Genomic DNA, 57,671 nt, shown 5'->3' with positions numbered 1-57,671 from the left:
TGACCCGTTCGAAGTTGAACTCGTTGTTCCAGCCGAACGCATCGATCTTGTCCTTGCGCTTGTTGTACATGCCGCGCACCAGCGGATACACGCCGGTCGCCACGCCGCCGGCGAAGGTGCCGTCGGCGTTGATCTGCGGGTTGGTGATCAGCAGGCCCGGGGTATAGCCGCCGTTGTAGTTGCTGAGGTTGACCTCGAACTGGTTGGCAGTGTCGATCTGCTCGGCTTCGGTGTGGAAGGCATCCAGCGTGCTGGTCCACACGTTCGACGGACGGAACTGCACGGTGGCCATCACGCCGTCGCGCTCGTTGTTGCCGGTGCGGCGCAGGGCCTTGATGCCATCGGAAAACACGGTGCCCGGAGCCAGGCCGGGGCGGTTGCCCTGGTCGGTCTGCTCGGTGGTCCACGGCTCGTACAGGCCGACCTGGTTTTCCTGGATGGGCATGTCGCTGTGCGCATAGCCGATCGAGATGCCCAGGGTGTTGTCCAGGAACTGGTCGATGTAGCTGGCGCTGAAACGGTTGCCGTACGGGTCGACGTTGGCGGCCTTGCCCAGCGAGCTCTTCTGGTAGCGGCCGCTGATGGCGATCACGCGCTCGCCGAAGCTCAACGGACGCACGGTCTGCATGTCGATGGTGCCCGACAGGCCTTGGCCGACGAGGGCGGCGTCCGGGGTCTTGTAGACGGTCACGCCGTTGACCAGTTCCGAGGGGTACTGGTCGAACTCGACGCTGCGGTTGTCACCGGTGCTGACCACTTCGCGGCCGTTGAGCAGGGTGGTGGCGAAATCCGGCGACAGGCCGCGCACGCTGATGACCTGGGCGCGGCCGGCCACGCGCTGTGCGGCCAGGCCGGGCAGGCGGCCCAGCGATTCGGCGATGCTCACGTCAGGCAGTTTGCCGATGTCCTCGGCCGAGATCGCTTCGACCACCGAGGTGGCGTCCTGCTTGATCGCGATGGCGTTTTCGATGCCACGGCGGATGCCGGTGACCTGGACGGTGTCCAGGTTGGTTGCCGTATTTCCGGTCGGTGGGGTGGTGGTACTGGATTCGGCGGTCTGCGCGGACGCCATCAACGGCGTCAGGGCGACGGCCAGCGCGAGACTCAGCGCGCTGCGCTTGCGGTTCAACATTTTCCCCTCCCAGGCAATGTTGCCAATCGATTTTGTGGTTGCCCGGAGGACCCGGGAGCGTCATGGCGCGGTGGCCGTTGACTGCGTGGCTATGGTAGGCAGCGCGCCTGCCGCGGGAATCACCCTGCATACGTATTCAATGACGTTTGCCGTGTTGGAAGCGATTACAGCTGCGTTGGCGCATGCGCGCCACCGCGCCACGGTTTGCCATGCAAACGTCGACGGGTAGTGCCGGCCGCTGGCCGGCTCCTCGGGATGCCAGGCAGATGGAGGAGCCGGCCAGCGGCCGGCACTACCCGTCATGGGCCTGCGTCGAGACCTCTGATCAGATCTACAACGGGGTAAAGCGGATCGCCTGGCCGCCGCCCGGCGCAAGCACGAGCGTCAGCGCGTCGGCGCTGGTGACCTCGCGGGTCTCGCGCACGAAGGCGAAGGGGTTGCTGCGGAAATCGGCGCCGTCCCCATCGCGATAGATTTCCGCCCGGTAACGTACGCCCGGCTCCAGGAAGCCCAGCGGGATGGGCAGCACGCGGCCATGTTCGTCGGTGATGCTGCCAAGGAACCAGTCGCGGCTGTGGCGGTCCCTGCGCACGATGGTCACGAAGTCGCCCACCTCGCCGTTGAGCACGCGGGTGTCCTCCCAGTCCACCGCCACATCTTCGATGAAGCGGAAGGCCTCACGGTGCTGCTCATAGTGCTCGGGCAGGTCGGCGGCCATCTGGATCGGGCTGTAGATCGCCACGTAGAGGGCGAGCTGGCGCGCCAGCGTGCTGGGGATCGCCTGGCCGCCACGGCCCTTCAGGCTGAGGATGCCGGGGGTGTAATCCATCGGCCCGGACAGCATCCGGGTGAACACCAGGTTGACCTCGTGCTCAGGCGGATTCGGCGGCTGTCCCCAGGCGTTGTACTCCATCCCACGTGCACCTTCGCGGGTGATCCAGTTCGGGTAGGTGCGGCGCAGGCCGGTGTCCTTGATCGGCTCGTGCGGGTTCACCGCGATATGCCGTCTGGCCGCCTCCTGCACGACCTTGAGGTGATGGCGGGCCATGAACTGGCCATCGTGCCACTCGCGCCACAGTGGCCCACCCGCCGGGTTGCGCCGATCCACCTGGCCGTCATCGCACACATAGCCGCTCTTGAACGAGTCCACGCCCAGCCGCGCGTAGAGATCCAGCGCCGCGCCGAGCTGATCCTCGTAGTGTTCGATGGCGCAGCCGGTTTCATGGTGGCCGATCAGGTGTACGCCCTTCGTCGCGCCGTAGGCCGACAGCGCCTCGATGTCGAAGTCCGCAGTGGGCCGGGTGAAATCGAACGCGTAGCCGTTGCCGACCCAGTCGCCGTTCCAGCCGGGGTTCCAGCCTTCCACCAGCACGCCGCGGAAGCCATGCCGGGCAGCGAAGTCGATCACGCGTTGGGTCTTGGCCGTGGTGGCAGCATGTCGCGGGCCGGTGGCCCAGCTTTCCTCGTCCAGATGCATCGACCACCACACACCCAGGTACTTGGAGGGCTTCACCCAGCTCACGTCGCCCAGCACATTGGGTTCGTTGAGGTTGAGGATCAGGCTGGATTCGACCAGCCCGCCGGCGGTGTCGCTGATCTGCAGCGTGCGCCACGGCGTATCGAAGGGCAGGCTGCGCCGCACTTTCCAGCCCTCGGCAGAGGGTGACAGCTGCGCCCGCAGGCGCTGGCCTTCGGTGCGGCGCAGCCACATGCCGGCGTAGTCCACCAGGGCCGCCTCATGGACGGAGACATGCAGTCCATCGCGGCTGCGCAGCGTCATCGGCGTATGCGCAAGTGGCACCTGGTCCAGCGGCGTACGCTGGTAAAGGTATTCGTAGTGGATCGGCTCGCCGGCCGGAATCCACCAGGCGGTGGCGGTCGGTGCGATCGCGAACTCGGTCAGCTCATCATCGATGATCGCCTCGCGCATCCCCGGCTGCTGCGGGAAGCGATAGCGAAAGCCCAGGCCGTCGTCGTAGACCCGGAACACCACATCGATGCGCCGCTTGGTGCCGCTGCGCTCGACCAGCTGCACCACCACTTCGTTGAAGTGGTTGCGGGTCAGCCGGCGCTCGCCCCAGGGCTGCTCCCAGGTCTCATCGACGCTGCGCGACTGCTGGCCGACCACGGCAAGGTCGCGGTCCAGGCGGCCATCGCGCAGTTGGAAGCCAAGCTTGGAGTTGTCCACCACCGTTTCGCCGAAACGGTCCACCCGGTAGCTGGGGTTGCCACCATCCAGTTGCAGCGACACGCGCAGTACCTTGCCGGGCGACTCGACACTGGCGACAGTGACCGGTTCCGCCAAGACGGTGGCGCTGAATGCGCAGAGGATCCAGCCCAGCAGGGGCAGGCGACGACGTGCGAAATGCCCGTTTGTTGGATGCGACAGTGACGGCATTTCCCCTCCCAAGGCGGCCGAAAACACCCCCGGACTATAGCGACGCGGTCACGATTGCCGACCGCCCTGGCCATGAATACGTATGCAGCTCGATGCAGGCTGCGGCGTGCCGTCTACCATGGGCCCAAGGCACCCTGGGAGGGGGCCGCGAGCGCATTGCCGCGAGGCGGTGCGGACCTACAACGCGAGCAAAGGGGAGGGAGGCAACTGGCGCGAGCCGGTTCGCCACTTCGATGCTGAAGATGATCTGCCTGACCGTTGCCCTCGGGGCAGCGATGGGGTCCACCGCACGTGCGGCCGACCTGGACTTCGATGGCCGCCATGCGCGTGCCGAGACCGCCGCTGAAGGTGGCTACCTTCTGCACGCACCGCAGGGCGAGGTGCGCGTCAACGCGCAGCCGATGCGCAGCGAAACCGGCAGTGTGCTGTTCGATGCGCTGTTCGGGCTGGCCCAGCAGGAGATGGATGCCGACCGCGTGGATGCGATCCGCGACCCGGCCTTCAATCACGGTAAGCCCGTGGACTGCGAGTGCTTCCAGACCGGCGAGCGCTGGCCCTATGTGTGGACCCGCGATGTGAGCTTCGCCGCGGATCTGGCGCTGTCGCGTCTGGATCCGGTACGCACGCGCCAGTCGCTGCAGTTCAAGCTGTCCACCGCGCGCGATGGGCATACGCCGGGCCTGTTCGTGGCGCAGGACACCGGCTCCGGTGGCAGCTGGCCGATCAGCAGCGACCGCGTGGTGTGGTTCCTGGCCGCACGCGGGCTGCTGGATGACGCGGCCTTTGCCGACCAGGTCTGGCAGGCACTGCAGGCCACCCTGGCACAGGATCGCGAGGCGGTGTTCGAGGCACGGATCGGCCTGTATCGCGGCGAGACCTCGTTCCTGGATTGGCGCGAGCAGACCTACCCGGACTGGACCCGCGAGGACGTGCGCTTCATCGGCGAGTCCTTCGCGCTGTCCACCAACGTGCTCCACTATCAGGCCCTGCGGCTGGCCGAGCAGCTGGCCCGCCAGCACGGCGATTCGCGGGCTGCCACGTACGGTCAATGGGCCGACGCGCTGGCCCGCCAGATCGACGCGCGCTTCTGGCGCGAGGATGCCGGGCAGTACATGAGCTACATCGGTGAAGCCGCGCACCCGGTCCCGTATGCCAAGTACGACCTGCTCGCGCTCTCGCTGGGCGTGCTGGCCGATGTGTTTCCAGCCGATCGCGCGCGGCGTGCCCTGTCGAACTACCCGGCCGTGGCCGGTGGCAGTCCGGTCGTCTGGCCGCAGGAAGCCCAGCAGCCGATTTACCACAACCGCGGCATCTGGCCCTTCGTCAGCGCGTACTCGCTGCGCGCGGCGCGCCGGCTGGACGATGCCCCGCGCATCGCCATGGAGATCGAGTCGCTGATGCGCGGCACCGCGCTGGCCGGTTCCAACATGGAGAACTACGAGATGCGCACGCTGGCGGTGCATGTCGATGAAGGTGCCCTCAGCGGCCCGGTGGTGAATTCGCCACGCCAGCTGTGGTCGGTGGCCGGCTATCTCTCGATGGTGCTGGAAGGTGTGTTCGGCGTGGAGGACGACGGTCGTATCGCGCCGAAGCTGCCGACATCGCTGGTGCCGACGCTGTTCGGTGAGCATGACCGCATCCGCCTGGACGATGGCGAACAGCGTTACGTGCTGGTGCGACCGAAGCACCTTGCCGGCGAGCTGTTGGTGGCGGGTGATATCCAGCGCGACGGCACGACCACCACAGTGCAGCTGGTGCCGTTGCATGCCACGGGCGCGACGCCATCACCGGCCATCCTGCGTCCCTCGGCGGTGTTCGCCCCGGCCAGCCCCGCCCCCCCGGTGCCGCGTGAAACGACGGCAGGCTGGAAGATCACGGTGCCTGCCGGGCACGTGCTGTGGCGCGACGGCCAGCAAGTAGTGCCCGCGCAGGGTGTCGCCACGCTGGTCAAGGACGGTGCCAGCCACTGCCTGAGCCTGACCCGCCGTGCAGGCGCGCTGGAATCGCTGCACAGCCCGATGACCTGCATCGGCCCGCAGCAGGTGCTGGCGGGCGACACGCAGTGGCAGTGGACCGCACCGACCGCCGGCCGCTGGCGTGCACGCCTGCGATACAACAACCCCAACGGCCCGATCAACACCGGAGTGACCGCAGCGGTGAAGACGCTGGTGCTGCAGTGTGCGGGCCAGCCCGAGCAGCGCCGCCCCATCGTGATGCCGCACAGCGTGGGCGAACAGGATTCAACAGCCGTAGAGTTCGAGACGACGGCAGGGGCCTGCCGCATCTCGCTGGAGGAGGGCTTCAACATGAGTGCGCTGACCCACTTCGCGCAGTACAACGGCGGCAAGGGCGGCAGCGCGGGCGTGCTCAACCAGGCGCGCGTATCCGCACTGACCCTGATGCCGGTGGCGGCCTCGACGGAGCCGCGCCGATGAGCCGTTCGCCCAAACCGACGCTGTCGTTCTGGCAGATCTGGAACATGTGCTTCGGCTTCCTCGGCATCCAGTTCGGCTTCGCGCTGCAGAACGCCAATGCCAGCCGCATCTTCGAGACGCTCGGCGCCCCGATGGATGCGGTGCCCGGGCTGTGGATCGCCGCGCCACTGACCGGCCTGCTGGTGCAGCCGGTGATTGGCTACCTGTCCGACCGCACCTGGACGCGCTGGGGCCGCCGTCGCCCGTTCTTCATGATCGGTGCGGTACTGACCACGTTGGCCCTGCTGGTGATGCCGAATTCGCCGACGCTGTGGATCGCAGCCGGCACGCTCTGGGTGCTGGATGCTTCGATCAACGTATCGATGGAGCCGTTCCGCGCGTTCGTCGGCGATCAGCTGGCCCCGCGGCAGCGGCCGACCGGCTTTGCCATGCAGAGCTTCTTCATCGGCATCGGCGCCATCGTCGCCAGCTTCCTGCCTTTCATCCTGGCCCACTTCGGCGTGGCCAATACGGCCGCAGCAGGGCAGGTGCCCGACACCGTGCGGTACGCGTTCTACTTCGGCGCGGCGGTGTTGCTGGCGGCGATCACCTGGACGGTGGTCAGCACCCGGGAGTACTCGCCTGCCGAACTGGCCTGCTTCGACGATGCCGAGCCGGCCGCCGTGCACCACAGTACGCGCGTGGCCGGACCGCCCCCCTGGGCGCAGATCGGTGGCTGGGTGGCGGCCGGTCTCGTGCTTGCCGCCGCCATCGCGTGGCAGCAGGGTGACCGCATGCTGTATGTGCTCGCCGGCCTGTGCGTCGCCTACGGCGTGCTGCTCGGTGTGGCGCGCTGCGTGCCCGGCGCGAACATGCTGGCCACCATCGTCGACGACCTGCGTGCGATGCCGCGCACCATGCGTCGCCTGGCGTGGGTGCAGTTCTTCTCGTGGTTCGCGCTGTTCGCGATGTGGATCTACACCACCGCCGCCGTCGCCGGTACGCACTTTGGCTCGACCGATACCGCCTCGGCCGCCTACAACGACGGCGCCAATTGGGTCGGTGTGCTGTTCGGTGCCTACAACGGCTTCGCCGCACTGGCGGCCTTGCTGATCCCGTTGATGGTGCGTGCACTCGGCCTGCGCTGGAGTCACCTGGTCAACCTGTGGCTGGGCGGCCTGGGGCTGATCTCGATGCTGTTCATCCGTGATCCGCACTGGCTGCTGCTGTCGATGGTCGGCGTCGGCTTCGCCTGGGCCTCGATCCTGTCGCTGCCGTATGCGCTGCTGTCCGACAGCGTGCCGGCGGCCAAGATGGGGATCTACATGGGCCTGTTCAATTTCTTCATCGTGATCCCGCAGCTGGTCGCGGCCAGTGCGCTCGGCTTCCTGCTGCGCACGTGGCTGGGTGGTGACCCGATGCACGTGCTCGCACTTGGGGGCGGCAGCCTGCTGCTGGCCGGCCTGTGCGTGCTGTATGTGCCATCCCAACAGGAGGTTGTCTGATGTCCCGGTATTCGTCGTTGTCGCTGGCCCTGTCATTCGTACTGTCCGCCAGTCCCGCCCTGGCCGTCGAGCGCCCGGACTATGTCGGCACGCGTGAGCCGTTCGCCAGCCAAGCGGTCTACTTCGTGGTCACCGACCGCTTCGTCAATGGCGACGCGTCCAACGATCACCGCGACCAGGGCGGTGCACACCCCACCTTCGACATCCCGGTGCCGTGCCCGGACAAGGTGGACGGCAACATCGGCTATCTCGGCGGTGACTTCAAGGGTGTGCTCGACAACGCCGCGTACATCCGCAATCTGGGCTTCGGCGCGGTGTGGATCACCCCGATCATCGACAACCCGGACCAGGCCTTCACCGGCAGCAAGCCGATCAGCTGCACCAGCACGCTGACCGACCGCGGCAAGACCGGTTACCACGGCTACTGGGGCGTCAACTTCTACACGCTCGACGAACATCTGCCGAGCAAGGACCTGGACTTCGGCGATTTCACCCGTGGCCTGCACGCGGCCGATCTGAAGGTGGTGCTGGATATCGTGGGCAACCATGGCTCGCCCGCGTGGACGATGCCGGTGGCGCAGCCGCAGTTCGGGCAGATCTTCGACAAGGGCGGCCGGCTGATCGCCGACCATCAGAACCTCCCGCCGCAGCAGCTGGACCCGGTCCACAACCCATTGCACGCGTTCTACAACAACATCGGCCCGGTGGACGGGAAGAGCGGCTCGATCTTCGATGGCAACCTGGCCGAACTCTCCGATTTCAACGAGCACAATCCGGTGGTGATGGACTACCTGGTCGGCGCGTACCTGCAGTGGACCGCGCAGGGCGTGGATGCGTTGCGCATCGATACCATCGGCTGGCTGCCACACCCGTGGTGGCATGCCTTCGTCAACCGCATCCGCGCGGAGCATCCGGGCATGTTCATGTTCGGCGAAGCGTTCGACTACGACGCCCGCAAGATCGCCGAGCACACCTGGCCGGCCAATGCGAACGTCTCCGTGCTCGACTTCCCGCTTCGCGGCGCCTTGTCGTCGGTCTTTGGCAGGGAGCAGAAAGGCTTTGAGGCCCTGGCCGAGCCGCTGCACCTGCTGGATGGGCCGTATGCCAATCCGTACGAGCTGATGAGTTTCTACGATAATCACGACATGGCGCGGCTGGATGCCAGCGATGCCGGGTTCATCGACGCCCACAACTGGCTGTTCACCGCGCGCGGCATCCCGGTGATCTACTACGGGTCGGAAACCGGCTTCATGCGCAGCCGCGCCGAGCATGCCGGCAACCGTGCCTACTTCGGCCAGAAGCGCGTCGATGAGGCGCCGAAGAGCCCGATCTTTGCGCCGTTGCAGCGCATCGCCAAGCTGCGCGAGGCCATCCCCGCCCTGCAGCGCGGCCTGCAGGTCAACGAGCGCCTGCAAGGCGATGAAGCGGTGTTCTTCCGTGTGCTGCAGCAGGGCGATACCGCGCAGACCGCACTGGTGCTGCTCAACAAGGGTGACGCGGCGCGCACCTTCGAGGTCAGCCGCTACCTGCAGGCCGGGACCTGGCGCGACGCGCTGGGCGGTGCCAGCCAGACGGTGAAGGGATCGCTGACCGCCGAGGTACCCGCACACGGCGTGCGCGTGTTCGTGCTGGATGCACCGGTCGACCAGACGGCGCTGCAGAAGCAGTTGAAGGCAGCGGTCGACGACCAGCGCGCGCGCACGAAGCGGCTGGCGAAATAGCCGGGCGATGCCCGGTCTGCCGTTCGCGGTGGGCCGGGCCGTACAATCGGGCTCGCGACCGCGCAGTGCGGTCCTCCCGAGTAAGCTGTCCATGTCACGCCTGTCCCTGCGCCACGCAACGCCCGGCGACGCCGAGCGCCTGTTCCATCTGATGCAGTTCTACTACTTCGAGGCCTCGGCCTGGAGCGGAGAAGAGGTACGTCCCGACGGCCTGTTCGACTGTGACCGGCGCGACGTCGAGGCCTCGCTGCGCGATGACCCGCAGTGGGCACGGCTGCTGTTCGTCGACGAAGCACTCGCCGGCTTCGTGCTGGTGGACCGGGTGGAACGGGACGGCCACCACTATCCCGAACTGGCCGACCTCTTCGTGCTCCCCAAGTACCGGCGGCAAGGCCTGGCCGCTTATGTGGTCAGCACACTGCTGCGCCCCGGCGAGGGGCAATGGCTGCTCGCGGTGTTCCGCGGCGATCTGGCGGCGCATGCCTACTGGCTGCGGACCCTGCCGCGGCTCGGTCTCCTGCATGTCGCGCTGACCCAGGAGGACCCGACGTTCCACCTCTACCTCGTCGGCGATCCGGCCAGCCCGTAGTGCCGGCCGCTGGCCGGCTCCTGGCACCCCCGGCGGTACACTAGCGAACCCCACCCATACCCCTGCATTCCATGACCGACGCTGCTGCCCCCCAGACCCCGATCGAAACGCTGCTCAAGACGGCAATGGACGGCCAGCTGCCGATCGGCCTGTTCATGAAGGCCTTCGTGGCGTCCGAGGTGGTGCTGCTCACCGGCAGCCTGGTGACACCGGACGGCAGCGGTTTCGATCCGCTGCTGTTCGACAAGCAGGGCGTGCTGCACGTGTCGGTGTTCACCGATATGAGCCGGGTCGGTTTCCACAGCCAGCAGGCCCCGCACACCATCCGCATGCTGATGCTGGACGTGCTCAAGCGCGTTCCCGGCGGCTACGGCGTGGTGATCAACCCCGGCACGCCGCTGGGGTTTGAGATCTCGCCATCGGGCGTCGGCGAAATCCTGAAGGACTTCGCCGACGGCCCGCGCTGACGCTGCGTTCTACTGCAGCGTCACCTTGCGCCGGTTGTCCGAGGAGACCCGATCGATCAGTTTGTTGTAGGGATCGAAGCCCGCTTCATCCGGCTTGCCGTCCACCGTCACGGTGATCGACGGGTTGGCCTCGGTGACGTGGTGGCGCTGCAGGTACAGCACCTTCTGGTCGCGCTCCTTGCCCGAGGGGGCGTTGGCAAACACGCCGAGCTCGATCCAGTCGTCCATGGCGCCAGCGGTCTCCTTGCCGTCACCGTCGGCATAGCGCTTTTCGGCATGCAGCTTCAGCGTGACGTCGTACTTGCCGTCCGCCCGCTTGCGCGCGGTCGCGGCCAGCACGCGGTTGTCGTAGAAGCTGATCTTCTCGAACAGATCGGTCACCAGTTGCTGGCGGTCGGCCGGCGTCTCCGCCCGGATGTAGCCCAGCAGTTCGGTCGAGGTGGTGTAGGGCGGTTGCTGGAAGCCCTTGTCCTGCAGGAAACGCTTGAGCGCACGGTTGAGTGCGGCCTCGCCGATCTCTTCGCGCAGGCGGTAGAACGCCAGTGAGCCCTTTTCGTAGTGGATGTACTGCTGGTTCTCCACCCGTGCCAACGGCAGCTCCTCGATACCCTCGCTGCCACGCCCGGACAGGTAGCCATCCAGTTCCGTCTTCAGGAACTGACGCATCTGCTGCCGCCCGTACTCCTTCTCCATCACCATCAGCGCCGAGTACTGGGACAGCGACTCAGACAACATCGTCGCGCCCTGTACGTTGGCACCGATCACCTGGTGCGCCCACCACTGGTGCGCGACCTCGTGCGCGGTCACGTAGAACACGTAGTCCACCTTGTCACGGTTGCGCAGGTCGGCGATGAAGCCGATCGATTCGGAGTAGGGGATGGTGTTGGCGAACGACTGGGCGAAACGCGCGTAGCCCGGGAACTCGATGATGCGCACCTGCCGGTGCTGGTACGGCGTGAAGTTGGCCTCGTAATACGCCAGCGACTTCTGTACCGCCTCGATCATGCGGTCCACGTTGTAGCCGTGGCGCGCATCGTAGTACACCTCGATCGGGATGCCCTTGTATGCCGCGCGCTTCACTTCCCAGCGCGCCGAGAGGTAGGCATAGAAGTTGAGCATCGGCCGGTCCATGGCGTAGCTGAAGCAGCGCCGCCCGTTGACGGTCGCTTCGTGCTGCAGGTAGCCCGGCGCCAGCGCGATCTGGTCCGGCGCGGTGCAGATCGTGCTGCGGAAGGCCAGCCAGTCGGCATCGTCGGTCACGTAATTGTTCGCGCGGGCGGCCTGGTCCTCCAGCTTGGGCATGCGGCTCGGTTCGCCGAGGCCGCGCTTGCGGCGTTCGTTGCGGTCGGTGATCTGCACGCCCTGGTCGTACCCGAACGAGGGCAGCAGCCGGCTGTTGAAGAAACTGCCATTCTCCACCAGGTCGGTGGGCGCCTGATCGGAGGTGATGCCGGTCGGATGCTGGTTGACGCGGAAGTGGATGCGGCGTTCCTCCCCTGGCTGCAGCGGAGCGGTCAGCCGGTAGATGCGATAGCCCAGGTCGGCGTCATGCATCGCCAGCGTCTGGCCGCCCAGGTCGACCGCGGTCAGCTGCTTGTCGTCGTTCATCGCCACGTGCAGCTGCGCGATGGGGGTGGTGTGGGTGTTGCGCACCGTCCAGTACGCATCGATCACCACCGACTGGGTTTCCGGGTGAAGGTCGATCCGGTTGTCCACCGCGACGATGCGCGGTTGCGGGAGGTTGCGGTAGCGCGACAGTTCACGCTCGTAGCGGGCCTGCAGGTCCAGCTGCTGGTCCGGTGAGAGGAATTCGTTGCGGATGTTGGTGCTCCAGTACAGCCAGCCGCCCAGCCCGATGAAGGCCAGCGTCGCGACGGCGGCGCCCAGCCCGGCCGGGCCGCGCAGGCGACGGCCCGCCAGCACCAGGCGCTGGCGCAGGCTGGTGCCGACACCACGGACCCAGAACGCCGAGGCGACACACAGCAGCGCCAGCAGGAACAGCGCCCAGTAGCCCTGGAAAGCCAGTTGCCCCGGCAGGAAATGGCCGTAGCCGTTCATGTCCGAGTACGGCGCGATCGGCCAGCTGCCGAAGTTGTACAGGTTCTGGGTGTAGTCGAGCATGCCCAGCACCGCCTGGCCGATCATCACCACGATCAGCAGCGCGTAGCCGATGAACTTGTTGTTGGTCAGCACCTGCAGCACCAGCGCCAGGCCGCCCATCAACAGGTAGACGACCGAGTCCAGTGCCAGGGTCTTGAGATACACCAGTGGCTCGATCTGCGTGTAGCCCTTGCTCAGCTGCACCGCGATCGCGGCCAGCGCACCGATCGCCTGGAAGCAGGCGATCACCGCCACCAGCGTGGCGAACTTGGCCAGCAGCGGGACCCAGTTGGGGACGGGCATCGCATCGGTGACTTCATTGATCCGGGCCGCGCGCTCTTTCCAGACCAGTTCGCCGGCGAAGAACAGCACGATGATGATCAGCAGCCAGCTGTAGGCGCCCTGCAGGGCGGTCAGCATCTCCGAGGTGACCGGCCAGATCGGCGTGCCGTACAGGGTCTGGCGGAACAGCGCGCCGGGCAGGAAGTTGCACAGCCCCAGTACCAGCAGCACCAGGAACGGCACGCTGCGCAGCACGCCGCTGGTGTCGAAGCGGACCTGGTGCAGGAACTGCCTCCAGGCGGTGCCGGCGCCGTGGCCCGGCACCACGCGGGGCACTACGACCTGGCTCGGCCGCTGTGCGGGCGCGGTCGTCACGAGGGCGGTCCTGCGTCCCCAGCGACGTCCGGCGCTGCCGCTGCGTTCGCTGCGGAACAAGGCGAACGTGGCGGCGTACAGTACGGCCGCCACGCCCAGCCACAGCGCGCGGTTGGCCAGCAGCTGACCGGCCACGGCGGGCAGGCCGCTGTTGCGCTCGGCCACCGACCAGTAGCGGATGGTCCGTGACAGCGCGCGCAGGCCGAGCGGCTCGCTCAACACGGCCACCCAGGTGTTGTCGATGTCGCTGAGCAGGGCGGCGCTGACGCCGTACAGCACGAAGTAACCGATCACGCCGATGTAGACCCACAGGATCGAGCGCGTGGTGGCCGCGAGCAACGCCAGCAGCGCCGTGGTGAAGACCAGGTTCGGGATCACGATCACCCCGAAGGCCCACACGTAGCTGTACAGCGAGACCGGGCCCATGCGGGCCGGATCCACCCAGGGCATGAACGGCCCCAGCGCCAGGCCCAGGGCGATGATCATGTAGACCAGCAGCCCGCTGACCAGGGCCGCACCGATGCGCCCGGCCAGATAGCCGCGGCGTTTGATCGGGCTGGCGAAGATCAGCTCGGCGGTGCCCAGATCGAAGTCGCGCAGCAACGCGTTGCTGACGAACAGCGTGGACACCAGCATGCCGAGCAGGGTGAAGATGCCCAGCATCGAGGCGATCACGGTTGGCGCATTGCTGTGCACATTGCCGGCGCCGCCGCCGATCTGTACGGCGTCGGAGGAGGCCGCACCGAAGGCCATCAGCGCGAACAGGCCCGCCAGCAGCCACAGCAGCGGGGAACGGAGCTGCTCGCGCAGCTCGAAGCGGAAGAAGGCAGCGATCATCGGCGGGCTCCGGTCAGGCGGCCCGCGACTGCAGGCGCAGTCGCTGGAAATAGACGTCTTCCAGATCGGGAGCAACGGCGGCGAAGCCGTCGCCGGGGTCGGTCGCGCTGTGCACGTGGATCACCGGCCGGCCACCAACCAGGCGGGTGGACAGCACCACATGGTTGGCTTCGTAGGCGGGCAGTTCGGCAACGTCCACCTGCTTGCGCCAGACCTGGTGCTGCAGCGCGTCGATCGCATCGCTGGGCTTGCCGGTCAGCAGCACCTGCCCCTTGTTCATGATGGCCATGCTCGGGCACAGGTCGGTGACATCCTCGACGATGTGCGTGGACAGGATCACCGCCACGTTCTCGCCGATCGCGGCAAGCAGGTTGAGGAAGCGGTTGCGCTCTTCCGGGTCGAGCCCCGCAGTAGGTTCATCGACGATCACCAGGCGTGGGTCGCCGAGCAGCGCCTGCGCGATGCCGAAGCGCTGGCGCATGCCGCCGGAGTACGTGCCCAGCTTGCGCTTGCGCGCGTCCCACAGATTGACCTGCTGCAGCAGGGCATCCACCACCTCGCGGCGCTGGCCCTTGTGGGTAAGGCCTTTGAGCACCGCGAAATGGTCAAGCAGATCCAGTGCACTGACCTTGGGATACACGCCGAAGTCCTGCGGCAGATACCCCAGCCGTCGGCGCACGGCGTCCTTGTCGCGCAGTACATCGATGCTCGCCTCGCCCGGAATCGACAATGTGGCGGTGCCGCTGTCCGCTTCCTGCAGCGTGGACAGGGTGCGCATCAGCGAGGACTTGCCGGCGCCGTTCGGGCCGAGCAGCCCGAACATGCCGCGGGGAATATCGAGGGTGACACCGGCAAGGGCGTGGACCCCATTGGCGTACGTCTTGGACAGCGCGCGGATCTCAAGCATGCGGACAGCTTCCCCTGGGCGATGGATCGGTTATCCGCCCTATTCAGATAGCCTGCATCCGCCGTAAGTCATGGGTGCTTCCGGCCGGACGCCCGCCAACGGGCCGCTAGCCACGACAGCGCCACGCAGGCTGCGCCAGCCAGCAGCCACCCGGTCGCCGCGCTGCCCGCGGCGTGCTCGATCGCGCGCCACCATGCCGGGCCGAACAGCGAAACCAACGTCAGCACCGCGACCGCCAGCACCGCCAGCAGGGCCCGGGAGACCCAGCATTCTATCCCGGCGTCATGCCGGGCGATGTGCGCAGCGACATCGCGGGCGAAGCGCATCGGCGGCCCGCTCTGCGGCGCAGAGGCGATCGCCTGGGCAATACGCAGGTAATCGGGGGCGTCCGGTCCGGCGCGTTGGCCGCTCAGCGCCGCGCGCAGCCCGCGTTCCTGGGCCTGCCATTCGTCGGGGTCGATCCGGGAATCGTCTGTGCTGCTCATGCGGGCACTCCAATGCGGGATTCGAGCAGTTCGCGCAGCCGCTTGCGGCTGCGGAACAGGTGGCTCTTGATGGTGCCTTCGGCCAGGTCGGTAAGGGTGGCGATCTCGGCGATGGAGATCTCTTCCAGATGATAGAGCGTGAGCAGGGTGCGCTGCAGCGGGGGCAGGGCGTCGATGGCCGCATGCAGGTGGGCGTTGATGTCCTGCTCGCTGGTCAGGGCTTCCAGATCGATGCCATCGCCGACCCGATCGATCAAGGCGGTGCCGTCGTCGCTTACGGTGTTCTCCACCAGTGGGATGCGTCGCCGTTCCAGGTGCCGCTTGGCGATCGAATAGGCAACCTGCGCGACCCAGGATTTCAGTGCGCTCTCGCCGCGGTATTGATGCAACGTCTGATGGATGCGCAGGAAGGCTTCCTGACACAGCTCGCGGGTGTCGTCGGGGTGGCGGACCATGCGATCGACCACGCGCCAGCAAAGGCCTTGATACTCCCGCACCAGCTGCTCGAACGCCCCGGGCTGGCGCGACAGAATGGCGTCGACCAGTTTCCGGTCGGCATCGAGACAGTCGGCAGGAGGGGGCGGCGATGTGCGCATGTTCCATAGAGATACGTCGAGTGCCTCTCCGGTTGCAACCGTGTTCCGTGCAACCGATCCCGCCGTGGCCGTATCTCAGTGGACAAGCCCCTCCTCAACGGAACGAACGCACCATGGATTACAACCTGATTCTGCCCGTCGTCCTGATCCTCGGCATCGTGTATGCCATCAAGAGCGTGGTCGATGGCCACACGCGCCGCCGTATCGTCGAAGCCCGCGGCTCGGAAGAGCTGGTGCGTTCGCTGCTGGCCGGCGATACCACCAAGCGTCGGCTGGCCGCGCTGCATTGGGGCTGCGTGATGTTGACCCTGGCCCTGGCCTTCGGGCTGGTCGATCTGCTCGGCATCGACCGGGTCACGCCGGGTGCGATCGCGCTGCTGCTCGGGGCGACCGGCCTGGGCAACGTGGTGTACTTCGTGCTGGATCGCCGCTTGAAGTAAGCCAGCGTACGGCCCGCCGACCGATCGCCCGCCGGTTGTCCGCCGCGGCCTGACCGTCGGCATGCCGGCGCAGGCCGCGGATGCGGCCGCCCACCCCAGCCGGCAGGTCCGCTGTCGGCTGCTCTGCAACAGGACCCTCGAATGAAACGCATCCTGGCACTCTGTGCCGGCCTTGCCGTGGCCGTGCTGTCTCCGGTCGGCGCCGCCACGCCGCTCGATTTCGCCCCGCTGTCCGCCCTCATCGAACAGACCAAGGCGGCGACCGGCTTGCCGTCCGGTACCGCCGTCGTGGTGGTGAAGGACGGCAAAGTGATCCATGAGGGCTACTACGGTTTGGCGGACATTGCCGCCGGTACGCCGGTCACGGCCGACACCGTCTTCTACATCGCCTCGGCGACCAAGCCGTTCTTCGCGCTGAACGCCCTGCAGAGAGAGGCCGCCGGTGAGCTCGACATGGCGATGTCGCTCCAGCAGATGTTTCCGCAGATGCGCCTGGAAGGTATCGACGCCGAGTCGGTCACCGTGCGTGATCTGCTCACCCATACCGCGGGCGTGGACAACCCCGCCTTGGTCTGGGCCACTGCTTTCAGCGGCGTGCATGACGCTGCCTCGCGGCTGGCGCTGGTGGGCGCGACCCGGCGCGACCCGGACGCGCCCCACGGCACCTTCGGCTACACCAACCTCGGCTACAACCTGCTGAGTATCTGGATGGACCAGCACGACGCGCTGCCGTGGCAGGACCAGTTGCAGCGCGCGGTGTTCGATCCGCTGGGCATGCGCCATACCAGCACCCGGATCAGCCGTGCCCAAACGGCAGGCTGGCCCCTGGCCAAGCCGTACTCACTGGGCAGCGCGCAACCGACCACGGCCCTGTATCTGCGCAAAGCGGACGGGACGATGCAGGCGGCCGGTGGCATGGTTGCCAGCGCACCGGACCTGGCCCGGTTCCTGATCGCGCAGTTCCCGCGCGCGGGCACCCCGGCCTTCGCACCGCAGGTAATCAGTCGTTCGCAGCAGCGGCAGGTCGCGCTGAGCGCGCGCTATCTGGACTTCGCGCGCGATGGTTATGCCTGGGGCTGGTACACCGGGCAGTACAAAGGCCACCGGCTGCTGCACCACTTCGGCGGATTCGCCGGCTTCCACGCGCACCTGTCCTTCATGCCTGATCAGAACATCGCACTGGTGGTGCTCAACAACGAGGACCTGCTGGGCGCACCGCTGACCAATCTCATCGCCGATCACGTGTATGGCGTGCTGCTGCATGAGCAGGGGATCGCAGCGAGCTCCGCCGCCCGCTTCCTGGCCCTGCAGGCAACGGCGGCCCAGGCGCAGCGGAACATGGCGCGTCAGCGCCAGGCGATCCAGGCACGCCCGTGGCTGCGAACGTTGCCGCGCGATGGCTACGTGGGCAGATACGTGCACCCGCTGCTCGGCGAGATGAACGTCGAAGCGGCCGGTGACCAGGCACTGCGACTGCGTTGGGGGCAGCTGGGCGCGGTGGCCACCGCGGGCGAACACCTTGACCAGGTCCGGGTCGAGTTCGTCCCCAACAGCGGCAACTGGCTGACCTTCCACGTGGCCGATGGCCTGGCGCGGTCCCTCAGCTTCGAGAGCCTGAGCTTCCAGCGGGTGCCCTGAACGGACTCAGCGGCGCAGCGAGGATTCCCGCAGCACCTGCTTCACCGCGATGCTCTGGCCTTCCACCGGCTGGCCGTCGATCAGCGCCAACAGCTTTTCCACCAGCAGGTGCCCGGCCTGCTTGGTGTCCTGCTGCACCGTGGACAGCGGCGGGGACACCGAGGCGGCCAGCGGGATGTCATCGAAGCCGGTGACCGCCACGTCCTCAGGCACGCGCAGGCCATGCTCGCGCAGGGCGCGCATCGCACCGATCGCGATCAGGTCGCTGGCCGCGCACAGCCCATCGATACGCTCACCGCGCGCCAGCAGCGCCTGGCAGGCATCGAAGCCGGACTGCTCGGTGGTGATCGCATCGTGCTGCAGCGAGGGCTCGGCGGTGAGGCCTCGCGCCCGCATTGCTTCGACGTGGCCGCGATAGCGCTGCTCGAACTCGGGATAGTGGCTGGAAGCGTGGCCGACGAACGCGATCCGGCGGCAGCCCTGGTCGAGCAGGTGGGCGGTGATGTCGAAACCGCCCTGGAAGTTGTCGCTGCCGATCGAGACACCGGGCTGGTCGGGCAGGGAAGCGCCCCAGCGCACGAAGTGGGTGCCTTGCTCGACCAGCCGCTGCAGGCGCTCGCGCGACTCGTGGTAGTCGCCATAGCCGAGCAGGATGATGCCGTCGGCCTTGTTGCTGTCCTCGTAATCGGCCTGCCAGTCAGTGGACAGCTGCTGGAAGGAGACCAGCAGGTCATAACCGCGCAGCGCGCAGGCCCGCGTGATCGAGCCGAGCATCGCGTGGAAGAACGGGTTGATCAGCGAATCGTCATTGGTCGGGTCCTCGAAGAACAGCAGGGCCAGTGTGCCGGCATTGCGCAGGCGCAGGCTGGAGGCGTTCTTGTCGACCTTGTAGTTCAGCTCCCGGGCGATGGCCAGGATCCGCTGCCGGGTTTCGGCGTTGACCATCGGGCTGCCGCGCAGCGCCCGCGACACCGTGGGCTGGGAGACGCCGGCCAGGTGGGCGATATCGAGGGAGGTGGCTTTACCGCGGATGGTCATTTCAGCAGGCGGGGAGACAGTGAAGCGACATCATGCCATGCGCCGTGATGGCGGGGCCGGGAGGTCCCTCGGGCTGGCGGCCAGCGGCCTGCGGCGCGGGGACTGAACCGCCGTCACCGTTGCGGCATATGGCTCGAGCAGGTTTCCGGTCGTTCCCGGCCGGAATTCCGACAGGGTCGGGGACGGCGGCGATGATAAGATGGTGCAATCTGGATCCCCCCAATTCTCCCAAGGGCGGCCCGGCAGATCTGCACCCCGCCCGGGGCTGTGATATGACTGCGGCCTGCCCTCGGACAACGGAAGAGCAACCCTATGGCGCGCGGCATCAATAAAGTCATCCTGGTCGGCAACCTCGGCAACGACCCGGACGTGAAGTACACCCAGGGCGGTATGGCGATCACCCGCATCAGCCTGGCCACCACCAGCGTCCGCAAGGACAAGGATGGCAACCAGCAGGAGCGTACCGAATGGCACCGCGTGGTGTTCTTCGGCAAGCTCGGCGAGATCGCTGGTGAGTACCTGCGCAAGGGCAGCTCGGTCTACGTCGAAGGCAGCCTGCGTTACGACAAGTACACCGGCCAGGATGGCGTGGAGAAGTACTCCACCGACATCATCGCCGATGAAATGCAGATGCTCGGCGGCCGTGAAGGCGGCGGTGGCGGTGGCGGCGGCGAACGTCCGCAGCGCCAGCAGGCTCCGCGCCAGGAGTACGGTGGTGGCGGCGGTGGTGGTGGTCAGCGTGGCGGTGGTGGTGGTGGCTACGGCCAGCAGCGCCCGCAGCAGCAGGCTCCGCAGCAGTCGGCGCCGCCGATGGACGACTTCGCTGATGACGATATTCCGTTCTAAAGGTTATAAAATTGCATTTGTAAAGTTATACTCCGATCAAGTGCGAGCTTGACCTGAAAAATAAGGGCTTGAATGCCTCATGTGAGCCGCCTCCGTCTGTAAAGATGGAGACGGCTTTTTACTGCCCATCACGGGGTAAAAATAGTTGTAACGGCTGATGTAAAGTTAGGCGGCGGAGGGAGGCGTGTATGCGGATCGTTTCGATCGTTCATCCAGCTGGTCATGAGATGCCAATGCTGCTGGACGGTGACGGATTACCGATTCCCGATCCAAACGAGTGGCTCATCGGACGCAGGTCGCTTGCGCCGACTACGCAGAGTCGACTCTTGTCTGAGTTGGTGCCGCTGTATGGCTGGGCGGAAAGCAACGGGATCGATATCCGCCAGCGGATAGAAGGTGGGCAGGGCTTCACTGAGGCAGAAGTGACCTCCGGGCTCATCGAGGCGCTGCGGAAGAACTCGAAAGACGCGAAGAAGCGTGTAGGCAATAGTGTCTTCAATCAAAGACTCGACACATGCAACGCGTACATAAAGTGGATTTGCGGCGAATGTGTTGCGAGGCACGCTGCAGACGATCGCAGGACTGATCGAATAGTTGAGATAAGGGGTTTGGTTAACGATTGGCTGACTCAGCGCGTAGTCGGTCAGCCCGTTTCAAAGAAAAGTTCCGCAAAAGCGCTAACGGCAGATCAACAAGCCGCGCTTGCCGAGTTTTTACATCCAAGGTTCAAAGGGCTCGGAAGAACATTGGCGACCAAGAGTCGGAATTTCGTCGCCATCATGCTCATGCTTCTGTGCGGCTTCAGGCGTGGAGAGTTGCTGTCTTTGCAGGTTCAAGACATAACGTTTGGTGCGATTCCCAGTGTCGATGTGCGTCTCAGGCCGCCCGACGCTGCTGATCGGAGGAAACCACGGCCCAGGGTGAAGAGGCTTCCGCGCATACTCCCATTAGATCCAGTGCTTGCGCACTTCATTGACGAATACATCATGGTGCATCGAGAAACACTGCTGGAACAAAGCAATCTAGACACGCCGTATCTGATAGTGAGTGATGAAGGCGATCCTCTCTCCATTTCAAGGTTGTACGCCATCTGCGTTGAACTCCGCAAAGAGCTAGAAGGGGCGGTTCCAGAAAACTTCAGTCCCCACTCACTCAGGCATACATTCTCAGAGTCCATGGAGAAGGCTTTAAGGAGTGCGGGTATGGATGAGAATCGTCGTGCACAAGCGTTGGCGCTGCTGCGTGGAGATTCCAGCCTTGCTTCGCAAAACGTGTACATAGAGCGGGAAATTCTGGAGCGCGCTAACTCTGCGCTGGTCAAATATCAGGGGTTCCTTGTGACTCAAGTAGATCAGAATCAGATTCCGTTCTAGGGAGCGCTTCATGAGTTCGAGTGCGTCGGCGCTGCAGGAGCAAATTGATCAGCTTGGGTTGGCTGACATACCAGATCGATTCTTTACTAGAGAGGGGGTGGAGGTCGATTCGTCCTCTGACGAATGGGTTGTCGCATGCACTTATCGTGTTGTTCGCCTGAAATTCTCGCGAGTAGTTGATCCGCGCATCGCGTGGGCGTGCAAAAGATACGCGATGCACCGCATGCAAATAGCCTCAACGGGAGACGCTGCCGGATTTTTCTCTACCTTCTGCGAGCTGATTAGGCCGAGATTGAAGGCGGCAAACGACATGGGCGAGCTGAGCAGGGCGCTAGCTAAGTCCGTAAGTGACGCAATAAAAGACCTCCGCTCCCGGCAAAAGCTTTGGAGAATCTATCGAATTGTTCGCTGGTATGTCTGGTGTGCTGATCGCTTCCCGGAGCTAGGGTTTCAGCCTGATTATGCTGATGAGCTTGATCGGATGGCGATTCCCGGAGATCCGAAGGGCGAGGCCGTTCGTTCGGACGATCCCGAGCGGGGACCATTGGATAGAACGCTCGAGCTGCCGCTGCTCACTCACGCGTTGGATCGAGACAAGAGTCAGGCGTTTGATCATATTGAACAGAGGGCAGCCGTGGCCCTGTGCATCGCAATTGGCAGGAACCCCGCCAATTTCGCCTTCCTGGAAGAAAGGGATCTGGTGAATCTGACGGAGGGAATCCCGGATGTTCCAGCGTGCTATGTCTTGAAGGTTCCCAGAATCAAGAAGAGGCAGCTGAGCCCGAGGGACGAGCTGCGCGACGTTCCGTTGGATAACGTCCTGGCGAGGCATGTGTCTGCTCTGAAGGGAGCGAACCGCAGTGAGCCTGTGACAGTGCTTACAACTGAAGGAGAGATCGAGGCTTCGTTCAGGCCGCTGTTTCGAAGGCCTATTGGGGCTACCAAGCCAGTTCCAAAGGCGCTGGTTGACCGAGCGGCCAGATGCGGATCCTCGCGTATGAACGAACTCTTGAAGTCATTCGTGGAAAGGCTCGGAATTGTGTCGCCGCTCACCAATGAGCTAATGGCAGTAACCCCACGTAGGCTTCGGTACACATTTGGAACAGGGTTGGCTGAAGAAGGGATAAGCAGGAAAGAGCTGGCAAATCTTCTTGATCATTCGGACACACAGCACGTTCGTGTCTACTTTGATGCGAAGCATCGAATTGTCAGGCAGTTGGATGCTGCGGTAGCCAAAAGATTTTCTGGAATGTTGAACTTCTTCATTGGGAAAGTGATCGACAATCCGGAAGAGGATCCCAATGGACGATTGGAAGACAAGCGGATCCTGTATGTCAGTCAGACCGATCCAACGGACCAGGAAGAGATTGGAGTCTGCGGGAAAAGATCTCTATGCCATTTGGATCCACCCTTCAGTTGTTACTTGTGCGAGAAGTTCAGGCCGCTTCGGCATGCCGATCACCAGCACGTGCTTGATTGCATGTTGCTCGATCGCGAGGAGCGGCTGCAGAAGTATGAGGACGGTAGGCTTGGGGTCCAGCTGGATGACGTTATCTTTGCTGTCGCGCAGGTAGTCGAGCTATGTCACGTCGGCGCAGAGAAATCACATGAGTGACGGAGGAGGGTTCGATGGTCGAAAAGAGAGACGGTCTAAGGTCGTTACCTTCTTGTCAAATCTTGAGCGTGATCGAAAGAAGAATCTCGCAAGTCTTCGTGTCTTAGCAGAGGGACTTCGTGATCACATCACCTTTGATCTTTGGGAGAAGGATGACTGGAGTATTTCTTCTCCAGGGCTGTTGTACCGTGTTGGGAAAAATCGAAATACCGCAGTGCTTTCCTTCTCAGGGCAAAAGCAAATTGGTGGCCAGCCAATAGGAGGTGATTTCAACACGTTAGCAAAAGCGTTGGTTGTGCTTCGCTACCATCGAAACTCACAGTCGATCGAGAATCAAAGGAGCTTCATAACTGCAGTCTCGTACGTGGAGAAGGCTGCCAATGGCTCTGACCTGTTTCAATTGACCGAAGAACACCTCAATCGTGCTTGTGACGAGATCGCTAAGGATTATAAGGAAGGGAGTGCCTACAACCTCCACAAGGCAGTGGGCGAATTTGCGGCGCACGTGGATTCAAACGGACTGGCAAAGATCCCTCTGAATTTCAAGTACGCAAGAATGAAGAGGCCACCCAATGCGGGTGGCTTGGAAATTGTTCGGCTCGACGCTCCTGAAGCTTTGATCACAAGTTCGGAAAAGATGGCGAGCGTGGAGACGTATCAGCTACTTGGTGCTCTGTATCAAAGAGTGCCAAGAGAGCATCGGTACCGGCTTCCGATCCTTATCCTATCCGTCCTCGCTGCCACAGGTAGACGCTTCTCCGAGGTCTGTGGGTTGCCATTGAAGTGCTTAGAGGTAAAGCCAACAGGCGAAGTAGCGCTTCGCTACTTCCAAGGGAAAGCCTCTAAAGGTCGAACATTTACACCTTTCCGGAAGGTCTGGCTTGCGACCGAGATGGCGCAAATAGTGGTTGCCGCAGTAGAAGAGTTAACAGACCTCTGTTCGGGGCCACGAGATACCGCAGCGAGGATGCGCCAACTGTCTGGACCGGATCTGAGTTTCTTGGACTCGGTGGACGAGTCTGCACAGCTTGGAATTGAGGACCTAGAAGGGCTCGGCTTATCGGGGGCGCTATTTCAAACGAACGGCTGGCTTAGGAAGAATGGGTTGGCATGGATAGACCCGGCATCCGAGCAAAAAGAATCTGGAGCAGTCCGATGGGTGACGACTGTAACTGGGATCCGTGAGTACTGCGCACGCGATTTTCAAGAACGGTTGATTAAACCGATTCACATTGACCAGTTCGGCGCTGAGCTTTATCTCGAGGACATGCTCATTTGCCAGCACATGTATCTTGGTGGATCGGATGCGGCGAGGATGTTCTGGCTAGCGAACAGTTATAGCCACGTGATGCTTGACAAGTTTATCCAGAGGGCGCTGCCACAGCTCGCCAAGGAGTTTGCGCCAGAAATTGGAGCCAAGATCGACTTCACATCGCACGCGTTCAGACACACGATCAACACACTGCTTGATGAGGGCGGGGTGCCAGAGCTTCTCCAGACCGATTGGTTTGGGCGAAATAACCCCCGGGACACCAAGGCGTATCAGCATACAAGCCGTGCCAAACGAGTGCTTGAGGTCCGGCAAGCGCTGCGCGATGGCAATGCGAACGGGCTAATCAGGGAGTCTCTCAAGAAGATCCCCATTGAGTTGCATGACGCTTACCTGGAGGCAAGAGTCCGGGCGGTCCATGATGTTGGCCCCGGGGTTTGCATTCATGACTTCAGTCAAGTTCCTTGCGAGCGTCATCTTCAATGTAGCGCTGAATGTGACGATCTCGTTTGGGCGAAGTCAGACCCTGGTCGTATCGAGGAGATCAAGCGGCAGTGGGCGATGGCAGCTGTTGCGCTAGAGACAGCGGAGAAGCGTGCGCTTGGCGACCGGCCCAGGAAGAGTCGTGACTGGATTTCGCACACAAAAAAGAAGCTAAGAACTCTGCAGATGCAGCTGAGTGACAACGGGGTTGCACCCTTTGACCCCCATGACTACCTCAGGGGGACGGAAGATGAAAAGTAAGCGCTATGGTCGCATGTCGGTTCTGGATGAACACAAAATCATCGCTGAGCTTGACCAATGGGCAGAAGGCCAGCGCGGGACAACCCTAACCTGGGAGAAGCTGGAAGACGCATTCGGATTCTCGCGCCAGACACTGAATCAGAAGAAGAGCATCAAGGCGGCTTATGCGCTGGCGAAGGAAGCACTTAGTGGTGGCAAAGCGAAGAGCAAGGCAGAGAAGGACGCTGAGATATCGGCTCTAAAGAGCACGGTTGAACGCCTTGAGAGAGAGATTTCAGAGCATGTTCGTCGTGAAGGGCTGTGGCGGGAGCGCTGGCAGCGCATTGCTTTCCACATCCGTATGTCTGGCCTGCAGGTTCACCAGGTCGACAAGCCGGCTGGAACGCCTGCTCCAACCGAGAGAGAAACGGCAAAGATTCTCAGGCCTTTTGATAAAGAAATTCCAAGTCCATACCCGGATAACGAATGAAGAGTACTGCGCAGCGCGACATTTATGCCGACGCACTAACAGACTTCATGACGGAAGTGCCAATTGAGCTATGGCCGATGACTGCTAGTTCGTTAAGTCGGTCCGGCTTGGAGCGTGCAATGCGCTCGCGTGGTTTTTCACGATTCGACCGAAAACGATTGCTAAGTTCTAAATGCGCTCCTGTTCTCGCACGAATGGATGCGATGCTGGCGGAGCATCTGGTGAAAAGCCCCCTGCCTTCAGTGCAAGAAAGTGGGGAGTCGAGTGGTGCAACCATTTTGAAAGATGAACGAAGATTTCGACGTCGCATCGAAGATCTAGAAAAGGAGTTAAGCAACGCTATCCGAAGGGAGAAGTCATACAAAGAACGGTGTGCCCTCATGGAAGCCCAGATTGAGGCGATGAAGTTACGCCGCGATGCTTTCGAGGCGCACTGCGAAACCAGCCTGCGAACGTTGCATCTTTAGGATGAGCGCGCTTCATAGCATCTTGTCTGGGCCGCTGTTTCCCGGGGTGGGTGAAGCGACTGCCCGGAAGTTGGAGCGGCACTTCGGTGTTTTACTATCTGCCGTGCTGGAAAAGCAGGATGCGCGCGCACTCTCGGTGGTCGTTACTGAGCGCAAGGCCGAACTGGTGATGCAGGGCTGGCGTTCGTATGCCGCAAAGCGCGAATTAACTGATTGGTTACAGCAGCTCGGTGTTGGTTGCGAAATTGCAGATATCGCTTTCAAAGTTTGGGGTCAGGAGGCGGTCAAGCGCATCAATGCCAATCCGTATCGGCTACTTGCCTTCTTGGATTGGAGGGAAGTCGACTGTCTCTCTCTCAGGATTGGGATCGACGAAGGTGCGTCGATTCGCCTGGTAGCAAGTGCGGAGGCTGCAGCTTATGCGGCATTGGAAGGTAGCCAGAGCACCTGGATTGCAGAGACGGAGCTGAGGGCCGGGGTGTCAGTCTTGCTTGGCTCTGATGCTGAAAAAGCACATGTCGCAATCGCCTTGGCGGAGTCCGCAGGAGCCTTGCTGAAGTTTGGCGATGGCTATCAAGTGCCGGGAGCGTATTACTCGGAAAGGTTCGTCGAAGAGTGGGTATCAAAGCGCCGAGAAACGAGAGAGGCATCAGAGGAGTGGCTCGAACAATTCGCGGACGGCTTATCTGATCAGCAGCGCATGGCGTTGCGAAATGCGGTATGCAGTCAGGTTAGCGTGTTTCATGGGGCGGCCGGTACAGGGAAAACCCACACGGTGCGGGCAATATGCGCCGCTTGTGCGGCGCTCGGAGAGCGCCCTGTGCTTCTAGCATTGGCGGCTCGGACCGCAAAACGACTTGAAGTCACGACGGGATATCCTGCGATGACACTGGCAAGAGCGTTGCTATGCCTCAACAAAGACGCCCTTTCAGGGGCGGTGGTGATCGTTGATGAATTTGGCATGGTCGACCTGCTCGACTTTCGCCGATTGCTGAGAAAGATGCCTGAGGATGCTCGGCTGGTGCTATGCGGTGATGTGGCCCAACTGCCGAGTATCGGTCCAGGACGACTGCTACACAGCTTCGTTTTCCACGGTAGCGCTCCAGTTCAAGAGCTTGAACGTGTATTTCGGCAAACGGATGCAGTCATTCCCGCCGTTCTGGAGAAGGTGCGAAGCGGCAAGCTCCGAAGCTTGCCGGATTTTGACTGGATGAGTTCGCGGCGCGACGGGATATTCGTAGTCGAGTGTTCTGTCGACCACATCCAGCGGATTGTTTCCCGGCTATATGCCATTTTTGACGGCGACGCACAGGTGGTCTCTGCTTTGAGCAGATCGCGCGCCGGTGCAGGTGCCTTGAATCGGGTTCTTCATCGATCACGTAGGATGACAGCGGACCCGATTCCCGGGACTCCTGTTGTCTTTACGAAAAACGCCCTTCTAGATTCTGGTCGCCATGTCGTCAATGGATTGCAAGGCGTGGTGAAGGACGTTCTCTCGGATGGCGAGAGCAGGCCATTTGTTCCGTACCTTTGTGTGGGCACGGATGACGGTGATGTCGTATGTACTAGAGGAGAGTACGACTCCATTGTGGAGCTCGGGTACGCGCTGACGGTTCACCGTGCACAAGGCGCGGAATGGGATACCGTAATTGCAGTGCTTCCCAGATGTCGCCTCTTGGAACGTTCGCTCATCTACACCGCACTGAGTCGCTGCAAAGAGCGTTGTATCGTGGTTACGGATGATGCTGCTGCGATCATTCAAGCAGTCAAGTTGGAATCCGTCTATGAACAGAGACAGGATCGGCTGTTCCACCTAAGTGGGTAGAAGTGACTTAACTGGGTTCCTCATTGGCCCTTGATTTACAGCAGCCGTAGGGTAGGTGGTGATTTCCAATAGCTGTCGCCTAAGTTGGTGGCGACGCTTGAAAGTGCTGTGGACAACGCACAAGTGGGTACCGAGTATGGCGGCGAGAAACAAAGCTTCCCATCGGGCGACTCTAATGCAGCCTGCAAGCGGCGTGGAAGTTCATTTCTCAACGTGTACTTGAGGAGTTCTTCATTGCCAGGGTGTTGGAGCGCGACGGATGCCATGCTCCGTACAGAAGCCCAGCAAGCGTATCGCCAGTGGCCGAGGCTGTAGTGAGACTCATTGGGCACCAACAGGGGCATGAGTTCTGCCAGGAAGATGTCGCCGAACTGATGAAGGCGTAGTTGGTGTTGAACGTAGGCGACTACTTCCGCCGATATCAGTTCTTGCCAGAGGCTTAGCCAGGTGTCCGCGTATAGCGTGCCCCTGCCGGCGCTGGACAGATGGTCGACAAGGCGGTTCTTTAATTCGTCGAACGGAACATGTGGCCACGTGTAGGACCACGGAAGCTTGTCTCCGAATGTGAGGTAGCTCGCCGGCGTTGGATGATGCTCGGCACGAACAACACCGAGCGCGTGGAGAACCGAGAGAACGGCCGCAGTAGCCTCCTGTGTTGGCGCGACACGCTGCCGCAGCTGATGCCCCTGCACCAGCGCAAGAAGATAGAGGGCACCGCGGCCCCCAAGGTGGGCGATGTTGACAATGAGCGGCGCATCCGGGCGCGCTGCGACAGCGGAGAATGCTTGGACGTCGTTCATGGTTCCGACATGGATAGGTTCGCTAGCTTTGCGTGCCTCAGTAGGTAATCCCCCCGTTTTTAGCGGACAGCAAAAGTGGAGCTAAGCGGCAAGTGCCAGTTTCTGCATCGGGGTGATGCCGCCAAGCGCCATGTTGGGGCGCTCGTGGTTGTACGTCCATAGCCAGCGGGTCGCCTGGTCCTGCACCTGCTCGATCGAGTCGAACAGGGTGCGGGCGAGCCAGGCGTAGCGCACGGTGCGGTTGTAGCGTTCGACGTAGGCGTTCTGCTGGGGCTTGCCCGGCTGGATGTGCTCGATCCGGATGCCATGTCGCTCCGCCCAACCCAGCAAGGCGCCACTGATGTATTCAGGGCCGTTGTCGCAACGGATCACCTTTGGCTTGCCGCGCCATTCGATGATCTGCTCTAGCGACCGGATCACCCGCACCGACGGCAGCGACAGGTCGACGTCGATCGCCAGTCCTTCGCGGTTGAAGTCGTCGAGCACGTTGAACAGCCGGAAGCTGCGCCCGTCACTCAGCTGGTCGTGCATGAAGTCCATCGACCAGACCTCGTTGATCGCATCGGGCACCGCCAGCGGCTCGGGTCGCTCGCGTACCAGGCGCTTCTTCGGCTTGATCCGCAGGTTCAACTCCAGCTCGCGGTAGATCCGGTAGACCCGCTTGTGGTTCCAGCCAAAGCCCTTGACGTTGCGCAGATGCAGGAAGCACAGGCCGAAGCCCCAATCGCGATACGCCGTCGTCAGCCGCACCAGCCAGTCTGCGATCCGCGCGTTCTCCTCGCACGCCTTCGCCTGATACCGGTAGCAGGTCTCGCTCACCTCGAAAGTCTGGCAGGCATGCCGGATGCTCGTGTGTCCGCCTTCCACCGCCGATCGGGGCATCTCCCGGCGTTGAGATGGCCTCACCATTTTTTTGACATCGTCTCCTTCAGCAGGTCGGCACTGAGCTGTGCCTCGGCGTACATCTTCTTCAGGCGCCGGTTCTCGTCCTGCAGTTCCTTGAGCTGGGACATCAGCGACGCGTCCATGCCACCGAACTTGCTGCGCCACTTGTAGAACGTCGCCGAGCTGATGCCGTGTTCGCGGCACAGCTCCGGCACGGGCGTGCCGGCCTCGGCCTGCTTGAGCACGGCGATGATCTGGCTGTCGGTGAAGCGGTACTTCTTCATGGAACCTCCTCGGAAAAGCGTACGAGAAAATTCCACTTCTGGCGTCAGCTAATGGGCGGGGGGATTACCAAGCCGCGCCGCGAAGCGGCGTCGGCTTGGACGAATTGTTAGGGCGCAGCTTACGTTACCCCGACAGCCAGCCGGTAGCGTAGGGACCGCCGCAGCGCCGGGCTATCTCCGCATACTCCCGTTCCACAGCATCGCGGCGGATCCCGCCACCCCCGAACTGAACAACTTCACCGATGGGTCGGGTCACGCCGGTGCGCCGATTGACAAGTGAATACCCGGAGCGGGTCTGAACTAGCTGAGTATCGTGGTGCCAGAGCACCGTCGTAGGTTCGCCTGTCTCAAGGTCTTCCGCGCGGACACAGCCGCCAGCAACTACGAGCCTGCCGGTAAGCGATGCGGTGGCGCTTGATTCCGTTACGCCGGCAGGGGGCGCCGTGGTGAGCGGCAGGAACACGCCGGACCCTTGCCGCGCGGGAGGCTGCGGCGGCGCTTGGCAGGCTGGAAGCAGGAGTAGAAGAATGCCGGCTTGCGTCAAACGCTGCATCTGCGCCCTAACACCTGAGTTAAGCCGACCCGCGAAGCGGGTTCGGCTTGAATGAATTGTTAGGCTGTGAAGCCTGGCTATTCTGAAATAGACAGCACAACTGTTCCTTGGAACGCCCCGTTAGGTCGGGTGAGAACGTCAATCGAGGTCACTTTTTCTAGATTTATAGCGGACAATCCTTCTGGATTGATCTTCTCATCCCCTAAGAGGACTAACCAACTACCGTCAGTGACGTCCGATATCTCGCCGGTCTTGGCCTTGAGAATTGCATTTATAGACGCCGCGACATCACTCGTTTTCGTCGCGGGCATGGGCGGCCGTTGATCGATCGAAGCAGAAACAGGTTCAGCGGCCACAAGTACCAACGAGAGCAGAACTGACCACATACAGACCTCCGGTGGATATGCACGCTAGATGCGCGCGGATTGGACAAACGAGATGTTCAGTAGTTCACAGCCTAACACCTGAATTAAGCCGCGCCGCGAAGCGGCGTCGGCTTGAATGAATTGTTAGACCTGTCAGCTTGAATCACTGACAAGCGCTTCACAACGTAAACCGTCAGGTCCGTACCAGAGCCTGCTTGGAAGCAGTGCAACACTCGGTTTAAGCCAGTACGTTTCTGATGCACTGACAACCTTGATGGGCTTATCGCTTGTGATCTCGCACTCCCCAACACCGTTTGCTCCTGGCTCCGAACAGAGAAGTGATTGTGCGTATCCGAAAAACGCAATCTGCCCTACGTCTCCCATGTGGATAAGTCCGGGAGGTGCGTTGATAGCGTGGGCATCCATTTTGGAGCAAGCGCTGGTCAATGCTTTCTTTGGTACAGACGAATCTTCTGCACTAGCTACTTGGGGCGATGGCCTTGGCTCGTCAGTGCTTGGAGTGCAAGCCGTTGTGGACGCAACGATCGCGAGGGTAAGAACAACCAATCGACGGATTTGCTTGACTGGCATTCCGAACTCCTGAACGGCCAAAGACAGGTCTAACGCCTGAATTAAGCCGCGCCGCGAAGCGGCGTCGGCTTGAATGAATTGTTAGGCTGTGAAGCCTGGCTATTCTGAAATAGACAGCACAACTGTTCCTTGGAACGCCCCGTTAGGTCGGGTGAGAACGTCAATCGAGGTCACTTTTTCTAGATTTATAGCGGACAATCCTTCTGGATTGATCTTCTCATCCCCTAAGAGGACTAACCAACTACCGTCAGTGACGTCCGATATCTCGCCGGTCTTGGCCTTGAGAATTGCATTTATAGACGCCGCGACATCACTCGTTTTCGTCGCGGGCATGGGCGGCCGTTGATCGATCGAAGCAGAAACAGGTTCAGCGGCCACAAGTACCAACGAGAGCAGAACTGACAACATACAGACCTCCGGTGGATATGCACGCTAGATGCGCGCGGATTGGACAAACGAGATGTTCAGTAGTTCACAGCCTAACACCTGACTTAAGCCGCGCCGCGAAGCGGCGTCGGCTTGAATGAATTGTTAGGGCGCACTCTACTTGCCCTTGTAAGGCTCACAGCCAATGCCGTCATTGTCTCGGTCCAAGTGCGGACCGTAGCCAGGATCACCACGACGCACTGGAGCAGCACCAGCGGCTCGCGCCTCAGCACAGTTTGCGAAGGCGCGACGCGTTGAACCTGCGGAATTAGCCGAGAACCGAGTGACGCCGGGCTGCGAGGCGAGGGTAGCTGGAGGTGGACCGCGGTGACAGTGGTAGTGGCCTGTCTTGCGATTGGTGTGGCAGCCATCCTTGTTTAGGCCACCGCCATGAGCGCTGGCGGTGAACGGTAGCGCCCAGATTAGCGTTGCGAGAATTGCGAATCGCATGACTCTCTCCGTGCGCCCTAACACCTGAGTTAAGCCGCGCCGCGAAGCGGCGTCGGCTTGGACGAATTGTTAGGCGGCACGCGGGCTGCTAGCAATTGAGAAGTTGTAGATCGCCTTGCTGCCACTCGCCGCCTACCTTGTTGAAGGTGACCGTTAAGCCAGTACCACACGCCAGGCGTGCAGTGTTCGGTTTGGGTGGCGGAACGGGGCCGAGGCGCGCTTCGATGGTTGCATGAGACTCGCCCAGCGTTGCGCTTTGCACCAGAAGTTCACCCTTTCTCAACCCTTCAATCTCCCCGGACGCCACTAGGACAGCAGGCCGCATAGCCGCCGCTGCACTCTTGATGCCAGGCGACAGATTGGGAGTTAAGAGGACCTTGGTCAGTTGGCCTTCTCGTTCCGCGGCGACAACAAGTGCGCCGACGAGCTGGCTCTCGAGCGCGGTTGGCTCTACCGCGGTTTGTACTGACGGCGTACTGCACCCTACCCCAAAGACGCAGGCGGTAGCGGCCGCGAACAGCAGTTTGAACATACGCATTGCGCAATCCTACCTTTGCCGCCTAACACCTGAGTTAAGCCGCGCCGCGAAGCGGCGTCGGCTTGGACGAATTGTTAGGGCGCAGCTTACTCACTTGGGGAGCCACCCTGAGGCGTACGGAGGCCCGCAGCGCCGCACGGCTTCAGGGTAGCTCTGCGCGGCCCAGTCTGCCGGCATTTCGCCGCCGCCAAAGGCAATGACGGTGCCGAAGCGGTAGCGGGTTCCAGTTCTGGCGTTGAGCAGGTAGTAGCCCTGAGAGTCTTTGCCGAGCTCCGTGCCTCGATGCCAGAGCACAGTTCGGCTGCGATCGCCGGCAGGGCTGGCAATGCGGACACATCCGCGCTCAATGACAGGGACACCCCCCAGCGCAGCAGTAAGGTATACCTCTTCCTGGCCCGGTGGCGGCGGATTAAGCAGCGGCAGAAACGGCTCGCCGCCTCCCAGAACGGCAGCGCAGCCCGAGATCGCGACGAACAGGATGCAGTAGCCGAGTCGTTTCATCTGCGCCCTAACACCTGAGTTAAGCCGCGCCGCGAAGCGGCGTCGGCTTGAACGATTTGTTAGGGCGCCAAGCCTGGCGAAGCGATGACGCCCGAGCGCGGAGCGCACGCCTCGATCCTACCCGAAGTTGCTCGAAGCACACGGAGCGCTGACGCCAGGGCGCAACCCGAGAGTGCTGTGGGAGACGGCGGGCCGAACGAGGAAGCGCGTTACGAGGCAGCCACCAGAACCTACAAGCGCCAAGCGTGTCACCAGTGAACCCTGAAGCGCAGCGACAGCGCCGCGAGATCATGCGAGATGCAGAAGTGCAGCGTGGACGTCTGGCGCGCAGCGGCCGAGTCACGGAAGCGCGACCTGATCACCGCTGGACAAAAAAACCTGCGCCGCGAGAGTGCCACAGCGCAAACAGCTCTTAGCGACCTAACACCTGAGTTAAGCCGCGCCGCGAAGCGGCGTCGGCTTGAATGAATTGTTAGGAGGCACCTGCGCGCAGCTTGCAACGGGCAGTGGGCCAAAGACGATCTGTTGGCCTGCGAAGCCGCCACGGCGCACCACGTACGCAGCCGGCACAGCCCGATCAACAATCACCCAATGGGAGTACCCATCCTCGTAGCTGCCTTGGTCTGCGATTAGCGCGCCAGGATCGTCAGCAAGGTGCGAAGGGAGTTGCGGTGCGCGTGGCCACGCTTGGCGAGTGCCCGCAGGCGAGACGAACGGCCTGAGCCGCTCGGCTACGCAAGCGTAATCAGCCGTAGAGCCAGAAGAAGCTGCAAGTGCGAAGCCTAGGATTAGAGAGAACATTCGTGTGCCTCCTAACACCTGAGTTAAGCCGCGCCGCGAAGCGGCGTCGGCTTGGACGAATTGTTAGGCCGCATATCGCGACCTGAAAGCGGCACGCAAGACCTCAACCTTTTCCGCCCCGAGTGAGGTGCATGCGAGCCTGTAGGACTCTATGTGCTTTGTAGGCCAGTCCACTGGTGGTACTTCATCGGCATAGTAAAAGTAATCCCAGATGATCGCCTCCCAGCTGTTACAACGGACTGGCCGCCCGGCGATGACGCCCTCAGCCGCCTCTGGGCACGAGCCCTGCGGAGCCTCCGCGATTTCATACGCTTCGTCTGCCCACCAAGCAGGTTCGCAGTCAAGTAACTCATCCCCGATCTCCGCTAAGAATCCATAGTCCAACTCCTCCATGACGCGCCCGCCGAGCATTTCAACTATTGCCTCGAGCTCGCCGCGCCTCTCGCCGGGAAACGTCAGATCAATATCATCGTGCTTGCGTGTTACACGCCCTAGCCGTGCATCGATCGCCCAGCCCCCACCGATCCAGAGCGGCAGATTTCGCTCATCTGCCGCAGCTAGAATTTTGTGTATCAATGTGACCTGCGTTGTGTCCATGCGGCCTAACGTTTGACATGAGGGGCGGCCAAGGGCGCCAGCCCTTGGACGTCCCCCTCGATGGAAGGGTTAGGCATCACTGCGTGTTCGCTCGAATGCCTGGCGTGTTTGAACCATGTACACGGCTGGACCATCTGGGGTGGTTACGGTACCTTGCCTCTCAAACCCCGCTTTCTCGTAGCATCGGATCGCTCGCAAGTTGCTCGGCGACGGGTCCGTTTGGATCTTGGTGACCTCGGGATCATTGAACAGCAACTCAACCAGTGCTCGAACCAGCTTGGTTCCCAAGCCTTTGCCCAGTTGTGATGCATTCGCCAGTGACTGGTCTATTCCGCGTACTCCTGGATCGGTTTCTTCTTCCCACCATCCGTCCCCGCTTCCAAGAGCAACGTACGACTGGGCATACCCAATCGGCTCTCCATTCAGCATTGCAATGTATGGAGTGACGGACTCTTGCGCTAAAACGCTTGGCAAGTACTGTTCCTGTACGTCAGCAAGTGTCGGGCGTGCTTCTTCTCCGCCCCACCACTCGACGATATGAGATCGATTTAGCCACTCATAGAGCATCGCAAGGTCATGCTCAGTCATGAGGCGCAGTGTGACGGAATCGTTGCTGTTGGTCACGATGCTGTACTTTGTGATGCCTAACACCTGAATTAAGCCGCGCCGCGAAGCGGCGTCGGCTTGAATGAACTGTTAGACATCATTGGCGTGGAGCCGAGCAGACTGGCGGCTTCGTGCTTCACAAAGTAAATGAACGCAGTCAACTGATCAGCGCGTGAGGCCAAGCAATCCATCCCTTGTCCAAGGTAAGCCTGCTGGGCTTCAAGCAGCACGGGCTGATGTTGGACGGGCAGGCGTTCCATTACCCAGTTGGCAGCTACATCCTTCGGCGCGATCTTGCCGGTTGCTGCGCTGTACCAAATGCGAGACAAAGTAAGCACTACATTCCGCTCGTCGCCTGCCCAATCCGGTTGTGAGTTCCATAGTTTCAAGGTGTCGGCCAGTGCTTTGAATAGATCGCTTTCCGGGACTGGGTTGAAGAAATCTTCCGCGGCCGAACCTGCCAAGGCAAGGCTGTGTTGCCTTGCTTTAGTTAGCAGAATAGCCAGATCAGCATCGGTTGTCGCGGGCTCGAAGATGCCCGCAAGAATGTCCTTGCGCTGCCACTCCCCGAATTGCAGTTCCCGTCTGGCTGGATAACGCCAAGGAACAACATCGCCGTACACGACGATGGTAACTTCCAAGGCACGGAGAGCTTCACTTTGGCCGGGAGAAGCGGAAACTTCCAGGAAATCTACGAACAGAGCCTGCCGCACAGTCTCATCGAGCTGTGCAGTCACAGTAACCAGCAAATCAATATCACTGCATGGCTTCAGGCCACCGTCGAGTGCAGAGCCGTACAAATGCACGGCCAGCAACGTCGATCCCAGATGATGCTCGATGACGTTGAGTGCCTGTGATAGCTGTACCGAAATCTCGGCGGGCACTGCGTTGCTCATGATGTCTAACACCTGAGTTAAGCCGCGCCGCGAAGCGGCGTCGGCTTGAACGAATTGTTAGGCGGCAATGTCTGGATGGGTCGGTAAGAAACGCGCCCCAGCCACTCCCCGGTCTTTGCCGCCAACTCTGGAGCATACGACGCCAACGCCAGAATAAGGACTGGTACTGCCGCGATGTATGCAAAGACACCCAAGACCCGAAACCGCAGAGCATAGAAGGCTCCGCAGCCTGAACACTTGTACTCAGTGGTCATGCGACCAATGCGCTGCCCTGCATCCACACTGGGAACACGCACAAGATCTCGATCTGTGTCGACTGTGGCTTTGCAGGATGTGCATGCGAACTTGACCATGCCGCCTAACGCCTGAGTTAAGCCGCGCTGCGTAGTGGCACGGCGTTGTGCTAGAAGCTAGCACAAAAGGCCGGGCCACGAAGCGGCGTCGGCTTGAACGAATTGTTAGGCCATGATTATTGCCACTCTTTCTGCTGCCAATGGGTGCCTTTGTCTAGTGCAGAAAGCGCGAGTCCAGCCCATTTCCGAACTTCTTGATCAGGGTGATCTAAGTCGAGGGAAATCACAGCGGCCACAGAGGGGTCACCGGATTCGCCGAGTAATTCAAGAATCTTTCCGCGAGTGTATGCGTCGTGGACTGTGGGAAGCAACTCGATAAGTCGCGGCACTACTTTTTTTGAATCTGGACGGTTTCCCCAGTATGCATTTTCAAAGGTATGAGGGTCTCTATCGAGAATCTGAGACAGCCACTCTTCAACTTGCGAGTCTGTTGGGTTCATGGCCTAACACCTGAATTAAGCCGCGCCGCGAAGCGGCGTCGGCTTGAATGAATTGTTAGATGCCAGCCCGATCAATGTGCGCTGACCTTGGATAGCAGATTTAGAACGGCGACACCACTAACGATAAGTCCCATGCCAACGAACGCCCACAAGTCTAGTTTCTGGCCATGGAAGATCCAAGCGATAGCTGCCACAAGTACGATGCCGAGGCCAGCCCAAACAGCATAAGCAATGCCGACCGGGATGGACTTGATTGCGAGAGAGAGGAAATAGAACGCAAGCCCGTAGCCAGCCACAACTACAACAGAAGGAACTAACTTGGTGAATCCATGGCTGGACTTCAGTGCGGAAGTTGCGACGACCTCACCAAATATTGCAATAGCTAGAAAGAGCCAGTTCTTCACGTGCAATCTCCTCTACGGTATGAAGGATAAATAGTGGTGGCTATGAGTTGCCAAAAACAGTCTTGCGGCTGTCGATTTTCTGTGAGCATACGCAACGCCAAATCTGGCATCTAACGCCTGAGTTAAGCCGACCCGTATAGTGGAGGCGGCGGCGTGGCAAGCTTAACCTGCCACGCCGTTGCCGGAGCGAAGCGGGTTCGGCTTGAACGAGTTGTTAGACGGCGCTGCCTGCGAACTTGCGGTGCGTGATGACCCGATCACTTCTGTCTGAGGCAAATGCGCTGCACCCTTGTTCTAGGGCCCACTTCTCGGACTCACGCAAGAAACGCTTCACAAGGTCTGTTGATCGATGGCTTGGGGCCACATAAAGGCCTTCGATGTAGCCGGTCTTGATTCCTTGGAGTTCTTCCAAGTCATGTCTTATCGAGAGTTCGACATGCCCAACAGCCGCGCCGGTAGCATCACGTGCGATGAGCACTTCTACAGGCTCCTCAAGTCCACCAGAGAAGTACTGCTCAATCTCCGAGGCGTGATCATCCGCTAGCCAAAGAAGATTCCGCAGCGCTAGCCAGTCGGCAGCGTCTTGTTCTTTCACAGGTAAGATCGAAACGCTCAAAGCCGTCTAACACCTGAGTTAAGCCGCGCCGCGAAGCGGCGTCGGCTTGGACGAATTGTTAGGCCGCATATCGCGACCTGAAAGCGGCACGCAAGACCTCAACCTTTTCCGCCCCGAGTGAGGTGCATGCGAGCCTGTAGGACTCTATGTGCTTTGTAGGCCAGTCCACTGGTGGTACTTCATCGGCATAGTAAAAGTAATCCCAGATGATCGCCTCCCAGCTGTTACAACGGACTGGCCGCCCGGCGATGACGCCCTCAGCCGCCTCTGGGCACGAGCCCTGCGGAGCCTCCGCGATTTCATACGCTTCGTCTGCCCACCAAGCAGGTTCGCAGTCAAGTAACTCATCCCCGATCTCCGCTAAGAATCCATAGTCCAACTCCTCCATGACGCGCCCGCCGAGCATTTCAACTATTGCCTCGAGCTCGCCGCGCCTCTCGCCGGGAAACGTCAGATCAATATCATCGTGCTTGCGTGTTACACGCCCTAGCCGTGCATCGATCGCCCAGCCCCCACCGATCCAGAGCGGCAGATTTCGCTCATCTGCCGCAGCTAGAATTTTGTGTATCAATGTGACCTGCGTTGTGTCCATGCGGCCTAACACCTAGTAGCTTCCACAAAGGGAAGTATGGACCCGATAGTGGCCGCTCCCCGAAGGGTAGTCAAGGAAAAACCCCACCCGTAATCAAGGAGTTGGCCGAGCTTCCGGGCGCGTAGCGACCCGCACACTCCCTGCCATACGGGTGCAGGTGCGCGGATATGGAATATCGCTCGGAAACGCCGGCGTTGCAGGCGGGTGCAGGGGGAGGCGGCCGCGGGCTGCTGCAGGAGATGCGCCGGCAGTTGCGGGTGCGGCACTACAGCCTGCGGACCGAGCAGGCGTACCTGGGCTGGGTGCGCCGGTTCGTGGTGCATCATGGGCGTCGGCATCCGCGCACGATGGGCGCCGCGGAGGTGCAGGCCTTCCTCACCGCGCTGGCGGTGGAGGGGCGGGTCGCGCCGAGCACGCAGAACCAGGCGTTGTCGGCGCTGCTGTTCCTGTACCGCGAGGTGCTGGGGATGGAGCTGGCGTGGATGGAAAGCGTGGTGCGGGCCAAGCGCCAGCGCAAGCTCCCGGTGGTGCTGTCGCGGGCGGAGGTGGAGCGGTTGCTGGCGCAGCTGGAGGGGCGCCCCTGGTTGATGGCGAGCCTGCTGTACGGCACCGGGATGCGGCTGCTGGAGATGCTGCGCCTGCGGGTCAAGGACCTGGATTTCGAGCGCGGGGACATCACGGTGCGCGACGGCAAGGGTGCCAAGGACCGGCGCACGGTCCTGCCGCGGGCGCTGGTGCCGGCGTTGCGGCTGGAGGTCGAGCGCGCGCGGGCATTGCATGCGCAGGACGTGGCGGCCGGCTACGGCGCGGTCTGGTTGCCGCATGCGCTGGCGCGCAAGTACCCCAATGCCCCGCGCGAGTTCGGCTGGCAGTTCGTGTTCCCTGCGCTGCATCGGTCGCTGGACCCGCGCGACGACGCGGAGCGCCGCCACCACGTGGACGACGGCATGCTGGCGCGTGCGCTCAAGCGCGCGGCCCGCGGGGCAGGCGTGGACAAACCGGTGTCCGCGCATACGCTGCGACATTCCTTTGCCACCCACCTGCTGGAATCCGGCTACGACATCCGCACCATCCAGGAACTGCTGGGCCACAAGGACGTGGCCACCACCCAGATCTACACGCACGTCCTCAACCGCGGCCCCAACGGCGTCTGCAGCCCGCTGGATCGGGGGTAATGCGGTGGCGCCATGCTCCCGTGCCGCGCCAGCGATCGCGCATCCCGGCAGCGAAGGGCAGATCGCGGGTGGCGATGTCGGCATCAACGAGTGCGGGTGCCCGCGCACGTGCAACCCCGCACCGGGGCCTGGAGAATCAGTCAGCCATCACTGCGGTCGACCGTAAGCTTGATCCCGAGATCTCCGACAGTGACGCTTGCCGGGGGAGCTTACGCTGGCTGTCGGTGAAGCGGGACTTCTTCATGGAACCTCCTAGGAAAAGCGTACGAGAAAATTCCACTTCTGGCGTCAGCTAATGGGCGGGGGGATTACCATACAACGCCATCTCGTCCCTGTTGACGCGATCGGATGGCCACGTAGTGTGTTTTCCTACGCGGCCGTGGGGCAACCACCGATCGCTCTAGGAGTAGCCTCTGACTAGCCTGCAGAGGTCGGCAACGTGCGGCACCGGACAGGAGTCCAGGTCATCCAGCCGCTGCGGGCCGCGTCAGGGATGGCGCGGCTGCCGACGCCAGACTGCTTAGCGCAGGACAGCTGCTTCAGTGTTTGGCGGGTGCGGAATCACTCTTCGAACTCCAGCCTTCTGCCAATTGAGACGCGTGGGGTCGCACCGTGTGTGTCCGGTTTCGGCCGAGGCTGTGTAAAAACTCCCGGGCGCGGTGCTGCCGACGACGATGCAGCCAGTTTGAGCAACCAGCGCTGCAGTAAAAGAACTTGATGCTCAGGCTGCGATGGCCCGCACCATGCCCTCGGTGCCCATGATCTTGATCATCCGCTTCATGTTGTAGGCCAGAACTGCCAGGCTGATCTCCGTTTTGACCTTCGGTAGCGTCTTCGTCAGCAACGGCGTCGTGCCGAGCCATGATTTCAGCGTGCCGAAGACATGTTCCACCGTCTGCCTTCGCACCACCGCTGTTTGCGGCCTGGCATCCAGCAGCATCTGCATTCGTTCGAGCACATGCTCGTGCTCCCATCGTCCGATACGCCTGTAGCTGGCAGTCGTGCACTTCTTCCGGATTGGGCAGCGGGGGCAGGCGGAGGACCAGTACTTGTGCAAGGTCAGCCCTTTCTCCTCTGTCGTAAAGCGGTGGATCGCCCGTTCGCCCGCCGGACATTCGTACTCATCAGCGGCTTCGTCGTAGACGAAATCGCGTTTGTCGAACCGGCCTTCGGCCTTGGCGTTGGATGTCAGAGGCTTGGGTACCAACGGGATGACGCCTGCCTCCTCGCACGCCAGGATCTCCGGGGCACTGAAGTAACCACGGTCCGCCAGCGCCGTCATATGCTCGGCGCCAAGGGCGTCCTTGGCCTTCATCGCCATGCGTGAGAGTTGCGCACGGTCGTGACCGTCGTTTGTCACGTCGTATGCCACGATCAGGTGGTGCTTGGCGTCGACCGCCGCCTGGACGTTGTAGCCCACCGTGCCCGTGCCACGGCCACTTGAGGTCATTGATCTCGCGTCGGGATCCGTCAGCGAGATCTGGTGATCGGGGGTGGCCTCAAGCTGCTTTTCAATCTCGTCGAGCTTCTCCATCTGCGCATGCAGCTTGGCCAGCTTGTCTCTCAGCTGGGGAACGCGGCCCTCTGGCAACAAAGTGGGATCGCGATCTGACCGGTCCAGCTCGGCTAGATAGCGAGCAACGCTGTCCTCCAGTTGCTTCCGGCGCCCCTTGATCTTGCCGACGGTGAAGTTGCGATCTCGACTGTTCACTGCCTTGAGCTTGCTGCCGTCAATCGCCACGATCGCGTGCGAGAAGACCTTCATGTTCCGGCACAGCGCGACGAACCGACTGCACACGGCTGTGATCGCGCCGCCGTTGTCCTTGCGGAAGTCGGCGATGGTCTTGAAGTCCGGCGCCAGTCGACCGGTCAGCCAGATCAGCTCCAGGTTCCGTTGCGCCTCCCGTTCCAGGCGCCGGCTGGACTGGATGCGATTGAGGTAACCGTAAATGTAGATCTTGAGCAGCGCGGCGGGGTGATAGGCAGGACGGCCACCAGCCCCGCGATTGACCGCCTCGAAGCCCAGCGCGCTCAGGTCGAGCGCTTCGACGAAGGCATCGACCACCCGCACCGGGTTGTCTTCGTGGACGTAGTCTTCCAGCCGATCAGGGAGAAGAAGCCCCTGGGAACGATCAACGCCATCCACAAATCGCTTCATGCAGAGCACCCATCGACCGGTGCTCAGATCATGCCAGTGGAGGCAGGGTTTTCACACAGCCTCGGCCAAAAGCGGTCGTACCTCATTCTCCTAGCATGAGGCTGCCCTATGATGGTTGCACGAACGCTAACCGGAAAGCACATGGAATATGTGCTTGAGTGACCTCAAAGTAGTGACGGAGCGCAACGATGAACACTTACGAAGCTTGTAAAGAGAGGTTGGCACTTCTCTTAGACACGCCGAGAGATTTAGGAAATTACAACGAAGCAACTGCACGCTTCCAGCTTATAGATTTAATCCTCACTGACGTATTGGGTTGGGACCGTTCGAACGTCTCGGTAGAAAAGCACGATCGTGGAGACTTCACCGATTACGAGTGCGGGACTCCTGTAGCTCTACTCGTCGAGGCTAAGCGAGGGGATGTCGGATTCTCCCTGCCACTTGGAACGCCAAGCGGGCCGACGAAAATACAGACGTTAACAGATGGAAATAAGGAGCTCTTAGCGGCTATCGAGCAAGCAATCGGATATTGCCAGGAACGCAGTATTCCATACGCTGCAGTTACCAATGGCGATCAGTGGATATTCTTTTTGGGTTCACGGATAGATGGCGTCGCGTCACACAGGGGCAGATGCCTTTGTTATTCAAACCTTAGCGATTTGCACGAACGTTTCAGAGAGGCATGGGACCTTTTCACCCCGGAGGGTATAAAGGAACGAAACCTCACTAATTTATTGTCAAAAGACGCATTGCCCCCGCCGCCAGTAAAGCTCGCCGCGAGGCTGCCTGACTATCCAGGATTCAAGAACAGAAATCCGATAGCAACGGAACTGCAAATTTTCGGAGGGCTTTTTTTTGACGATATCATCAATGATCCATCTCTAGAAGAAGACTTTCTAAAGCATGCATACTGCCAAAGCGGTGCACTATCTCAGTATGCTCTCGTCAGCAAAGAATTGCTTCAGTCAAGGTACACGACGTTTTTTGAAGGTCAGGCAGGCGTGGCCGCTTCTCCTGCGACTACAAAGAAGGGCCTAAATCCTCAATTGACCAAAGATGCAATTGCAGCCTCTCTAAGTAGGCGCCCAATTCTTTTGGTTGGCGATGTTGGAGTTGGGAAAACCACCTTCATTCGCAACCTTATAAAGAACGAGGCAAAAGAAGAGTTGGGGCGTTCTCACGTGATTTATGTTGACTACGGAACCAGGCCGGCTGTTGCAGACGATCTCAACGCCTTCACTTCCTCCGAAATCATTAGGCAATTGCGTGAGGACATGGACTTAGACATCTATGAGCGGCAGTTTGTGCGTGGCGTTTACAATCAGCGTCTTGCTGATTTTTCTAAGGGCATTTATTCGGATCTAAAGAAGTCGGATGAGTCTGCATTTCGACAAAAGGAGATTGAATTTCTTGAGAAGCTCATAGATAAAGATGAGGAGCACCTCAGATTATCGCTTGAGCACATCTCGAAGGGGCACAAGAGACAGATAGTCGTCTTTCTCGACAACGTTGATCAGCGCCCCCCTCAATTTCAAGAACAGGTATTCCTAATTGCAACGAGCATGGCAGCCCACTGGCCCGTGTCCGCCTTCGTCGCGCTTAGACCTGAAACTTTTGCGCTCTCGCGCACGAGAGGCGCGATTGCGGCTTACCAACCGCGCGTCTTCACGATAGAGCCCCCAAGGATCGATTTAGTAATAAGGAAGCGACTCGAGTTCGCCCTGAGCACATTGAAGAGATCTGGGAGCCTGCCCGGAATGCCCGCTGGTGTAAGCCTATCTTCCAGGAACGTCGAGCGCTATCTGGAAATGTTGATCCAAGCGTTTGAATCTCAAACTGAAGTTATAGAGTTCATCGACAACATGTGCGCGGGTAATGTGCGCGAGGCGTTGAATTACGTGGGTTGGTTCGTCGGAAGTGGGCATGTTGATAGTGAAAAAATTCTGTCGATTATGGAGCGCTCTGGAAAATACTCCCTTCCGCTTCATGAATTTTTGCGCGCAGTGATCCATAAGAATGGGGAGCATTACGACCCTACAGATTCACCGATCCTCAACATATACGATCTATCGAGCAATACGCCAGCTGAGCACTTCGCGCTGCTGGTCCTTTTAGACTATGTTGAACGCGCCGGGCAGGTCGGCGGATTGCATGGATTCGTCGAACGAGGCGCGGTACTTTCCTACCTGCAGACTTGTGGATTCACTGTGGAACAATCTCTGGCACACCTTAGACGTGCTTTTGAGCACAGTCTCTTGTCTTCTCCTGAGGGCCTGAAGGGAGAAGGTGGCGACCGAATGAGAATAACGTCTGCTGGCGCGTACTCGAGAAAGAAACTGGCCGCGCTGTTCGCTTATTTGGATGCAGTAGTGGTGGACACACCCATAACCGAGCCGAGTCGTAGGAGTGCGATCGTCGATGCTAGGAGCATCGATGATCGTCTATCCCGAGCTCTGTTATTCCTAGATTACTTGGACTCATGCTGGGAACGGTCCGCACATTTGCGTGACAAGTTCGACTGGAACAGCTTGTCAACGTTAGCGAGGACTCAGGTGGCTCAAGTTCAGAGCAGACTGCACCAGACATAGAGAACGCGCAGGGGGTTGAAGGTGGGCAGAGCCATCTTCGGAAAATGCAGTAAAAGCAGAACAACTGTCCGCTTTGGGTCGAAAGCTGCCGATCGGGATCCGCTTGATGCTTAGCGGGGCGGATGATCAGGCTCCATTGGTCCCGTGATCACGACCTGTCGGCACACGCAAGGGGGGGGGCTGGCTCGGCCCTGAACACCCGACGGCGGGAGGCCCGCAGTCAAGAACGGGCTTGCGGCGACCGTAGCCGTCTAGCGCGTTATGACTAAGAATTACTTAGAATGTCGTCATGAGCGAATACACAAGATCGGGACCCGTAGCTGCTGAGACGTGCACGTTTGCGGCCATCGCAGCGCAACTTGCTGGCAGCTACCTCCATCACCTGGTGCCGGCGTTTCGAACCCCGGCCCGCCTGATCTGTCCCTCAAACGAGGCGGAACTCGCCGTCGTCGAAGCGATGACGCAAGCGTCCGCCGCACGAGGTATACCGGTCGAAGTCATCGATCTGCGCCCTGCGCCTGCCGAACGCTTGGATGCCGTCACGGCACTTTGCGGGCGGGGGAGCAAAGAGCGAGATGCCATGCCGACATTGTTGATCCTACGTGGATTTGATGTCTTCGGAGACGATACGCACGAGGCACCCACGTATCCGTTCCGATCCGAGTTTCAGTTCGACAAGAAATACCTGTGGCTCTTCATCGGCCGGGATGCGACACGCATGCGGTTCCTGTTCGGTAGCTACCGACGTCCGCTTTATCAGGCGGCCGACGACATCACTCCGGATGCGTGGCGGCCGAGCAGACGTCATGATCAGTGAAAGAGAGTTCGAGCATCGTCTGGAACAGGTGCGCCAGAATCGCGAACTGGAGCCGGCCTTCTTTCGTTGCCTGCTGGGCGCCGTCGTGTATGTCCATGCGCCCGTATCGGACGATCATCCGCGGCTAAGGCTGGTCCAGTTTCGGCACCCGGATGGATTCGACGCCATTCCCTTCTTTACGTCGCTCGAAAAGGCGCGAGTCCCCGCTGGGATCACTGCCAAGATTGTCCCACTGCGGGGGCGACAGTTCCTGGAACTCACACAGGGCGCGACCGTTATGCTGAATCCCAACGACGGCGGCTGTGTGCTGTATCCCGAAGAGGTGAGTGCTCTGCTGCAAGGGGGGGACTGTCGCCCGCGTCGAGAAGTTAGCTTTCGAAGTGGAAACGCCGTTTCTGGTCATGGAAGAGGCCAATGCGCCAGTGTGGCTGCTGGTGACGCTAAAGGCGCTGTACGAAGGACTAGCTTTCGTTGACGTGGCGTACGCGCTGAGAGTGGCGACACCTGAGCATCCGGATCACCCAACGTACCTAATCGTGATCGGGGTGGCGCCTGAACATGCCGAACGGGCGGCCCGCGCCACGATCACCCAGGTCCAGTCAGCCGTGGCCGAAGCGGAGTTGCCGCTTGATCTGACCGTGTTCGATCCTGCGCACGGCTTGCCCGAGTATCTGAGCCGCGAGGGCGTGGAGCGCATCTTTGATCCAAGAAGTCAGCCGTAACGCGTATAGGGCCAAGCGCGGACTTGGTGAGCCTTTGCTCAAACGTGGCTTGGCAAGGAGTCGAAAATCGCCCATTGGAGGGCGCTCCTAGTCGAGGCTCCGCTCATAGGTCAAAGTCAGATCGCGCAAAGCCTGGTTACCCGGTAACCTTACACACCTGCGTCTCCCGGTGACTTTCGGTCCCTCGAGACCTCGTAACATTACACTATTCAGTACAATTGTGTGAGTTGTCACTCGCAAAAGGTAGAAAATATGCGGACTCTAACTGACTCACCCAGAAAGTTGCGCTGGGTCTTATATTCTCTACCGTTCTAGGACACCTATCCTCACGCTTTGTAGCTAATGGATACAGGAAGCCCCTTCTACTAAGGGGCTTTTCTATTTTTTGCTCACTACTTTTGTAAAATAAAATGGTATAGTCATTCATATGTAGTAAATGTAGAAAAAGACCTTATGTCCTCGCTTGCGATGCGCGTGATGAATCAAGGTGAGCGCGTGCCACTTCTGCTGGACGATCAGGGGCTTCCTGTGTTCTACCCGACGCTCTTTGCGACGGCGCAGTTGCGCAACGCCGGAGCGGCCGTCAATACGATTCGAAACGCTCTCACGCACATCCAGGTGCTCCTTCGATGGGAGATGCAGGAAGGACGCAACCTCGTTGACGAGTTCACGGGTGGGACGTTCCTTTCGTTGCCAGACATCGTGTCGCTGCGCGATTTCGCGAAGCTGGACATGCGATATGTGGGCGCTAGAGAAGACACCGAAGTGCGCTCGGGCAACGTGGTGGCCTTTTCTGATGCACGGGTAGGCCCGACGGTGGCGCGTCCCTCGGTGACCCAGCGAGTGGCCTACAACCGCATGACGACGATCGCGGACTACCTGGAGTTCCTCGGCGGCGTCATCATCCAGCATCGCAACTCTGCGGAGTTTGCGCACGATTTGGCTGAGATGGGCAAGCGCATTCGAAAGCACCGCCCACGAGGGTCCAAGCACGGACTCATTCAGACGCCGGTCGAGAAGTCGCCTGATCCAGGGGTGGTCAAGCGGCTGCGGGAAGTCATCGCCATCGGGAGCGACGAGAACCCGTTCAGCGATCCGACGATCCAGCTGCGGAATGCGATCATCATCGAGTTGTATCGAGTCACCGGCATGCGAACGGGCGAACTGCTCAGCCTTTGGGTGGAGCAGTTTCATCTTGGGCACGAGCCAAGCGTCAGCGTTCGACGCAATCACGATGACGTGCACGATCCTCGCGCTTATCAGCCGACCAGCAAAACGAAAGAGCGCATTCTGCCGATCTCGGACGAGCTCGCAAAGCTGGTCCAGCACTACATCCTTGAAGTGCGTGCACGCATTCCTGGAGCGCGACGACATCCCTACGTTTTCGTATCGCACAAGGCCGGGAAGACCTTTGGGAGGCCGCTGTCGAAGAATGGCCTGTACCGAGTCATCGAGCGAGTCAGCGCGGTCTCGCCAGAACTGGCGGGCATACATCCTCATGCACTGCGCCATCACATGAATTACGCGCTGTCGCTAGCGATTGATCAACACAATGCAGCGTCGCGTTCCAATGACGCCGAGCAGATCATTAGGGAGGGTCGCGAGCAGGACATTCGTGCACACCTCAATGGACATCGCAACAAGGAGTCGGGCAAGGTCTATAACGAGCGTCATATCCGTGAACAGGCCGACAAGGCCATGCGACTGCTTGGCAGCGCACTTGCTCGCAATAACGATAAGAAGGTGGGTGATGAAGGCAAGCGCTAAGGCGAATGCAGCCGTACCAGAGACTGCTTCGCCGCGTATGGCTATATCGAAGGATGGCTATTCATTCGATCCGAAGGACATGCAGTGGAAGCTCAATAAGGATGTTCAAATCTCGCTTGGTGTCATAGATGACCTTGAGCCGGATTGTAGGCAGGGTGCCCGCCTCACCCTTCAGCGCTACGCAGAGGAGCAATCCGCCTCACATACCTACAACATGGCTGAGCGCATGAAGCGGTTCATTCGTGAAACGGGGTCTGCTGAAGTGTCTCCGGCTTCGCTCATGAACTGGAGAGCCTCACTCGGATTGGATGGGGAGTGGAATCTGGGGGGGCTCAAGGGGTTCTTGCTGGCATGGCATGACTATGGGTTCGCTGGGATCTCCAAGGATGTGGTTGAACTACTTGAAGGTTGGCGTATCACCGGCAATGAAAAAGGCGCAGCTGTGGCAAACGGCTGCCCAGAAACGGGACCTTTCACGGATATTGAGCTGCAGTCCCTATTGGATTGGGCGAATCTCGCGGTGGTCCAGAAAACGATTGATTTCGAGGATTACGCCTATCTGTTGATGCTGGCAATGACTGCTCGGCGACCCATCCAGATCGCTGCGCTCAGAGGCAAGGATCTGGCTTTGCCGAAGGCAGGCGATAGCTTCTATACGCTAAATGTTCCACGCTCCAAGCAGCGAGGTGGCTCCTTCCGCGGTGAGTTTCGTTCACTTCCAATCCCGAACGATCTTGGCGTTGTGTTGCAGCAACAGCACAGGGGCTCAGTCAAACTTGTCGAGAGTCGAGTGGGATATACGTTGCACGCATCGCTGCGGGATGAAATTCCGATCTTCATCAATGCATCCAAGGCGTACACACTTCGACGCAACACCGATGGTTTCGCGCTTAAAGAGTTGCTTCTTGGAGGTACGCCTGATCTTTTGCACGCGACGACGACATCATTTAGTCAGGCGCTACAGCGCGTCGCACAAGCGTGCACAGCGCGCTCGGAGCGGACTGGCGAATATCTCCGCCTCACAGCCACGAGATTCCGCTACACACGAGGTACGAAACTTCGGAGGGAAGGATTCGGGGCATACGTGATCGCAGAGTTGTTGGACCAATCCGACATCCAGCAGGTCAAGGTCTATACCGAGAATACGGCCCAAGAGGCGGTGTTCATCGACCGGATAGTGGGCCCCGCCCTTGCGCCATTTGCACAAGCTTGTCTAGGAACGCTGGTTCGCAGCGAACGTGACGCGATACGCGGCGACGACCCTACCAGTCGTGTGTCGAATGATCGGCAGAACGCCGTGGGGACATGCGGAAACTTTGGCTTCTGCGCCAGTGGATATCGCGCTTGCTATACATGCGTGCACTTCCAGCCCTGGCTCGACGCTCCACATTCGGAAGTGCTCGAGGATCTTTACGCTGAGAAACTCAGGGTGAAGGAGGCTGGATGTGCGGAGGTGGTGGTCAACGCCAATGATCTCCTGATACTTGCTGTGGAAGACTGCGTCTCGAAGTGCGCTGCCATGCGTCAACAACTGGCTGGCGCATCGTGCCTCGCTGAGGTGGCCGATGGCTGATGTCGTCCTCTTTGTACCGCGTGACGCACGATTTGCCAGCGAAAATTTGGCTGAGTTCATACGGCTTGCACGTGAAGATCTAACCGCATTCGGTGGGCGAGACGGTTGGGAAGAGCACAAGTGGAGGCTTGGAAAGACATCAGTTGTATTTGCCACGAAGACGAAGGAATTAACGAGCCATCGTTTCACCCCGATGGCAGAGCCGTTCATCCAATTCGCCAAGGCATACGTTCGTTATACGTACAGTCACAAGCCCGTTAAGAACATTGACTATCCGCTTCGAGCATTGCGTTGCATTGAAGCGGCTCTTCTTGAGTCCCGCGGAGGTGCCGACGTCAGCGGCCTGAACGGGGCTGTGATGGATGTGGCGGCTGCCAAGTGTCGGGAGTTCTACAAGAGCGACGACGAGAGATGCCAGACGGGGCGTCAGATGGCTCGCATTGTCGAATTCCTTCGGGAGAAAAAGATTGTCCCTTCCTTGCAGCAGTGGAAGTCGCCGTTCCCGAAGCCGAAGATACTGACCGAAGACATCGGAGGCGCGGGGAAAGCACACCGTGCAGCGAAGCTGCCGTCCAACGAGGCAATGTTCGCTTTGGCTGAAATGTTTGCAGCCGCCGATGATGTCGAGACTCAATATTTTTCCTCTATCGCCACGCTTTTGATGGTTGCACCGTCGCGAATTTCTGAGGTGCTCGCGCTTCCAGTTGACTGCATTCAGTGGGATACCGACGAATATGGAGCGCCGCAAATGTGCCTGCGATGGCGGGCAGCGAAGGGCAAGGGAGCCACGAAGAAGTGGGTGCCTTCGGTGATGCAGGATGTTGTCATCGAAGCCGTGCGTCGGCTGACCCAAATCGGCGCTCCCGCTCGTGCGGCTGCCCGCTTCGCTCATGATCACCCTGGAAGATTTATGGATCATCCGGGCTGTGTGGTGACGGTGGGCGATGCCGCCGATCGTCTGCTGATGCCGAATGAAGTGGCAGCTGCTCTAGGGCTTCGGGTTCACAGAAAAACGTACCGTACTGACGGCACGCCCACTTGGTCGCAGGTGGTTGGGGACAAGCGGTTGAAAAAGCTCCTTGATCGGGGTGACATCTCCTACAAGGATCTGGCCGCCTACGTTTTTGAAGGGTGCGCCGGGCCGGATTGGCCATTCATTGATGACAGCAGGACAGTGAAGATCTGGGATGCCCTCTGCCTGCACCGCGTGAACGAGTTCCATCGCGAACATGAAGTCAAGCGGTTCTCATGGGCAATCGCCACATCAACGATGGTGAATGATCGCCTGGGCGGGAGTTCGGATCTCTCGCTCTTCGAGAAGAAGGGCTATCGGAACTCAGATGGAAGTCCAATCAAGCTCACGACTCATCAGCCCCGTCATTGGCTCAATACCCTGAGTCAGCGGGGCGGTATGGACGAGATGACGTTGGCTCAGTGGTCGGGCCGCGCCCGTGTTGCCGACAACGCGCACTACGATCATCGTTCGCCAGAGGAGCGCATGAGAGAGGTGCGAGACATCCTCAAGGTGGAACATAAGTCGCTACTTGAACGATTCCAGAGCCGTCAACCGGTCACTTATCAAGAGCTTGGGGTAGATCGCCTGGGGACCGCCAAAGCTACGCTCTACGGGATGTGCGTTCACGATTACGCGATGAGTCCCTGCCAAAAACAGCGTGAATGCATGACTTGCAAGGAGCATGTATGCATCAAGGGGGATCACGTGACATTGGATCGAATCCTGCTTCTGGAGGCGCAAACCAAAGCGCTTCTTGATCGGGCCCTCGAGGCTCGCGAAGCTGGGGACTTCGGCGCAGACCGATGGGTGGACAACCATAAATGGAAGTTGGCACATGTGCAGGCGATGCGCATGACGTTGGAGCATGATGGCGTGCCCGATGGCACTGTCTTGCGCATTCCAGATGGTCACGATCCTTCGCCAGTGCGGCGAGCGCTGATTGAACTAGGCGTAGTCCTGCCCGATGCTCTGGCTCTGCATCCTCGCGTAATTCCCTTGGCACTCGCATAAAGCCATGCCGAAGAAGATTGTCACGAAATCGACCCTACCCAAGATCCTGCGGGTATTGGATCAATGGGAAGGCAAGTTGACCTGGGATGCTTACTGCGATCGAGTTGCCCAAGCGCTTGGCATCGATTCCGTGAGCCGCCATGCGTTGCTCAATTATCCTGCAATCAAGGAACACTACCGGCGTCGGCAGCAGGAGCTGAGAGAGGTTAGGGATCAACGGCCAAGAGACTTCACGATGGAAGTTGCAAATCGGCGGATCGCGGATCTTGAGGCGCAGGTGAGCCGGCTTGAAGCCACCAACACGTTGCTGCTTGATCAATTTCGGCGGTGGCAATACAACGCGTACGCCAACAACGTGCGGATGGATAGCTTGAATTTGGATAAACCACTGCCTGCGGTTGATCGGTCAGGACATGGGGCGAAAGGGAAGAGTAGGTAGATTTTCGAATTGCATCGAGCATCGGCAAGCGGTCGAACAGTTGGCAGATCTTGATGCAGCAGGGAGCGAGGATGTCTCACTTGAGCGTTGTTGTCTCAGTTTTTGAGACTCACGTGGAGTAGCTTCGGGTCACTGGAGTGTGGGATGCGATGGATGAACCTGATTCAAGCTTACTGGCCGGCTATCGCTGCAATGGCGTTCTCGTTGCTGGCCGTAGGAGTGATATCTACCTTGCGGCACAGTTCATTTGGTACGGAGTTGATGGCTAGTTGTTGGCGCGCACTTAAAACTGACCCAGGCTGCGCGTTGAACTTTGACCCACCCGGTGTACGGGGCTGAGGGTATCAGTTGGTGGTCTGGGTGGTGGCCTCCTTTGCCCTGATTCTGGCTTTGGTCTTGTTGGCGGCGGTGCTGTTGCGCAGCCGCCAGGAGTCGTTGCCGGTCTCCAGGATGTGGCAGTGGTGGGTGATGCGATCCAGCAGCGCGGTGGTCATCTTGGCGTCGCCGAACACCTGACCCCATTCGGAGAAGGCCAAGTTGGTGGTGATGGCGAGGCTGGTGCGCTCGTAGAGCTTGCTGATCAGGTGGAACAGCAGCGCGCCGCCTGAGGGGGTGAACGGCAGGTAGCCCAGTTCATCGAGGATGACCAGGTCGGCATAGGTCAGGCGCAGGGCGATCTGCCCGGCCTTGCCCTGGGCCTGTTCCTTCTCCAGCGCATTGACCAGTTCGATGGTGGAGAAGAAGCGCACGCGCAGGCGATGCTGGCGCACGGCCTGGATGCCGATGGCGGTGGCCAGGTGGGTCTTGCCGGTGCCCGGTCCACCGACAAGGACGACGTTCTCGGGGGTGTGGATGAAGTCACCCTGGTGGAGTCGTTCGACCAGTGCGCGATCAACGGGACTGGCCGCGAAGTCGAACCCGAGCAGGTCACGATGGACGGGGAAACGTGCGGCCTTCATCTGGTTGGCCTGGGCACGAACCTGCCGTTCGGCGGACTCGGCCTGCAGCAGTTCGGCCATCCAGTGTTCGGGCTCCATGGTGTGCAGGCGCATCTTGGCCAGCAGTTCGGGCCACTGGCTGGCCATGCCGTGCAGCTTGAGCTGCTGCATGCGCAGCGGCAGGTCAGGCGTCGACATGATCTGCCTCCCGCAGGGCGTCGTAGCGGGCCGGATCGGACACCGGCGGATGACGCAGCGTCACTCGCGAGGCGACCGTCTCGATCGTGCGGTCCGGATGCTGCAATCGCCCCAGCACGTTGAGCACGTGGTCGGCGCGCACCAGGCCGGACTCGAGTGCCAGTTCCACCGCCACCAGTACCGCTTCGAGCCCGTGCACGGGTACGGCGGCCAGCACCTGGGCCATGGCGCGGTCGCCGTGAGGCTGGCGCAGCAACACCTGCTGCAGCTTGCGCAGCGGATCGGGCATGGACAGGAACGGCGCGCCGTCACGCAGTGCCCCCGGCTTGCGCTGGACCAGGGCGATGTAGTGCTGCCAGTCGTAGTGGACCCGATCACGCTCGAAGCTGCGCCGGTGGCGGGCGACCTCGGCCTCGCCGACCACCACGGCCAGTTCGAAGGGATACACGCGCAGGCTGGCGACGGCGTGGGCGTGTTCGCACGGCACGCTGTAGCGGTTGCGCTGGAAGCTGACCAGCGCGGTCGAACTGACCCGCACCGGCCGCTCGATGTAGCCGTCGAAGGGCGCGGGCATCGGCATCAGGTGGGGCTGTTCGTCCTCCAGAGCTTCGGCCACGGTGATGTCGGAGGCATCCGGATGCGCCTGCATCGGCCAAGCGGCGCGGCACTCGCTGGCGAGCCAGGCGTTGAGGGTGTCCAGATCTGGCCAGTGGCGGGCCCCGGCCTCGATCCAGATCTGTCGGCGCCGGTCCTGCACGTTCTTCTCGACCCGCCCCTTCTCCCAACCCGCGGCGCGGTTGCAGAACTCCGCGGCGAACAGGTAGTGGCTGGTCATGGCGTGGAAGCGGGCGTTGACCCGCCGTTCCCGGTGCTGGCCGATCCCGTCCACCGCCGTCTTCATGTTGTCGTAGATGCCGCGGCGCGGCACGCCACCGAAGGCGGTAAACGCCTGGGTATGAGCATCGAACAGCATCTCGTGGCTCTGGGTGGGATAGGCCACCAACCAGAAGGCGCGGCTGCAGGCCAGCTTCACGTGGGCGAGATCCAGCGGCATCTTGGCGTGGCTGCCGACGAAGGCGTACTCGCGGCTCCAGTCGAACTGGAAGGCTTCACCCGGAGGAAAGTGCAACGGCACGAAGGCCGGGCGGCGGCTGGCGCCGCCGGCCGCCTTCCACTGGCGGATGAAGGCCGTCACCCGGGTGTAGGTGCCCGGATAGCCGATCGCCTGCAACTGCGAGAACAGCACCTTGGCGGTGCGTTGTTCCCGCCGGGGACGATGGCTGTCGGCACGCAGCCACGTCTCCAACTGGGACCGGTAGGGATCGAGCCGGGAGGGCGAGGCTCGCCTGGGATAGACCGGCTCGGACTGGCCGCTGCGCAGCCATCGCCGGATGGTATTGCGGGATAGGCCCGTGCGCTTGGCGATCTCGCGCAGCGGCAGGCCATCGCGGAAATGCATCCGCCGGATCTTGGCCAACATGACCATGGTGATCACTCCTGAAATCCCCCGAGCAAAAGATGCTCAGGATGTGGGCTTCAGGTGGGTCAGTTTTACCCGCGCATCACCGCCGAAAGTGGGTCAGTTCTGGATGCGCGCCAACACCAAGACGGGCCGATCGGCTCTGGCACTGTCGCGGGAGCTGGGGATCGGCTACGACGCGGCCTGGCTGCTCAAGCACAAGCTGATGCAGGCCATGGTCGAGCGTGAAGGCAGGCGCCAGTTGGCCGGCTGGGTCCAACTGGACGATGCCTATTTCGGCGGCGAGCGCCGGGGTGGGCCACGTGGCCGCGGTGCCGACGGGAAGCAGGCGTTCGTGGCCGCCGTGCAGTGCTCCGAGGAGGGCCATCCGGAAGTGATGCGGCTGGATGTCGTCAAGGGATTCAGCGCCGATGAGATCGGCGCCTGGGCCACGCGCCACCTGGCCCCCGATACCGTCGTCGTATCCGATGCCCTGGCAGGGTTCAATGCGGTGGGCGAGGTGGCCGGCACCAGCCATCGCCGGCTGCGGACGGGCAGCGGTGGGCACAAGTGCGACCATCCGGCACTGCGCTGGGTCAACGTCATGCTGGGCAACGTGAAGACCGCTCTGCGCGGCACCTACCATGGACCCCGGCGCAAGTACGCCCAACGCTACCTGGGCGAGTTCTGCTATCGGTTCAACCGACGGTTCGAACTGCATCGGCTGGTTGCACGATTGACCTACGTGCTGCTCCGTACGCCGCCGCTGCCCTATCGGATGGCAACCGTGGATGCGATAGCCGGGTAATCAGGAACAAAAAAGCCACGTTGAATCCAGACTCCAAGGCATTGCCGCATCATAGCGGCAGCAGAACCGGCACGAGAAGGACCGTCACCACCAGGGCGATCATCGCCAGCGGCACGCCGATCTTCACGAAATCGACGAAGCGATAGTTTCCCGGCCCCACGACCAGCATGTTCACCGGCGATGAAACGGGAGTCATGAAGGCCGTCGACGCGGCAAGCGCCACGGTCATGGCGAAGGGATAGGGCGAAGCCTCCAGCCCCGCCGCAAGGGCAAGCGCGACCGGCGCCATCAGCACGGCGGTCGCGGTGTTGGAGATGAACATGCCCAGAAGGGCGGTGACGAAGAACAGAACAGCCAACACGGCACGCGGAGAACCGGACCCTACCGTCGATAACAGCCAATCGGCCGCCAGATCGATCCCGCCCACTTCCTGCAGCGCAATCGAGAAGGGCAGCATGCCGACGATCAGAACCAGCGTCTGCCAATGGATCGAACGGTAGGCGCCGTTCATGCCGACGCAGCCGGCAAGGCCGAAAAGCAGGCAGCCGATCAGCGCCGCCAGAACATTGGGCACGATGCCGCTGGCCATCATGAAGACCGTCAGGAGCAGGATCGCCACCGCAAATGGCGCGCGCGACCGGACGGGCGCTACATCGTCGCTCTCGACAGGCAGGTTCAGCAGGATCAGCCGGTCCGGCGAGCGCGGCAGACGCTCTATCGCGCGCCAGGGGCCGATGACAAGGAGTATATCCCCGGCGCGGAACCTCACTTCCGTCACCGGCTCTTCCAGCGCCTTGCGTTCGCGCCTGACCCCGACGACCGTCACATCGTGAAGCGATCGGACATCGGCCTCCGCCACGGTTTTGCCCACCAGCCTCGAATCCGGAGAAAGCAGCACTTCGGCCATGCCGATCTCCTGACTGCGATCCCCGAAATAATTGGCGGCCAGTTCCATCGGGTGCAGCCTGAAGCTGCGAGTCACTTTCCCGATATCGAGATCGCGCCCGCACGCATCGATCATCAATATGTCCCCGGCCTCCAGCTGGCTGTGGGCGTGCGGGCGCAGAAGCTGGCGGGAAAAGCGCCTCTCACGCTCGATGGCGATGATATTGATCCCGGCGCTGCCGCGCAGGTCGAGCGTGGCGAGCGGCCGTCCGATCAGGGAAGAATAGGGATCCACCGCAAAGCGGTATTCGCGGCCCTCCAGTCCGTATTTCTCTATGAAATCGCGAAGGGTGGGGCGTTCCGGCCCCTGCTCCGCTTCCGGCACGCCGGCGAGGAAACGGCGCGCGGCGAGCATATAGATGATGGCCAGGACAAGCAGCGGAAGGCCGAAAGGCGTGAAGGCGAAGAAGCTGAATCCCTCATAGCCATGCCGCTCGAGCTCGGCATGGACCACGAGATTGGGCGCCGTGGCGACCAGTGTCATCATGCCGCTGAGCAATGCCGCGACCGACAGCGGCATCATCAGCCGGCTGGCGGGAATGCGGGCGTTGCGCGCGATCCGCAGGACTATGGGGATGAAAATGGCGACCACGCCGGTCGAGCTCATGAACGAGCCGATGCCCGCCACGACGATCATCAGCAGCACGATCAGCCGGGCCTCGCTGCGGCCGGCCTTGCTGACAAGCCAGTCCCCCAGCATCTGCGCCACGCCCGTCCGGACCAGCGCCTCGCCCACAACGAAAAGCGCGGCGATGAGGATGATGTTGGGATCCGCGAAGCCGGCGAATGCCTGCTCGACGGTGATGACCCCGGAAAGCGGCAGCGCCACGATCATCATCAACGCAACGGCATCCATTCGCGGACGGCCGATCGCGAACATGACAATGGCGGAAATCAGCAGGGCGAGGACAAGGGCCAGGTCGGACATCGTCCCAGCCTAGTGCATTTTTTGCAGTCAGGGGAATCCGCGCGCCGCAAAGAGGTCCGGCGGCCGCCTGTTCGGGGGTGACTTGCCTACTCCGGTTTCCGGCTGGCGGGCTGCCGCAGGCGCAGGATATTATCCAATACGGAAGGATGCAGCGGCCGGGCGAACTGGCAGCCGACCACGAATTCATCCACCCACACGACCTTCGCCTGCTGGGGCTCCAGCTGCGGCAACCTTATCCAGCAGGTGTCCCCGATACGGAGCGCCTGGATCGCGGCAATACGCACGCCATGCGTGGAAATGTCGAGGATCTGGACATTGGTGCGGACGTTCCCCTTGCGGAACTGCACAGTCGCATTCAGCGGCCGCCGCTCGGCAAGGCGAGAAATCTTGCCCAACCTCCTGCTTCCAGACCTGCTGCAGGCGCATTGGCCGGACTTTCTCGCGCGCCGTGAGGTAGAAGACCGCCCGCTGCCCGAGTATGTGCGCGAGGAGTTCGAGACCTACCTGCGCTGCGGCGTGCTCGAGCACGGCTTCCTGCGCGTGGTCTGCGAGCACTGTCGTGCCGAGAGGCTGGTGGCGTATTCCTGCAAGAAGCGCGGCTTCTGCCCCAGCTGCGGCGCGCGGCGCATGGCCGAGTCGGCGCGGCATCTGGTGGACGAGGTGTTCGGCCCGCGGCCGGTGCGGCAATGGGTGCTGAGCTTTCCGTACCCCTTGCGTTTCCTGTTCGCCAGCAAGCCAGAAGCCATTGGCCCGGTGCTGGGCATCGTGCAGCGCGTGATCGCCGGTTGGCTTGCCGATCAGGCCGGCGTGCCGCGGGATACGGCGCAATGCGGCGTGGTGACCCTGATCCAGCGCTTCGGCAGCGCGCTGAACCTGAATGTTCACTTCCACATGCTGTG

Annotated in this window: 50 protein-coding genes and 1 pseudogene (1 of these 51 running past the window's edge); 25 read left to right on the top strand and 26 right to left on the bottom strand. The window is 61.2% G+C overall.

The window, feature by feature from the left end; translation table 11 throughout:
- A protein-coding gene (locus PV764_RS08470; protein ID WP_421116465.1) for a TonB-dependent receptor crosses the window boundary here: on the bottom strand, nt 1-1,132 show its beginning. The gene continues 1,628 nt to the left of window position 1, outside the view; 1,132 of the gene's 2,760 nt are visible here — the first part of the coding sequence; its start codon is at nt 1,130-1,132; the stop codon falls past the left edge of the window.
- A 331-nt stretch (nt 1,133-1,463) separates the two neighbouring features.
- Nucleotides 1,464-3,530: a glycoside hydrolase family 97 protein gene (locus tag PV764_RS08465; RefSeq protein ID WP_421116464.1), complete on the bottom strand. Its 2,067-nt coding sequence runs from the start codon at nt 3,528-3,530 to the stop codon at nt 1,464-1,466.
- A 233-nt stretch (nt 3,531-3,763) separates the two neighbouring features.
- On the opposite strand from PV764_RS08465, the gene PV764_RS08460 reads away from it, so the two are divergent.
- From PV764_RS08460 to PV764_RS08440, 5 genes are all read left to right on the top strand, one after another.
- Nucleotides 3,764-5,965, top strand: coding sequence for a Six-hairpin glycosidase-like protein (locus PV764_RS08460; RefSeq protein ID WP_421116463.1), 2,202 nt, complete (start codon nt 3,764-3,766; stop codon nt 5,963-5,965).
- Nucleotides 5,962-7,449 (top strand): MFS transporter, encoded by a 1,488-nt coding sequence (locus PV764_RS08455; RefSeq protein WP_421116462.1) that lies wholly within the window; start codon nt 5,962-5,964, stop codon nt 7,447-7,449. The genes PV764_RS08460 and PV764_RS08455 overlap by 4 nt, the downstream gene beginning before the upstream one ends.
- Nucleotides 7,449-9,170, top strand: coding sequence for an alpha-amylase family glycosyl hydrolase (locus tag PV764_RS08450; protein ID WP_421116461.1), 1,722 nt, complete (start codon nt 7,449-7,451; stop codon nt 9,168-9,170). Before PV764_RS08455 ends, PV764_RS08450 begins: the two co-directional genes overlap by 1 nt.
- Before the next feature lie 91 nt (nt 9,171-9,261).
- Nucleotides 9,262-9,759, top strand: coding sequence for a GNAT family N-acetyltransferase (locus PV764_RS08445; RefSeq protein ID WP_421116460.1), 498 nt, complete (start codon nt 9,262-9,264; stop codon nt 9,757-9,759).
- A gap of 71 nt (nt 9,760-9,830) precedes the next feature.
- The gene (locus tag PV764_RS08440; protein WP_019185694.1) at nt 9,831-10,226 is read left to right on the top strand and encodes an SseB family protein; all 396 of its coding nucleotides are present in this window, start codon (nt 9,831-9,833) and stop codon (nt 10,224-10,226) included.
- A gap of 9 nt (nt 10,227-10,235) precedes the next feature.
- On the opposite strand, the gene PV764_RS08435 is transcribed toward PV764_RS08440, so the two are convergent.
- The 4 genes from PV764_RS08435 to PV764_RS08420 form a co-directional block, all read right to left on the bottom strand.
- A complete protein-coding gene (locus PV764_RS08435; protein ID WP_421116459.1) occupies nt 10,236-13,820 on the bottom strand; it encodes an ABC transporter permease/M1 family aminopeptidase in 3,585 nt (1,194 codons plus the stop codon).
- 13 nt (nt 13,821-13,833) lie between these two features.
- Complete coding sequence (locus tag PV764_RS08430; RefSeq protein ID WP_421116458.1) at nt 13,834-14,727, bottom strand: ABC transporter ATP-binding protein; 894 nt, start codon at nt 14,725-14,727, stop codon at nt 13,834-13,836.
- A 68-nt stretch (nt 14,728-14,795) separates the two neighbouring features.
- Entirely contained in the window at nt 14,796-15,212 is a 417-nt protein-coding gene (locus PV764_RS08425) for a hypothetical protein (RefSeq protein WP_421116457.1), read from the bottom strand.
- Nucleotides 15,209-15,808, bottom strand: a complete 600-nt coding sequence (locus PV764_RS08420) for an RNA polymerase sigma factor (protein WP_019185698.1) — start codon at nt 15,806-15,808, stop codon at nt 15,209-15,211. The genes PV764_RS08425 and PV764_RS08420 overlap by 4 nt, the downstream gene beginning before the upstream one ends.
- A 113-nt stretch (nt 15,809-15,921) precedes the next feature.
- Here PV764_RS08420 and PV764_RS08415 point away from each other — a divergent pair, with 113 nt between their 5' ends.
- Both PV764_RS08415 and PV764_RS08410 read left to right on the top strand, forming a co-directional pair.
- Nucleotides 15,922-16,248, top strand: coding sequence for a hypothetical protein (locus tag PV764_RS08415; protein WP_019185699.1), 327 nt, complete (start codon nt 15,922-15,924; stop codon nt 16,246-16,248).
- A gap of 141 nt (nt 16,249-16,389) precedes the next feature.
- On the top strand, nt 16,390-17,886 hold the full coding sequence (locus PV764_RS08410; protein ID WP_421116456.1) for a serine hydrolase domain-containing protein: 1,497 nt from the start codon (nt 16,390-16,392) through the stop codon (nt 17,884-17,886).
- Between the two features lie 6 nt (nt 17,887-17,892).
- Here the strand turns inward: PV764_RS08410 and PV764_RS08405 are convergent, their stop codons facing one another.
- Nucleotides 17,893-18,924 carry a LacI family DNA-binding transcriptional regulator gene (locus PV764_RS08405; protein ID WP_019185701.1) on the bottom strand — a complete coding sequence of 344 codons (1,032 nt, stop codon included), beginning with the start codon at nt 18,922-18,924 and terminating at the stop codon, nt 17,893-17,895.
- A 312-nt stretch (nt 18,925-19,236) separates the two neighbouring features.
- Between PV764_RS08405 and PV764_RS08400 the strand changes: the two genes are divergently transcribed.
- The 7 genes from PV764_RS08400 to PV764_RS08370 all read left to right on the top strand — a co-directional run bounded on the left by PV764_RS08400 (nt 19,237) and on the right by PV764_RS08370 (nt 27,533).
- On the top strand, nt 19,237-19,770 hold the full coding sequence (locus tag PV764_RS08400) for a single-stranded DNA-binding protein (RefSeq protein WP_421116455.1): 534 nt from the start codon (nt 19,237-19,239) through the stop codon (nt 19,768-19,770).
- A gap of 188 nt (nt 19,771-19,958) precedes the next feature.
- A complete protein-coding gene (locus PV764_RS08395; RefSeq protein WP_421116454.1) occupies nt 19,959-21,143 on the top strand; it encodes a tyrosine-type recombinase/integrase in 1,185 nt (394 codons plus the stop codon).
- Between the two features lie 10 nt (nt 21,144-21,153).
- Nucleotides 21,154-22,758 (top strand): tyrosine-type recombinase/integrase, encoded by a 1,605-nt coding sequence (locus PV764_RS08390; protein ID WP_421116453.1) that lies wholly within the window; start codon nt 21,154-21,156, stop codon nt 22,756-22,758.
- On the top strand, nt 22,751-24,772 hold the full coding sequence (locus tag PV764_RS08385; RefSeq protein ID WP_421116452.1) for a hypothetical protein: 2,022 nt from the start codon (nt 22,751-22,753) through the stop codon (nt 24,770-24,772). The genes PV764_RS08390 and PV764_RS08385 overlap by 8 nt, the downstream gene beginning before the upstream one ends.
- Nucleotides 24,762-25,241 (top strand): protein kinase, encoded by a 480-nt coding sequence (locus tag PV764_RS08380; protein ID WP_421116451.1) that lies wholly within the window; start codon nt 24,762-24,764, stop codon nt 25,239-25,241. Before PV764_RS08385 ends, PV764_RS08380 begins: the two co-directional genes overlap by 11 nt.
- Nucleotides 25,238-25,708 (top strand): hypothetical protein, encoded by a 471-nt coding sequence (locus PV764_RS08375; protein WP_421116450.1) that lies wholly within the window; start codon nt 25,238-25,240, stop codon nt 25,706-25,708. The genes PV764_RS08380 and PV764_RS08375 overlap by 4 nt, the downstream gene beginning before the upstream one ends.
- Before the next feature lies 1 nt (nt 25,709).
- A complete protein-coding gene (locus PV764_RS08370) occupies nt 25,710-27,533 on the top strand; it encodes an AAA family ATPase (protein WP_421116449.1) in 1,824 nt (607 codons plus the stop codon).
- A 35-nt stretch (nt 27,534-27,568) separates the two neighbouring features.
- On the opposite strand, the gene PV764_RS08365 is transcribed toward PV764_RS08370, so the two are convergent.
- From PV764_RS08365 to aadB (PV764_RS08300), 14 genes are all read right to left on the bottom strand, one after another.
- A complete protein-coding gene (locus PV764_RS08365; protein ID WP_421116448.1) occupies nt 27,569-28,333 on the bottom strand; it encodes a hypothetical protein in 765 nt (254 codons plus the stop codon).
- Nucleotides 28,334-28,414: 81 nt separating this feature from the next.
- Nucleotides 28,415-29,502, bottom strand: a protein-coding gene (locus tag PV764_RS08360; RefSeq protein ID WP_421116447.1) for an IS3 family transposase whose coding sequence is annotated in 2 segments (ribosomal slippage) — nt 28,415-29,250 and nt 29,250-29,502 — 1,089 coding nt in all. Because the reading frame shifts where the segments join, the coding sequence is not laid out codon by codon here.
- Nucleotides 29,503-30,132: 630 nt separating this feature from the next.
- Nucleotides 30,133-30,441: a hypothetical protein gene (locus tag PV764_RS08355; RefSeq protein WP_421116446.1), complete on the bottom strand. Its 309-nt coding sequence runs from the start codon at nt 30,439-30,441 to the stop codon at nt 30,133-30,135.
- Nucleotides 30,442-31,110: 669 nt separating this feature from the next.
- Nucleotides 31,111-31,419 carry a hypothetical protein gene (locus PV764_RS08350; RefSeq protein WP_421116445.1) on the bottom strand — a complete coding sequence of 103 codons (309 nt, stop codon included), beginning with the start codon at nt 31,417-31,419 and terminating at the stop codon, nt 31,111-31,113.
- Between the two features lie 135 nt (nt 31,420-31,554).
- Nucleotides 31,555-31,887: an excalibur calcium-binding domain-containing protein gene (locus PV764_RS08345; protein WP_421116444.1), complete on the bottom strand. Its 333-nt coding sequence runs from the start codon at nt 31,885-31,887 to the stop codon at nt 31,555-31,557.
- A gap of 88 nt (nt 31,888-31,975) precedes the next feature.
- On the bottom strand, nt 31,976-32,425 hold the full coding sequence (locus PV764_RS08340) for a hypothetical protein (protein WP_421116443.1): 450 nt from the start codon (nt 32,423-32,425) through the stop codon (nt 31,976-31,978).
- 90 nt (nt 32,426-32,515) lie between these two features.
- A complete protein-coding gene (locus tag PV764_RS08335) occupies nt 32,516-32,926 on the bottom strand; it encodes a hypothetical protein (protein WP_421116442.1) in 411 nt (136 codons plus the stop codon).
- Nucleotides 32,927-33,790: 864 nt separating this feature from the next.
- A complete protein-coding gene (aadB, locus tag PV764_RS08330; RefSeq protein WP_000381802.1) occupies nt 33,791-34,324 on the bottom strand; it encodes an aminoglycoside nucleotidyltransferase ANT(2'')-Ia in 534 nt (177 codons plus the stop codon).
- 69 nt (nt 34,325-34,393) lie between these two features.
- Complete coding sequence (locus PV764_RS08325) at nt 34,394-34,948, bottom strand: aminoglycoside N-acetyltransferase AAC(6')-Ib4 (protein ID WP_003159191.1); 555 nt, start codon at nt 34,946-34,948, stop codon at nt 34,394-34,396.
- Between the two features lie 32 nt (nt 34,949-34,980).
- On the bottom strand, nt 34,981-35,826 hold the full coding sequence (locus PV764_RS08320; RefSeq protein ID WP_421116441.1) for an AadA family aminoglycoside 3''-O-nucleotidyltransferase: 846 nt from the start codon (nt 35,824-35,826) through the stop codon (nt 34,981-34,983).
- 469 nt (nt 35,827-36,295) lie between these two features.
- A complete protein-coding gene (locus PV764_RS08315; protein ID WP_421116440.1) occupies nt 36,296-36,619 on the bottom strand; it encodes a HEAT repeat domain-containing protein in 324 nt (107 codons plus the stop codon).
- A 71-nt stretch (nt 36,620-36,690) separates the two neighbouring features.
- Nucleotides 36,691-37,023 (bottom strand): quaternary ammonium compound efflux SMR transporter QacL, encoded by a 333-nt coding sequence (gene qac, locus PV764_RS08310; RefSeq protein WP_015059047.1) that lies wholly within the window; start codon nt 37,021-37,023, stop codon nt 36,691-36,693.
- Between the two features lie 214 nt (nt 37,024-37,237).
- The gene (aac(6')-29, locus tag PV764_RS08305; RefSeq protein ID WP_312827949.1) at nt 37,238-37,639 is read right to left on the bottom strand and encodes an aminoglycoside 6'-N-acetyltransferase AAC(6')-29; all 402 of its coding nucleotides are present in this window, start codon (nt 37,637-37,639) and stop codon (nt 37,238-37,240) included.
- 58 nt (nt 37,640-37,697) lie between these two features.
- The gene (aadB, locus tag PV764_RS08300; protein WP_000381802.1) at nt 37,698-38,231 is read right to left on the bottom strand and encodes an aminoglycoside nucleotidyltransferase ANT(2'')-Ia; all 534 of its coding nucleotides are present in this window, start codon (nt 38,229-38,231) and stop codon (nt 37,698-37,700) included.
- Between the two features lie 167 nt (nt 38,232-38,398).
- On the opposite strand from aadB (PV764_RS08300), the gene PV764_RS08295 reads away from it, so the two are divergent.
- Nucleotides 38,399-39,406, top strand: coding sequence for an integron integrase (locus PV764_RS08295; RefSeq protein WP_421116439.1), 1,008 nt, complete (start codon nt 38,399-38,401; stop codon nt 39,404-39,406).
- A 721-nt stretch (nt 39,407-40,127) separates the two neighbouring features.
- On the opposite strand, the gene PV764_RS08290 is transcribed toward PV764_RS08295, so the two are convergent.
- On the bottom strand, nt 40,128-41,564 hold the full coding sequence (locus PV764_RS08290; protein WP_421116438.1) for an IS1182 family transposase: 1,437 nt from the start codon (nt 41,562-41,564) through the stop codon (nt 40,128-40,130).
- A gap of 188 nt (nt 41,565-41,752) precedes the next feature.
- Between PV764_RS08290 and PV764_RS08285 the strand changes: the two genes are divergently transcribed.
- The 8 genes and pseudogenes from PV764_RS08285 to PV764_RS08250 all read left to right on the top strand — a co-directional run bounded on the left by PV764_RS08285 (nt 41,753) and on the right by PV764_RS08250 (nt 51,496).
- A complete protein-coding gene (locus PV764_RS08285; RefSeq protein WP_421116437.1) occupies nt 41,753-44,152 on the top strand; it encodes an AAA family ATPase in 2,400 nt (799 codons plus the stop codon).
- A gap of 289 nt (nt 44,153-44,441) precedes the next feature.
- Nucleotides 44,442-44,969, top strand: coding sequence for a hypothetical protein (locus PV764_RS08280; protein WP_421116436.1), 528 nt, complete (start codon nt 44,442-44,444; stop codon nt 44,967-44,969).
- Nucleotides 44,860-45,237, top strand: a pseudogene (locus tag PV764_RS08275) (SseB family protein); the annotation flags it as partial. The gene PV764_RS08280 and the pseudogene PV764_RS08275, both read left to right, overlap by 110 nt.
- Nucleotides 45,238-45,295: 58 nt before the next feature.
- Entirely contained in the window at nt 45,296-45,691 is a 396-nt protein-coding gene (locus PV764_RS08270) for a hypothetical protein (protein WP_421116490.1), read from the top strand.
- A gap of 453 nt (nt 45,692-46,144) precedes the next feature.
- Nucleotides 46,145-47,458, top strand: a complete 1,314-nt coding sequence (locus PV764_RS08265) for a site-specific integrase (RefSeq protein WP_149500782.1) — start codon at nt 46,145-46,147, stop codon at nt 47,456-47,458.
- Entirely contained in the window at nt 47,442-49,031 is a 1,590-nt protein-coding gene (locus tag PV764_RS08260; protein WP_232092444.1) for a site-specific integrase, read from the top strand. The genes PV764_RS08265 and PV764_RS08260 overlap by 17 nt, the downstream gene beginning before the upstream one ends.
- Nucleotides 49,024-51,057 carry a hypothetical protein gene (locus PV764_RS08255; protein WP_232092445.1) on the top strand — a complete coding sequence of 678 codons (2,034 nt, stop codon included), beginning with the start codon at nt 49,024-49,026 and terminating at the stop codon, nt 51,055-51,057. Before PV764_RS08260 ends, PV764_RS08255 begins: the two co-directional genes overlap by 8 nt.
- 4 nt (nt 51,058-51,061) lie before the next feature.
- Complete coding sequence (locus PV764_RS08250; protein ID WP_080114903.1) at nt 51,062-51,496, top strand: hypothetical protein; 435 nt, start codon at nt 51,062-51,064, stop codon at nt 51,494-51,496.
- Nucleotides 51,497-51,840: 344 nt separating this feature from the next.
- Here the strand turns inward: PV764_RS08250 and istB are convergent, their stop codons facing one another.
- Together istB and istA are read right to left on the bottom strand one after the other, a co-directional pair.
- The gene (istB, locus tag PV764_RS08245) at nt 51,841-52,632 is read right to left on the bottom strand and encodes an IS21-like element ISPa36 family helper ATPase IstB (RefSeq protein ID WP_003097544.1); all 792 of its coding nucleotides are present in this window, start codon (nt 52,630-52,632) and stop codon (nt 51,841-51,843) included.
- Nucleotides 52,619-54,118, bottom strand: coding sequence for an IS21-like element ISPa36 family transposase (gene istA / locus PV764_RS08240; protein WP_003097546.1), 1,500 nt, complete (start codon nt 54,116-54,118; stop codon nt 52,619-52,621). Before istA ends, istB begins: the two co-directional genes overlap by 14 nt.
- Here istA and PV764_RS08235 point away from each other — a divergent pair.
- Nucleotides 54,111-54,899 carry an IS1595 family transposase gene (locus PV764_RS08235; protein WP_164145999.1) on the top strand — a complete coding sequence of 263 codons (789 nt, stop codon included), beginning with the start codon at nt 54,111-54,113 and terminating at the stop codon, nt 54,897-54,899. The two genes, istA and PV764_RS08235, sit on opposite strands and share 8 nt — an antisense overlap.
- 49 nt (nt 54,900-54,948) lie before the next feature.
- Here PV764_RS08235 and PV764_RS08230 read toward each other — a convergent pair whose 3' ends face one another.
- Both PV764_RS08230 and PV764_RS08225 read right to left on the bottom strand, forming a co-directional pair.
- Nucleotides 54,949-56,772: an SLC13 family permease gene (locus PV764_RS08230; RefSeq protein ID WP_279732101.1), complete on the bottom strand. Its 1,824-nt coding sequence runs from the start codon at nt 56,770-56,772 to the stop codon at nt 54,949-54,951.
- 86 nt (nt 56,773-56,858) lie between these two features.
- Nucleotides 56,859-57,167, bottom strand: coding sequence for a PilZ domain-containing protein (locus PV764_RS08225; RefSeq protein ID WP_019185708.1), 309 nt, complete (start codon nt 57,165-57,167; stop codon nt 56,859-56,861).
- On the opposite strand from PV764_RS08225, the gene PV764_RS08220 reads away from it, so the two are divergent.
- Nucleotides 57,070-57,671: transposase zinc-binding domain-containing protein (locus PV764_RS08220; protein WP_421116435.1), on the top strand; the 602-nt coding region annotated here is incomplete at its 3' end. The two genes, PV764_RS08225 and PV764_RS08220, sit on opposite strands and share 98 nt — an antisense overlap.

Origin of the sequence: Stenotrophomonas sp. AS1, assembly GCF_048957655.1 — a bacterium.
Taxonomy (GTDB): Bacteria; Pseudomonadota; Gammaproteobacteria; order Xanthomonadales; family Xanthomonadaceae; genus Stenotrophomonas; species Stenotrophomonas bentonitica_A.
The sequence above is the reverse complement of the archived record's forward strand: the minus strand, read 5'-3'. Positions and strand labels throughout refer to the sequence as shown.

Bases quoted from the DNA above. Each gene is read 5' to 3' on its own strand.
- PV764_RS08465 (WP_421116464.1), bottom strand. From the start codon at position 3,530: ATGCCGTCACTGTCGCATCCAACAAACGGGCATTTCGCACGTCGTCGC.
- PV764_RS08460 (WP_421116463.1), top strand. From the start codon at position 3,764: ATGCTGAAGATGATCTGCCTGACCGTTGCCCTCGGGGCAGCGATGGGG.
- PV764_RS08455 (WP_421116462.1), top strand. From the start codon at position 5,962: ATGAGCCGTTCGCCCAAACCGACGCTGTCGTTCTGGCAGATCTGGAAC.
- PV764_RS08450 (WP_421116461.1), top strand. From the start codon at position 7,449: ATGTCCCGGTATTCGTCGTTGTCGCTGGCCCTGTCATTCGTACTGTCC.
- PV764_RS08445 (WP_421116460.1), top strand. From the start codon at position 9,262: ATGTCACGCCTGTCCCTGCGCCACGCAACGCCCGGCGACGCCGAGCGC.
- PV764_RS08440 (WP_019185694.1), top strand. From the start codon at position 9,831: ATGACCGACGCTGCTGCCCCCCAGACCCCGATCGAAACGCTGCTCAAG.
- PV764_RS08435 (WP_421116459.1), bottom strand. From the start codon at position 13,820: ATGATCGCTGCCTTCTTCCGCTTCGAGCTGCGCGAGCAGCTCCGTTCC.
- PV764_RS08430 (WP_421116458.1), bottom strand. From the start codon at position 14,727: ATGCTTGAGATCCGCGCGCTGTCCAAGACGTACGCCAATGGGGTCCAC.
- PV764_RS08425 (WP_421116457.1), bottom strand. From the start codon at position 15,212: ATGAGCAGCACAGACGATTCCCGGATCGACCCCGACGAATGGCAGGCC.
- PV764_RS08420 (WP_019185698.1), bottom strand. From the start codon at position 15,808: ATGCGCACATCGCCGCCCCCTCCTGCCGACTGTCTCGATGCCGACCGG.
- PV764_RS08415 (WP_019185699.1), top strand. From the start codon at position 15,922: ATGGATTACAACCTGATTCTGCCCGTCGTCCTGATCCTCGGCATCGTG.
- PV764_RS08410 (WP_421116456.1), top strand. From the start codon at position 16,390: ATGAAACGCATCCTGGCACTCTGTGCCGGCCTTGCCGTGGCCGTGCTG.
- PV764_RS08405 (WP_019185701.1), bottom strand. From the start codon at position 18,924: ATGACCATCCGCGGTAAAGCCACCTCCCTCGATATCGCCCACCTGGCC.
- PV764_RS08400 (WP_421116455.1), top strand. From the start codon at position 19,237: ATGGCGCGCGGCATCAATAAAGTCATCCTGGTCGGCAACCTCGGCAAC.
- PV764_RS08395 (WP_421116454.1), top strand. From the start codon at position 19,959: ATGCGGATCGTTTCGATCGTTCATCCAGCTGGTCATGAGATGCCAATG.
- PV764_RS08390 (WP_421116453.1), top strand. From the start codon at position 21,154: ATGAGTTCGAGTGCGTCGGCGCTGCAGGAGCAAATTGATCAGCTTGGG.
- PV764_RS08385 (WP_421116452.1), top strand. From the start codon at position 22,751: ATGAGTGACGGAGGAGGGTTCGATGGTCGAAAAGAGAGACGGTCTAAG.
- PV764_RS08380 (WP_421116451.1), top strand. From the start codon at position 24,762: ATGAAAAGTAAGCGCTATGGTCGCATGTCGGTTCTGGATGAACACAAA.
- PV764_RS08375 (WP_421116450.1), top strand. From the start codon at position 25,238: ATGAAGAGTACTGCGCAGCGCGACATTTATGCCGACGCACTAACAGAC.
- PV764_RS08370 (WP_421116449.1), top strand. From the start codon at position 25,710: ATGAGCGCGCTTCATAGCATCTTGTCTGGGCCGCTGTTTCCCGGGGTG.
- PV764_RS08365 (WP_421116448.1), bottom strand. From the start codon at position 28,333: ATGAACGACGTCCAAGCATTCTCCGCTGTCGCAGCGCGCCCGGATGCG.
- PV764_RS08355 (WP_421116446.1), bottom strand. From the start codon at position 30,441: ATGTGGTCAGTTCTGCTCTCGTTGGTACTTGTGGCCGCTGAACCTGTT.
- PV764_RS08350 (WP_421116445.1), bottom strand. From the start codon at position 31,419: ATGTTGTCAGTTCTGCTCTCGTTGGTACTTGTGGCCGCTGAACCTGTT.
- PV764_RS08345 (WP_421116444.1), bottom strand. From the start codon at position 31,887: ATGCGATTCGCAATTCTCGCAACGCTAATCTGGGCGCTACCGTTCACC.
- PV764_RS08340 (WP_421116443.1), bottom strand. From the start codon at position 32,425: ATGCGTATGTTCAAACTGCTGTTCGCGGCCGCTACCGCCTGCGTCTTT.
- PV764_RS08335 (WP_421116442.1), bottom strand. From the start codon at position 32,926: ATGAAACGACTCGGCTACTGCATCCTGTTCGTCGCGATCTCGGGCTGC.
- aadB (WP_000381802.1), bottom strand. From the start codon at position 34,324: ATGGACACAACGCAGGTCACATTGATACACAAAATTCTAGCTGCGGCA.
- PV764_RS08320 (WP_421116441.1), bottom strand. From the start codon at position 35,826: ATGAGCAACGCAGTGCCCGCCGAGATTTCGGTACAGCTATCACAGGCA.
- PV764_RS08315 (WP_421116440.1), bottom strand. From the start codon at position 36,619: ATGAACCCAACAGACTCGCAAGTTGAAGAGTGGCTGTCTCAGATTCTC.
- aadB (WP_000381802.1), bottom strand. From the start codon at position 38,231: ATGGACACAACGCAGGTCACATTGATACACAAAATTCTAGCTGCGGCA.
- PV764_RS08295 (WP_421116439.1), top strand. From the start codon at position 38,399: ATGGAATATCGCTCGGAAACGCCGGCGTTGCAGGCGGGTGCAGGGGGA.
- PV764_RS08290 (WP_421116438.1), bottom strand. From the start codon at position 41,564: ATGAAGCGATTTGTGGATGGCGTTGATCGTTCCCAGGGGCTTCTTCTC.
- PV764_RS08285 (WP_421116437.1), top strand. From the start codon at position 41,753: ATGAACACTTACGAAGCTTGTAAAGAGAGGTTGGCACTTCTCTTAGAC.
- PV764_RS08280 (WP_421116436.1), top strand. From the start codon at position 44,442: ATGAGCGAATACACAAGATCGGGACCCGTAGCTGCTGAGACGTGCACG.
- PV764_RS08265 (WP_149500782.1), top strand. From the start codon at position 46,145: ATGTCCTCGCTTGCGATGCGCGTGATGAATCAAGGTGAGCGCGTGCCA.
- PV764_RS08260 (WP_232092444.1), top strand. From the start codon at position 47,442: ATGAAGGCAAGCGCTAAGGCGAATGCAGCCGTACCAGAGACTGCTTCG.
- PV764_RS08255 (WP_232092445.1), top strand. From the start codon at position 49,024: ATGGCTGATGTCGTCCTCTTTGTACCGCGTGACGCACGATTTGCCAGC.
- PV764_RS08250 (WP_080114903.1), top strand. From the start codon at position 51,062: ATGCCGAAGAAGATTGTCACGAAATCGACCCTACCCAAGATCCTGCGG.
- istB (WP_003097544.1), bottom strand. From the start codon at position 52,632: ATGTCGACGCCTGACCTGCCGCTGCGCATGCAGCAGCTCAAGCTGCAC.
- PV764_RS08235 (WP_164145999.1), top strand. From the start codon at position 54,111: ATGACCATGGTGATCACTCCTGAAATCCCCCGAGCAAAAGATGCTCAG.
- istA (WP_003097546.1), bottom strand. From the start codon at position 54,118: ATGGTCATGTTGGCCAAGATCCGGCGGATGCATTTCCGCGATGGCCTG.
- PV764_RS08230 (WP_279732101.1), bottom strand. From the start codon at position 56,772: ATGTCCGACCTGGCCCTTGTCCTCGCCCTGCTGATTTCCGCCATTGTC.